We start from the raw sequence: 56591 nt of genomic DNA, 5'->3' as shown, positions 1-56591 counted from the left end.
AGACCCGCACCCACTCGGCGCCCACCGCCACCTCCACCGCGAGCATCGGCGAGAGCAGGGCCGCATGCCGCACCGCGTTGGTGACCAGTTCGGAGACGATCAGGAGCAGGCCCTGCACGAGGTCGTCCGGCGCGGGCACGCCCTGCCGGGCGAGCAGGTCGCGCACCGCATGCCGTGCCTGGGGCACCGAGGCGTCGACGGCGGCGGCGGTGAACCGCCACACGCCCTCGTACGGCACCCTTCCGGCCTCCCGAGGGAGTGGGCCGGGCCCCCTCCCATCGTCGTCCATCGTCCGGTCGCCGCCCTTGCGCTCGATTGTCACCACGCATCGAGTGTTGGGAATGCCCTGGTCCGGACCGAACGACTGACCATAAGTCAGCGACTATCGACGACATTTGACCGCTGACGCCCGTCCGCGTCAGCCGTGCGACCGGTCCTGCTCCTCTGGTTTCGCTTTCCAGCGTTCTTCGGGTTGTACGGGTTCTCCGAGCGGTTCCGAGCCCGGCTGCTCCGCGACCATGCTCACGATCCTGCGCCCGCCGAGGCCCGTGGCGAGCAGCCCCAGGCCGTCGAAGAGCAGCGCGAGCGAGAAGAAGCAGCCGATCACGTACTGGCTGCTGCTGGGCCAGTTGGCGAGCACCAGGATGCCGAGAAGCAGCCCGAAGGCACCCTGCACGAGCGTCCAGCCGAACTGCGGGCCGCGCACCACCAGGCTGCCGGCGAGGCGGAACACACCGCCGGTCAGGAAGAGCAGCGCCGCGAACATCGTCAGCGCCTCCGCCGCCACGTCCGGCCTGCGGATGATCACGACTCCGGCGGCGAGGTTCAGCGCGGCCACGACCACGCCGAGCCAGAAGAAGTTCGTGCCGCGCGCCTGCACCGCGTGCAGGAGGCCCACGCAGCCGCCGATCAAGAGCAGCCAGCCGAAGAGGAGCATGGAGGTGAGGGTGGCCAGGCCGGTGTAGACGAGGCCCACGATCCCCGCCACCGCCAGGATCGCGCCCATCAGAGCCAGCCAGCCGAGGCTGCGGTTGAGCTGCTTGGCGCCCTGGGCCTCGGGTGCGGCGACCTTGGCGCGCTTGGGTCGGGCCATCAGCGTCTCCGTCCTGCTTCCCCCGCTGCGCAGCGGGCTCAGGGCCGCCCCTTCTTGATCGTACGTTCGAGTACTGCGGATAGCATCCTGCGCATGGAGCCGCAGCTGAGGCAGGCCGTCACCGACGGCGTCGCCACCGTCGTCATCGACCATCCGGCCAAGCGCAACGCCATGACGGCGGACATGTGGCGCCAGGTGCCGCCGCTGCTCGCCGGGCTCGCCACCGATCCCGCCGTACGGGCGGTCGTACTGACCGGCGAGGGCGACACCTTCTGCGCGGGGGCCGACATCTCCTCGCTGCGCCGGTCGCCCGGCGAGGCACAGGATCTCGCGGTGCGGGCCGAGGAGGCGCTCGCGGCCTTCCCCAAGCCGACGCTCGCCGCGGTGCGCGGCTACTGCGTGGGCGGCGGCAGCCAGCTGGCTGCCGCCTGCGATCTGCGGTTCGCGGACGAGGGCGCCCTGTTCGGGATCACCCCGGCGAAGCTGGGGATCGTCTACCCGTCGTCGTCCACGCGGCGCCTGGTGTCGCTCGTGGGGCCCGCCGCCGCCAAGTACCTGCTGTTCTCGGGCGAGTTGATCGACTCGGGGCGTGCGCTGCGCACCGGCCTGGTGGACGAGGTGCTGCCCGCGGGCGAACTGGACAAGCGGGTCGCCGAGTTCACCAAGGTCCTTGCCGCGCGCTCGCAGCTGACGCAGGCGGCGGCGAAGGAGTTCGCCGCCGGGCGCACGGACCGGGACGCGTACTGGGGCGAACAGGCGCTCGGGGGCGATGACACCGCCGAAGGGATCACCGCGTTCCTGCAGCGCCGCGAGCCGCGCTTCACCTGGACGCCTGGCGAGACCGCTACTGAGTGAAACGGCTCCCCGCGCGGAACTTCTCGACGAGGTGCGCGGGGGCCTTGTGCGGGGACCCGGCGTCGTACGGCGGCTGAGGGTCGTACTCCGTCAGGAGTTGCACGGTCTGCGCCTGCTCCTCGCCCGCGATCCGGCCGATGAGGGCGAGCCCCATGTCGATGCCGGAGGAGACCCCGGCCGCCGTGACGTACTTGCCGTCGAACACCACCCGCTCCCCCGTCGGCTCGACGCCGAACCGCTCCAGCTCGGCCAGGGCCAGCCAGTGCGAGGTGGCGCGGCGGCCCTTGAGCAGCCCGGCGGCGGCGAGCAGGAGGGAGCCGGTGCACACGGACGTCGTCCAGGTGCTGGTGGCGTCGGCGGAGCGCAGCCAGGCGAGGAGCGTCTCGTTCGCCATGTTGTCGCTCTGCCCGGGGCCGCCCGGGACGACGAGGATGTCCGGGGCCGGTACGTCGGTGAAGGCGCGGTCGGCGACCAGCGCGAGGGAGCCGCTGTCGTTGCGGACGGGCCCGGGGCGCTCGGCCACGAAGACGGTCTCGGCGCCGGGCATGCGGCTGAGGGTCTCGTAGGGGCCGACGGCGTCCAGGGAGGTGAAGCGGTCGAACAGGGCGATGGCGATCTGCATGGAGTGCTGCCTATCCGTTGAGGGCGGGAGCCGACCGTGCGGCGAAGGGGGCGTGGAAGCGCCGCCGGTACTCGGCGGGCGCCGCGCCGAGGGTCTTGACGAAGGCCCGGCGCATCGCCTCCGGCGTGCCGTAGCCACAGGCGCGTGAGACCTCCTCGACCCCGGCGGATGTGTCCTCCAGGAGGCGGCGCGCGTGCTCGACGCGCACTCGCTCGACGTACTTGCCGGGCGTCATGCCGGTCTCCGTCTGGAACGCGCGGGCGAAGTGCCGGGGCGAGAGGCGGGCGCGTGCGGCGAGCGACTCGACGCAGAGGTTCTCGGCCGGGTGCTCGGTGATCCACTGCTGGACCTCGCGCAGGGGCTCACGCTGGGCGGTCTGCGCGGCGAGCTGGGCGCTGAACTGCGCCTGGTTCCCCGGGCGCCGCAGGAAGACGACGAGATAGCGCGCGACCATCAGTGCCTCGTCCCGGCCCAGGTCCTCCTCGACGAGCGCGAGGGCCAGGTCGATGCCGGCGGTCACGCCCGCCGACGTCGCGACATGGCCGTCGCGCACGAAGATCGGGTCGGGGTCGACCTCGATGGCGGGGTGGTCGCGGGCGAGCGTGGAGCAGTACGCCCAGTGGGTCGTCACCCGGCGGCCGTCCAGGAGCCCGGCCTCGGCGTACAGGATGGCGCCGGTGCAGACCGAGACCAGGCGCTGTGCGCGCGGGGCGTTCGTCCGGAGCCAGTCGATCAGACGGGGATCGGCCTCGCGGCTGCCGATGCCCCCAGGGGCGAGCAGGGTGTGCGGCACGGGGGCGTCGGCGAGGGAGGAGTCCGGCACGACGTTGAGTCCGCTGGAGGTGCGTACGGGAGCGCCGTCCAGGGACGCGGTAAGGATGCGGTAGGCAGGCACGTCGCCGCCGCGGCAGGCGGCGGCGCCCGCGAAGACCTCCACCGGCCCCGTGACGTCGAGACTCTGGACCCCGTCGAAGAGGACGACCAGGACAGTTCGCTGCTCCATGCCCTGATTCTTGGCCCCGCGCGGGATGTCCGCAATGACGAATGGCCCACTTTTCCTGCCACCGGCGGACGCGACCCAAGGGCGGACGGCCGGTGCGAGCGCCCCGGGCTTCACGTCATACCAACCAGTCGGTAACGTGCGGTCATGACTTCTCTCACGCCTCCCTCCCCGGCCGCGGCACTGCACCCGCGCGCGGGACGTCGATGTCACAACGTGCTCAATTCGCTGCACTCGACGCACTACTTCTCGCCCGACGTGGGGCGCGAGCTGGCCGAGATCGGGATCACCCACCCCAGGGCGGTCAATTTCGCCGTACGCACGGCGGCCATGGGCCCGGTCGGCGCCGGAGTGGTCACGGCGGCGTTCTACAACTACAAGCACGAAACCGTCGCCCGGCACGTCCCCGGCATCTGGGACGACGCCACCCCCGAGGACGTCCTCGCCGCACGCCTGCGGGCCGTCGACACGACCCTGCGGCGCCTCCTCGGAGAGGAGGCCATCGCCTCCCCGGAGGTGGCGGAGGCGGCCGAGCTCGCGCTGCGCGCCACCGAGGCATGCTCCCGCTCGGCCCGCCCGCTGTACGCGGCCCACGCGGACCTGCCCGTCCCCGAGCAGCCGCACCTCGCGCTCTGGCACGCCGCGACGCTGCTGCGCGAGCACCGCGGCGACGGGCACCTCACGGCCCTCCAGCACGCCGAACTCGACGGCCTGGAGGCCCTGGTGAGCCACACGGCCACCGGCAAGGGCATGACGCCGAAGTGGAACTTCACCACGCGCGGCTGGAACCAGGAGGAATGGGACGCGGCTGTGCAGCGGCTGCATGCCCGCGGGCTGCACGACGGGGTGTCCGAGTTGACGGAGGCCGGCGTCGAGCTGCGCAAGGACGTCGAGGAGGCCACGGACCGCCTCGACCGGGCGCCGTACGAGCACCTGGGCGCGGCGGGCGTCGAGCGCCTGACGGAGCTGGGCACGCTGTTCGCGGGCGCGGCACTGCAGGCGGGCGCGTTCCCGGCAGATCTGCTCGGCAAGGACTGAAGGCCTGGATGGATTAGACGGCTGCAGTCCGAGGTACCCGTGCGTCTCCGGTCCCGCGCTCTCCGTGCCGGACCGGGCGACGAAAGGGGAAATCCCGTGTTCCGAGCGATCGCAGATGTCCTGCGTCAGATCGGCGCGGCACTCGCCACCGTGGTGACGCTGCCGTTCCGCGCCGTGGCCCGGCTCCTCGGCGGTGCCTCCAGCTCCACGCGCCGGGGCGGGCGCCGGTCGGGACGCCGTCCCGGGCGGGCACGCCGGGTCTGATCCCCCCGCTGTCGGTGCCACCTGCCACAATTGCCCCGCAACCCCAGTGAGAAGGCGGGAAACGTGGCACCTCTGCAGACGTCCACTCCAGCATCGATCGAAGGCAGGATCGCCGAAGAACTCGGCGTACGGGAGCGGCAGGTGAAGGCCGCCGTCGACCTGCTCGACGGCGGCTCGACGGTGCCCTTCATCGCTCGCTACCGCAAGGAAGCGACCGAGATGCTCGACGACGCGCAGCTGCGCACGCTCGAGGAGCGGCTGCGCTATCTGCGGGAGCTCGAGGAGCGGCGTGCCGCGATCCTCGAATCGGTGCGCGAGCAGGGCAAGCTCACCGACGAGCTGGAGGCCCAGATCCGCGCCGCCGACACCAAGGCGCGGCTGGAGGACATCTACCTGCCGTTCAAGCCGAAGCGCCGCACGAAGGCGCAGATCGCGCGTGAGGCGGGCCTGGAGCCGCTGGCCGACGGCCTGCTCGGCGACCCGTCGGTGGAACCGCTCGCCGCCGCCGCGGCCTTCGTGGACGCCGACAAGGGCGTCGCCGACCCGCAGGCGGCCCTGGACGGCGCCCGCGCGATCCTCGCCGAGCGGTTCTCCGAGGACGCCGACCTCATCGGCGAGCTGCGCGAACGCATGTGGGTGCGCGGCCGCCTGGCCGCGAAGGTCCGCGACGGCAAGGAAGAGGCGGGCGCCAAGTTCGCCGACTACTTCGACTTCTCCGAGCCCTTCAAGGAGCTGCCGTCGCACCGCATTCTCGCGATGCTGCGCGGCGAGAAGGAGGACGTGCTCGACCTCGTCCTCGAACCGGAGGAGGCCACGGAGGGCCCGTCCGCATACGAGGGGATGGTCGCCCACCGCTTCGGCGTCCTCGACCGTGGCCGCCCCGGCGACAAGTGGCTGCAGGACACGGTGCGTTGGTCCTGGCGCACCCGCATCCTGGTGCACCTGGGGATCGACCTGCGCCTGCGCCTGCGCACGGCCGCCGAGGACGAGGCCGTGCGGGTCTTCGCGTCGAACCTGCGCGACCTGCTCCTCGCCGCACCGGCGGGCACGCGCGCGACGCTGGGGCTCGACCCCGGTTTCCGTACGGGCGTGAAGGTCGCCGTGGTCGACGCGACCGGCAAGGTCGTCGCGACGGACGTCATCAACCCGCACGTCCCGGCGAACAAGTGGGACCAGTCCCTGGCCACGCTCGCGAAGCTCGCCAAGGAGCACGCGGTCGACCTGATCGCGATCGGGAACGGCACGGCGTCCCGCGAGACGGACAAGCTCGCCGGTGAACTCATCGACAAGCACCCGGAGCTGAACCTCACGAAGGTGATGGTCTCCGAGGCGGGCGCGTCGGTGTACTCGGCGTCGGCCTTCGCCTCACAGGAGCTGCCCGACATGGACGTGTCGCTGCGCGGCGCCGTGTCCATCGCGCGCCGCCTGCAGGACCCGCTCGCCGAGCTGGTGAAGATCGACCCGAAGTCCATCGGCGTCGGCCAGTACCAGCACGACCTCTCCGAGGTGAAGCTGTCCCGCTCGCTCGACGCGGTCGTAGAGGACTGTGTGAACGGCGTCGGCGTGGACGTGAACACCGCGTCCGCCCCGCTCCTCTCCCGGGTCTCCGGCATCGGCGCGGGCCTCGCCGAGAACATCGTGGCGCACCGCGACACGAACGGCCCCTTCTCCTCCCGCAAGGGCCTCAAGGACGTGGCACGGCTGGGCCCCAAGGCGTACGAACAGTGCGCGGGCTTCCTGCGCATCCGTGGCGGCGACGACCCGCTGGACGCGTCCAGCGTGCACCCCGAGGCCTATCCGGTGGTGCGGAGGATGGCGAAGAAGACGGGCGGCGACGTCGCCTCGCTCGTCGGCGACACGGCGACACTGCGCTCGCTCAGGGCGGACGAGTTCGTGGACGAGTCCTTCGGTCTGCCCACGGTGACCGACATCCTGAAGGAGCTGGAGAAGCCGGGGCGTGACCCGCGTCCCGCGTTCAAGACGGCGACCTTCAAGGACGGCGTCGAGAAGATCTCCGACCTCGCGTCCGGGATGGTCCTGGAGGGTGTCGTCACGAACGTGGCGGCGTTCGGCGCCTTCGTGGACGTCGGCGTCCACCAGGACGGGCTCGTGCATGTCTCCGCGATGTCCAAGACGTTCGTCAAGGACCCGCGGGACGTGGTGAAGCCGGGCGACATCGTCAAGGTGAAGGTGATGGACGTCGACATCCCGCGCAAGCGGATCTCGCTGACGCTGCGCCTGGACGACGAGGCCGCGGCGGACACCGCCGGGGAGCGCCCGAAGCGTGGCGGGCGCCCCCCGCAGCAGCGGCAGCAGGGCGGCGGCCAGCGCCCCCAGCGGCAAGGCGGTGGCGGTGGCGGCCAGCGCAAGGAGCGGCAAGGACCGCCGCCCGCCAATGACGCGATGGCGGACGCGCTGCGCCGGGCCGGGCTCCTGGACCCCAAGAAGCGCTGATCCGAGGAGAGTCGGCGGAGGTCAGGGTGCCAGTTCGGTCACCTTGCCCTCCGTCACCTCCAGACGGCGCGTGACCCGCACCGCGTCCAGCATCCTGCGGTCGTGCGTCACCAGGAGCAGCGTGCCCTCGTACGCGTCGAGCGCCGACTCCAGCTGCTCGATCGCCGGCAGGTCGAGGTGGTTCGTCGGCTCGTCGAGGACCAGGAGGTTCACGCCCCGGCCCTGCAGCAGCGCGAGGCCCGCCCGGGTGCGCTCGCCCGGGGAGAGGGTGGCCGCTGGGCGCAGGACGTGGGCCGTCTTCAGGCCGAACTTGGCGAGCAGCGTGCGCACTTCGGCCGGTTCGGTGTCCGGCACGGCCGCGCAGAACGCGTCCAGGAGCGACTCCGGGCCGTGGAACAGGGCGCGCGCCTGGTCCACCTCGCCGACGAGCACCCCTGAGCCGAGCGCCGCGTGCCCCGCGTCGGTGGGGATGCGGGTCAGGAGGGTGCCGAGCAGGGTCGACTTGCCCGAGCCGTTCGCGCCGGTGATCGCCACCCGGTCCGCCCAGTCGATCTGCAGCGACACCGGGCCCAGCGTGAAGTGGCCGCGGTGCACCTCGGCGTCGCGCAGCGTGGCGACGACGCTGCCGGAGCGCGGCGCCGACGCGATCTCCATGTGGAGCTCCCACTCCTTGCGGGGCTCCTCGACCACGTCGAGCCGCTCGATCATGCGCTGCGTCTGGCGCGCCTTCGCGGCCTGCTTCTCGCTGGCCTCGCTGCGGAAGTTCCGGCCGATCTTGTCGTTGTCGCCCGCCTTGCGCCGGGCGTTCTTGACGCCCTTGTCCATCCAGCCCCGCTGCATCTGGGCGCGGCCCTCCAGGGCGGACTTCTTGTCGGCGTACTCGTCGAACTCGTCGCGGGCGTGGCGACGCGCGACCTCGCGCTCCTCCAGATACGCCTCGTAGCCGCCGCCGTAGAGGTTGATCTGCTGCTGTGCGAGGTCGAGTTCGAGGACCTTCGTGACGGTGCGGGTGAGGAACTCGCGGTCGTGGCTGACCACGACCGTCCCCGCGCGCAGTCCGCGTACGAAGCTCTCCAGGCGTTCGAGGCCCGCCAGGTCGAGGTCGTTGGTCGGCTCGTCCAGGAGGAACACGTCGTAGCGGGAGAGGAGCAGCGAGGCGAGGCCCGCGCGGGCGGCCTGGCCGCCGGAGAGGGAGGTCATGGGCTGGTCGAGGCTGATGTCGAGGCCCAGGGATGCGGCGACCTCCTCCGCCCGCTCGTCCAGGTCGGCGCCGCCGAGCGCCAGCCAGCGCTCCAGGCTGATCGCGTACGCGTCGTCCGCGCCCGGGGTTCCGTCGACCAGGCCCTGGGTGGCCTCGTCCATGGTCCGCTGGGCCTCGTCGACGCCGGTGCGGCGGGACAGGAAGCTGCGGATGGACTCGCCGGGGCGGCGCTCGGGCTCCTGGGGGAGGTGCCCCACGGAGGCGCCGGGCGGGGAGAGGCGGAGTTCGCCGGTCTCCGGGGTGTCCAGGCCCGCGAGGAGGCGGAGCAGGGTCGACTTGCCGGCGCCGTTGGCGCCGACCAGGCCGATGACGTCGCCGGGGGCGACGACCAGCTCCAGGCCGGAGAAGAGGGAGCGGTCGCCGTGGCCGGCGGCGAGGTTCTTGGCGACGAGGGTTGCGGTCATCAGGGGGTCGAGTTTAGGCGAGGACCCCTGGCCTGCTCGCCCGATAGTCACGAAAGGTGCAGACCGTGACGTTCTACCTCACTATCGGCGCCACCAGAACACTGTCCGTCGTCCGTGCCACCACGAACGACTCCCCCTTCGTCGCCTTCGCGTCCAGCGCGATGCGGTGCTCCCCCGGCTCAAGGACCCCGTCGAAGACCTCGTGGATCTGGGTGCGGGAGAGCCGGTCCAGGCGGTGCGCGATGAGCTGGACCCGGCAGGTCGAGGTGATCTCGACGTCCGCCGCGCCGTCCGCCGCCGCGAGCCGCGTCAGGCGGCGCCGCTCCAACGGACTGTCGTCCAGGGCATGTTCGATCTGCGCGACCAGGAGCGGGACGATCGGCGCCAGGCTGTCGACGTAAGCGACCTGGAGCCCCGCCCCCTCGAACGCGGCGCGCACCCCCTCGCGCGTCGCCGCGGGGACGGCCCGTCCGAAGGCCACCGCCCCGTACGTCCGCAGCTCGTCCGGCGGTACGCCCGCAGCGTCCGCCGCGATCTCGGCGCCGACACCGATCGTGCGCAGCGCCGCCGCGAGCTTGGCGAGGACGGCGACACGGGCGCCGATCAGGAGCACCCTGCGGCGCACCGTCGATTCGCCGCGGGCCAGCAACTGCCCCAGAGCGCCGCGGTATTCGGCGCCCTTGAAGCGGAAGGGCCCTATGCCGTGGTAGCCGTTGAGTTCCAGATCGGCCCGCTCGGCGGTCTGCCAGGCGAAGTCCCGCCATACGTAGGCGTCGGTGCCGTCCGTGGCGCGCTCGATGACCGCCGTGACCGCCCCGCACTCCAGGCCTTCGCACTCGGGACAGCCGTAGATGACGTGACGGTCGTCGAGCAGCGGCGCCTCCGTCTCCAGGAGGAGTCCGCGTACGTGGTGGGTGAAGATCGCGGGTGGTACGTCGGAGGCGAGCGGGGAGACGGCGTCGAGGTCGGAGAGCTGGAACAGCAGCGGGCGCCCGTTCACGATGAAGTCCACGAAATCGCGGTGGACTTGATAGTCACCGTTGGCGAGAACTCCACCGGCGCGCATGGCCGGTGCCAGAGCGAAGGTCGCGTACTCGGCAGACATGGTGTGAGTATCCCCACCTGGGCGGTGATGTGAGCACGGCATGACGCATTCCGCCAAGTTCCCGGGATGGACGGGACGCATGGCGGCGATGTGATCGTGGTGGGCAGCGGTGTCATCGGCCTGACGACCGCCGTGCTCCTCGCCGAGCGCGGGCGCCGGGTGCGGGTGTGGGCGCGGGAGCCCGCCGAGCGGACGACCTCGGCCGTCGCGGGTGCGCTGTGGTGGCCCTATCGCATCGAACCGGCGGCACTGGTCGGCGGCTGGTCCCTGCAATCCCTCGTCACGTACGAGGAGTTGGCGAAGCGGCCGGCACAGACCGGCGTACGCATGGTCGATGGCGTACAAGGCGAGACCCGGCTGGACGACCTGGGCTCCTGGGCCGCTCAGGTGCCGGGGCTGCGGCCCCGAGCGCCTCGCGCGGGCGGGCGGGATGGTGGAGGCGCGCCGGGTGGGGCTGCGCCCCGTCCGCCCCTCGGTGCGGATCGAGCGTGAACCGCACGCCGGGGGCAGGGTGTTGGTGCACAACTACGGCCACGGGGGTGCCGGGGTCACCGTGGCCTGGGGATGCGCGCAGGAGGCGGCGCGCCTCGCGGACGAGGCGGCCGCCTCCTGAGAGCGGAGTGGACTCAGACCTTCGTGGCTCCGGTGTCCTCCTCCTCGTCGTTGTCGCTCGGGCCGATGCGGAGCTCGAAGTCACCGTCGTACTGCTCGTGGCCCGCGATCACGGCCTTCTCGACGGCCTCCGTGCCGTGCTCGCCCCGGACGATCAGCGCGTCGTGACGCAGGTCCCGCATGAGCGCCACACACATCCCGATCATCACGAGGGTGAAGGGCGCCGCCACCAGAATCGTCAGATTCCGTAGACCGGTGAGTGCGTCGCCGGAACCGTCACCGATGAGCAGCATGATCGCGGCGACGGCTCCCGTCGTCATGCCCCAGAAGATGACGACGAGCTTGCCCGGTTCGAGCGCGCCCTTCTGCGAGAGCGTGCCCATCACGATCGACGCAGCGTCGGCACCCGACACGAAGAAGATGCCCACGAGGATCATCACGAGCAGGCTCGTGACCGTGGCGATCGGGTACTCGTGCAGGAGGCCGAACAGCTGGGCCTCGGGCGTTGTCTCGCCCTCAAGACCGCCCCGGTCCTTGACCGTCATGGCGGAGCCGCCGAAGACGGCGAACCAGATCAGGCTGACCGTGCTGGGGACCAGGATGACGCCGCCGACGAACTGACGGATCGTACGTCCCCGGCTGATCCTGGCGATGAACATGCCCACGAAGGGCGTCCACGAGATCCACCAGGCCCAGTAGAAGACGGTCCAGCCGCTGAGCCAGTCGGCGACACCCTTGCCGCTGGAGGCCTCGGTGCGGCCCATCAGCTGCGGGAGCTGGTCGAGATAGGCGCCGAGCGAGGTCGGCAGCATGTCCAGCATGATGACCGTGGGGCCCGCGATGAAGACGAACAGCACCAGGAGACCCGCGAGCACCATGTTGATGTTGGACAGCCACTGGACGCCCTTCTCCACACCGGAGACGGCGGACGCCACGAAGGCCAGGCTCAGGATGGCGATGATGGCGACGAGCAGGCCCGTGCCCGCGTCGTCCATCCAGTCGAGCACCTCGACGCCACTGCCGATCTGCAGGGCGCCGAGACCGAGGGAAGCCGCCGAACCGAAGAGCGTGGCGAAGATGGCCAGGATGTCGATGACCCGACCCCAGGCGCCGTTCGCGTGCTTCTCGCCGATGAGTGGCGTGAACACAGCACTGATCGTCTGGCGCCGGTTGCGCCGGAAGGTGCTGTACGCGATCGCCAGGCCCACCACCGCGTAGATCGCCCAGGGATGGAGCGTCCAGTGGAAGAGCGTGGTGGCCATCGCCGTTTCCATGCCCGCCGCCGCATCCGCGGGATCGGTGCCCGGCGGAGGCGTGGTGAAGTGGGAAAGCGGCTCACTCACGCCGTAGAACATCAGGCCGATGCCCATGCCGGCGCTGAACATCATCGCGACCCAGGAAACGGTGCGGAACTCCGGCTCCTCCCCCTCCTTGCCGAGGGTGATCTTCCCGTATCGGCTGATGGCCAGCCAGAGGGCGAAGACCACGAAGGCACTGGCGGTCAGCATGAAGAACCAGCCGCCGTTGTGCATCAGGCCGTCGAGCATGTCCGTGGAAACGCTCTCCAGGGAATCCGTCGACACCGCGCCCCACACCACGAAGGCCAGGGTGAGTACCGCGGTCACGCCGAACACGATGCGGTCCGTCTGGGGATGACTGCCACCGTGAGCGGCAGCCATGATGTGAGGGTCCCCTCCCCCGCCGTCCGCTTTCTGTTGGTCTTGCGTCACTGGCACACCTCTCACGGTTAAGCATTCGTACAAACTCTGTGGTCCGCTACCCAGTACCACATGTGCCGCACCTATCAACCACTCAACAGTTGGTGTCGGGCGACCCTATGACGAGGTGATAAGACGCGCGCTCGTCGAGGAGCAACGGTACGAGGGATCGAGCGGATTGCCTCATCGGTACGTAGGCGCCCTTTCCGTCCCTCTTGACCTTGACTCCATGCAGGGCGAGTTCGTCCCTTATGTCGCCGTACTGGGTGGCGTCGAGCCGGTAGCCGCAGGGCGGGTCCTGGATCACTTCGGACGGCTCGGCGGGGTCGTTGTCCGCGCCGCCTACATAGACGGGCCCGCGGTCACGGAAGCCTTCGAGGCGGGCCGCACCGGTGGCCGCCTCCAGCTGGCCGCGCCGCTCGTCAGTGTAGGTGAACAGGCCGCCCAGCGCGGAGAGTTGGGACTGCACGCGGCGCCGGTTGTTCAGCGCCTCGTCCTTCTTCTCGGCGTCGGTGAGGGGGTCGACGCGGCTCTCGATGAGCAGGCCCGCAGCGTGCTTGATGCCGGAGACGTTGCGCAGGATGCGCTCCTGGCCGTCGCCCGCCGTCTGCTTGATGGGTTCACCGGTCACGGGATCGGTCCAGATTCCGTACGTTCCCGTCGTGTATCCGGACTTGTTGGCGGCCGGCCTGACATACGCCTCGGACAGGGTCTTCGCCTCGCCGTGCACCGCCTCGTCCGTGTTGAGGTTGCGCGGCCAGAGGTCGAAGAGGTCCTTGTCGTAGTACTTCGGAGTTGCTCCGTACTCGTGCAGGTCGTAGATGGAGTCGGGCTGCCGGTCACGGATGATGGCGGCCATCGCGCGGCCCTCCGCCGTCTGCAGGGAGATGTGGTCGCGGTTGATGTCGACGCCGTCGGAGTTGCCGCGGGTGTCGGCGGCGCGGCCGTCCGGGTTGGCGGTGGGGACGACGAGGAGCGTGGTGCGGGAGAGAAACTTCCGGGTCTTCTTGTCCTTCGCGTACGCCAGGTCGCGGATCGTCGACAGACACGCCTCGCGGCCCGACGGCTCGTCGCCGTGCTGGCTGCAGATCAGCAACACCGTGTTCTTCGAGGGGCGTTCACCGATGCGGACCAGCTGGACGGGCCGGTCCTGCTTGGTGGTGCCGATGCGGGACACCGAGACCCGGTCGCTCGCCTTGTCGACGGCGGCGAGCAGCTTCTGCTCCTCGGGCTGACTGGTCCAGCGCGCGCCGTTGCTCTCCTCGAACCCGGTGCGGGGCGGGGTCGGCGTCGCCTGCGCCGGCGCGGTCAGGAGCGGTGCGGCGAGCGCGGCGGTGGCGCAGGCGAGCGCCACGGTGCGGATGCGGGGCGTGAGGCCGGTGCGGGGTCTCATGAAGTGCTGCCTCCAGGTACGGGGCGGAACGGACGCGGCGGGGCCACGCCGTCGAGACGGGACTCGCGGGGGGTGACGGTCTCGGAGGTGCGGAACGCGTCGGCGCCGCCCACCAGCGGTACCTTCGCCGACGTGCGGGACAGGTCGATGGCGAGCGTCGGGGTGTCGGCGGGAGGATCGATGAGGTCCTTGTCGGTGCCCGCGACGATCAGCGCGAGACGGTGGCCCTTCGGCACGACGTGGTCGCTCGCCGCCAGGTCGAGGGTGATGGTGTGCTTCTTGCCGGGCGTGAGGGGGCGGCCCTTGTGCTCGTCGGCCCAGTTGCCGAGGTCGGCCCAGCCGCGGCTGAAGATCGTGTAGTCGACGTCGGCGGTCTTGGCCGCGGTCTCCTTGAAGCAGGAGCTGTCGCCGCCGGTGCTCGGGCCCCAGCAGGTGCGTTCGGGGAGCGTGGTGATGCCCTCGCCCGCGCTCGCGTAGTCGCGGATGGTGTCGGGGCCGAGGTCGACGAGGACCGCGGAGAGATGGGCGGTGCGGGTCGTCGGGGTCGCGGTGACGGTCACCTCGGAGGAGCCGGACAGGCGCAGGTCGCGGCCGAGGGGCCGGCTGATGAACCCGGCCTTCGAGGGGGTCGACGTGTCGATCTGCGCGGCCCAGTCGGTCTCGCTCAGCTTCGGGTCGTCGGTGAAGGTCTCACTGCCCTTGCCGGGGCGCGTGCCGAGGGTGCCGACGCCGGGTGAAGTCCCCTTGCCGGGGCGGAGCTTCACCGTGTCCGTGGCTCGCGGGGGCCAGACGCGGTCGGTGGACCACTGGTCGGGGGCGCGCTCGATGTCGGCCATCGGCTCACGGTCGATGCCGTTGTCGTAGCCGAGGAGTTCGTGGTCGAACCAGCGGTGCAGGGTGCGCACCCACTCACCGCGGCGGAAGTCGAAGGGGTCGACGTGGCCGGTCTGGCTGAGCCACACCTTGCGGTCGACGCCCGCGTCGGCGAGGGCGTCCCACCACTGGCCGAAGTGCTTCATCCGGACGTTCAGGTCCTGCATGCCGTGTACGGCGAAGACGCTGGCCTTCACCTTGTCGGCGTCCGGGACGTGGTCGCGCTCGCTCCACAGCCGGGTCCAGTCGCCGGTGCGGGGCGCTTCGTCGATCAGCCGCTGCTGTACGGCGCCGCAGCGGGCCCGCGCCTCGGGGCTCTCCACGTAGTCCGACAGCCACTCCGGGCCGCTGTCGTAGAGCGGGGCGCCCTTGGCGAAGTAGTAGTCGTACCAGGAGGAGATCGCGCCGATCGGCACGATGGTCTTGAGACCTCGCACTCCAGTGGCGGCCACGCCCTGCGCGACGGTGCCGTCGTAGCTCTTGCCGATCATGCCGGTGGCGCCGTTCGACCAGGACGCCTTGGCGCTCTTGTCCCCGGTGCGGGTGGTGTAGCCGCGGGCCCGGCCGTTCAGCCAGTCGACGACGGCCTTGGCCGACTGGACGTCGGAGCGGCCACCGACGTCCACACAGCCGTCGGAGCGGTTGGTCCCCGCGAGGTCGACGGCGACGAAGCCATAGCCGCGGGGCACGAAGTAGTTGTCGTAATAGAGCGGGAACTGGACGGGATCGCCGTCCGCGTCGTACGTCTTCTTCTGGCTCTCGTTGCCGCGCCCGCAGCAGGAGTAGTACGGGCTGGCATCCATGATCACGGGGATCTTCCGGCCTTGTTGGGCCGGTTCGCGGGGCCGGACGATGTCGACGGCGACACGGTCGGACTTCCCGTCGTCATCCCCGTCGATCTTCGTGTCGACCCAGACGGATTCGCGGACCGCGCCCTCGTACGAGTAGACGGGCTTGCTCTCCCGCGGGGCGGGCGCCCCTTGGGCGGCGCTCGGGGCCACGAGTGTGGCGAGGAGGGCGGCGAGAGCCGCCGTCACCAGTGATCTCCGGATCAAGCGTGTGCGGCGCGCACGTATCGGCATGGCGCGGAAGGTACACCGGTCAACTCCCGCGCGACAGAGGGCGGTACGCGTCGATGACAGGCTCGTGGGGCGTTTTGGCACATGTCGGCCGAATGGCGATCGTGTGACAGCAGCGACCATGGACATGACGCGTGGCCACGGGGCTCAATAAGGTCGGACGCATCTACTGAAGTGCCCCTACGACTTGTACGACTTGGAGCTCCTGTGCACCGCAGACTCATCGCGCCGGGCGCGCTCGCGGCCTCTCTCCTGCTGGCGATCCCGGCATCGGCGGCCGACTTCACGCCCGGGGCGCCGGGTATCGGCGATCCCTATTACCCGGCGAGCGGCAACGGCGGCTACGACGTCTCGCACTACGACCTGCGGCTGAAGTACCAGCCGAAGACCGACCTGCTCGAAGGCACGGCGACCATCAACGCCACGACGACGCAGGACCTCTCCCGCTTCAACCTCGACCTCGGCCTGAGGGTCAGCGAGGTGCGCGTCAACGGCAAGAAGGCGGCGTTCAAGAAGTCCGGCGAGCAGGAGCTGGAGATCACTCCGGCGGCCGGCCTGCCCAAGGGCACGCCGATCACGGTGGTCGTCCGCTACGCGGGCAAGCCGTCCGAGGTGAAGATCAACGGCTACACGGCGTGGGCACGGACGCCCGACGGCGGAGTGGCGGCGCAGGAGCCGGAGTCGGCTGCCTGGTGGTACCCGTCCAACGACCACCCGCTCGACAAGGCGACGTACGACGTCTCGGTCTCCGTGCCGGACGGCTCGCAGGCCATCTCCAACGGCGTGCTGCAGTCGCAGAGTTCGCGGCTCGGCTGGACGCGCTTCAACTGGCGTTCCAACAAGCCGCAGGCCGGCTATCTGACGACGCTCGCCGTCGGCAAGTTCGACATCACGACGGACAAGACCGCGGACGGTCTGCCCGTCCTGAACGCCTACAGCAAGGACCTCGGCGACAACGCGGGGGCCGCGCGGGCGAGCATCGAGCGCTCCACCGAGGTCGCGGAGTGGCTGGAGGGGGTCTTCGGCAAGTACCCCTTCAACGCCCTGGGCGGGTACGTCCCGAACGTGACGAGCGGCTTCGCCCTGGAGACGCAGACGCGGCCGTTCTACAGCCCGCGGCAGTTCGCCAACGGCTCCAACGTGTCCGTCGTGGTCCATGAGCTTGCCCACCAGTGGTACGGCGACAGTGTCTCCGTCCACGGCTGGAAGGACATCTGGATCAACGAGGGCTTCGCGCGGTACAGCCAGTGGCTGTGGTCGGAGAAGGAGGGCGAGGGGACGGCACAGGAGCTTGCGGACTACGCGTACGCCCAGCACCCGGCCGACGACCCGTTCTGGAAGGTCAAGCCGGGTGACCCCGGCCCGGAGAACCAGTTCGACATCGCCGTGTACGACCGCGGGGCGCTGGCCCTGCAGGCGCTGCGGAACGAGGTCGGTGAGAGGTCCTTCTCGGCGATCTTGAAGGGGTGGCCGAAGGAGTACGCGTACGGGAACGCGAAGGTGGGTGACTTCGTGAAGTACGCGGAGAAGGTCTCCGGCAAGCCGCTGGCTTCCCTGTTCGACGCGTGGCTCTACCAGCCTTCACGGCCGGATGCTCCTGCTGCGCGGGACGCGGGGATCGCTCGGTCCTCGGCGGTCCCGGCTACGCCGAAGTCGTGGAAGTCCATTGCCGCGACGAACGGCGTGCACGACCACGGTCACTGACACGGAGCCGCCGCTACGGCGAATGTTTCCCGCCCACCCAGCCGATTTGCCCAGCGGCGAGCTGCTGTGCGAGGCGGGTGGGCAGGATCAGCCCGTCCGGCGTTTGAGGACGAGCTCGGCGGAGCCGGTGATTTTGTGGCGCGCCCGAGCCCTGCGAGCCATCGGCAGATACCGCAGGCGCTCCGGCAGGCGTGGGACAACTGTGCGCACGGCCTTGCCGAAGCGCCGCAGCCGCCGTTCCTGGATGTCCGTCCACGGCAGGCCGATGGCCGACCTCGCGTCCGGCGGCATCAGGCCGATCGTGATGAAGCGGCGGAAGCGGGCAAGCGGCGGCAGGAGCAGCGGCCACAGGGCGCGCAGCGCGATCCGCAGCGCGTAGGGCCCGCGGTCCGGTGGTGGGACGGGGCGGTCCGTGGCGACCAGGTCGCGGACCACCTCCGTCTCCTCCAGTTCGTCGGCGAGGATCTTCGCGTAGTACGGCCAGAACTCCTCGATCGTCTGCGGCATGTCCCGGTCGTGGATGCCGAGGACGCGCCCGACCTGGAGCCACTCCGCGTACAGCTGCCGCTCCTGGGACTCGGTGAAGGGGCGGCCCAGGTACTTCTGGGCGTGGTGGTAGACGGGGAAACCCGTGGCGTGCACCCACGCGTAGTAGGCGGGCGTCAGCGCGTGGTAGTCGCGGCCGTGCGCGTCCGTGCCCCGGATGTCCTTGTGCAGGGCGCGCAGCCTGCGGCCTTCGTCGGCCGCGCTCTCGCCGCCGTACACCCAGGTCTGCAGCGACCGCAGTGACCGCTCGCCGCGCCCCCACGGGTCGGTCCGGAACACGGAGTACGTGTCGACGCCCGCGCCCACGGCGGGGTGCGCGACCTGCATCGTGAGCGCGGCGGGCAGGGCGAGCAGGGCGCGGACGTCGCCCGCGATGTCCCACAGGACCCCGCCGGGCGGAGGCGGCTCGGGAGTCTGGCGGCGGCTGTGCATCACGCGGCTCCCCAGCGTCGGCGGGCCCGCCGGCCGGTGCCCGGTTTGTATGTGTTCCAGTATGCGACGGCCATGGTGAGCGCGATCCGCAGGGCGGCGGCACGAGGACCGCGATCAGGTCCTCGACCAGCGAGAACGGCGCGGTGGGGCGGGAGACCTGCCGTACCCCCGCGCGTCGTAGCGGATGACCCGGCGCCCCTCGGCCAGCCGTGGCAGGACTCCGTCCCAGACGCGGGAGTCCGCGACACCGGGGTGCAGCAGGACCAGCGGCGGCGCCTCACCCCCCGCGGCTCCCGAGCCACTCGCGCCGCCCAAGCCTCCCGCGCCGCCCAGTGCTCCCGAGTTCTCCGCCCAGGCCTCGCCGTCCTTGACCGGCACCATGAGTTCCATGGCGCGAGCCTGCCGCGACGCCACCCGGGGCGCCGGGCCCGTGGGCCGCACGGCCCACGTCGAGCCGCGAAAACGTCCCCTCAGCGGCCGGAACCCGTCGCCGCCGCGACCGGCTCGCCCACGACCCTGCTCGCCAGCGCGGATGCCAACTCCGGTACCTGGACGCGCAGTTCGGCCTCCGCCGAGCTCCGCTCGGCCTCGATCGCGGCCTTCCCGCCCGTCAGCACCTCGTCGCGCTCGCGCACACCGTCCTCACGGGCGGCGGCGATCAGGACCGCGCCTTCCTCCCGCGCCCGCTGCCGCACCTGGGCGGCCTCGCGACGAGCCTCGGCCAGCGTCGCCTCGCGCTCGGCTCGTATCCGCTCGGCTTCGCGCCGCAGTTCTGCCGCCGGTCCGCCGGTGACTCCTTCGAGGAGCGTGGCGCGCTGCTCGAGTACGCCGTTGACGCGGAGGATCATGCGCCTGACGAAGACGTAGAGGGAACCGAACAGCACGGCTCCGACGGCGAGATGCTCGACTTCCGGGTTGATCGGCCCTAGCTGCATGGGAATGAGCTGCATGCAGCCGATCTACCCGCTCATCCGTGCACAACAACGCACATCAGTACGGGAGTTGAGTGAAGCGCGTCACGCCCACCCCTCCAGGGCCGCCCGCCGACCACCGCCGGCCCCGCTCAGTCCCCGAAGTCGTACACCGTCACCGCGATCCCGCCCCAGCCCCCGAGGTCGTTGCAGACATGGGCGATCAGTTTGACGCCCTTGCCGAACGGCGCGGTGGCGTCACCTCGGACATAAGTGATCTCCGACATGACGCCACCGTAGGCGCTGCCACTGACAAGTGGCCCTTGAGCTGCCCTGAGCTGCTACTTCGTGAGGCTTGCCGCCTCGCGGTCCACCCTGCGGCGAATCCCGTACCAGCCGGCGACCAGCGCCGCCGCGATGATCGGGATGAGGTAGAGCGTCTTGCGGCCGATCTCCGGGTCCTTCCACATCAGGACGAGCACGGAGAGCAGGAAGACGATCGTGACGATCTCCGTGACCGGGCTGCCCGGGAGGCGGAAGCTGGGCCGGCTGATCAGGCCTTCCTTGGCACGCCGGACGAACGCCAGGTGACAGATCATGATGATCACCCAGGTGCTGATGATGCCGAGGGACGCCACGTTCAGGACGATCTCGAAGGCCTGGCTCGGCATGAGGAAGTTCAGGCCGACACCGAGCACACAGACCCCGGAGGTGAGCAGGATGCCGCCGTAGGGGACCTGGCTCTTGTTCATCCTCGCGGTGAACTTCGGCGCCGAACCCGCCATCGCCATCGAGCGCAGGATGCGGCCCGTGGAGTACAGGCCCGAGTTCAGCGACGACAGCGCCGCCGTGAGGACGACCAGGTTCATCACGTCACCGGCCGCGGGGACACCGATCTTGGAGAGGACCGTCACGAACGGGCTCTCGTCCGCCGAGTACACCGATCCCGGAAGCAGCAGGGCGAGCAGGATGACCGAACCGACGTAGAAGAGGCCCACGCGCCACATGATCGAGTTCACCGCGCGCGGGACGACCTTCTGCGGCTCGGCGGTCTCGCCCGCCGCGACGCCGACCAGTTCGAGCGAGGCGTACGCGAAGACGACACCCTGCATGACGATCACGACCGGCATGATGCCGTTCGGCAGGAAGCCGCCGTTGTCGGTGATCACGCTCAGACCCGGCGTCTGGCCGCCCACGTCCTGCTGGGTGACCAGCAGGAAGATGCCGATCAGCATGAAGGCGATCAGGGCCGCGACCTTGACGATCGCGAACCAGAACTCCATCTCGCCGAAGTACTTCACCGAGATCATGTTGATCACGAGGACGACGGCGAGGGCGATCAGCGCGAGCACCCACTGGGGGATGTCGGTGAAGAAGCTCCAGTAGTGCGTGTAGAGGGCGATCGCGGTGATGTCGGCGATGCCGGTGGTCGACCAGTTGACGAAGTACATCCAGCCGGCGACGTAGGCGCCCTTCTCGCCGAGGAACTCACGCGCGTACGAGACGAACGAACCCGAGGACGGCCGGTAGATGACCATCTCGCCGAGGGCGCGTACGACGAAGAAGGCGAAGATGCCGCACACGAGGTAAGCGACGGCGAGCGCGGGGCCCGCGGAGTGCAGGCGGCCGCCCGCACCGAGAAAGAGTCCAGTTCCGATCGCGCCACCGATGGCGATCATGTTGACGTGACGGGCCTTGAGGTCCTTGCTGTAACCGGCATCGCCCGCGTCCGCGGGGGCCTGGGACGCATCTGTGCGGGATGCGTCCGCAGCGGCCGTGTCTACGGCTTCCTTGCTCACGTGGGGGGTCTACTCTCTGGTGCCCGGAAAACTCCGGTGTCCGGATGTGCTCCGGTCCACGACACTCCTGACGTGTGCGTGGACCGACGCGACACCTTCCCCCAGAGATCGCCCGACATGCGGTGGCGCACGTCACATAGCGGCACTTCTCACATGGTGGGCAGGGGGTGTACACCCAATGATCATTGGGTGTACAGGTCGTTGATGGCGTCCCCGTACTTCTCCCGGATGACCCTGCGGCGCAGCTTCAGGGACGGTGTCAGCTCCCCGGTCTCGGGGCCCCACTCCTCCCCGAGGAGCCGGTAGCGCTTGATCTGCTCGGTGCGGTTGAGGCGCGCGTTGGCCGCCTCTACGGCCCGCGCGACCTCCTCGCGCACGGTCTCGCTCGCCATCAGGTCGCCGGTAATCCCCCGGGCGGCGGCCCACACGGGGGCCATCTCGGTGTCCAGGACCAGCAGGGCCACCAGGTAGGAGCGGCCGTCGCCGTGGACGAGTGCCTGCCCGATGAGGGGGTGCTCCTTGAGTGTGTTCTCGACGAGCGCGGGCGAGACGTTCTTGCCCGTCGACGTCACGATCAGTTCCTTCTTGCGGTCGGTGAGCCAGAGGAAGCCGTCCTCGTCGATCCGCCCGACGTCGCCGGTGGCGAACCAGCCGTCCTCGTCGCAGGCCGACTCGACGCCACCATCGGCCAGGAGATAGCCGTCGAAGACCGTCGCGCCGCGCACCAGGATCTCGCCGTCGGCGTCCGTGCGGACCTCCAGGCCGTCCAGGGGCTTGCCCACCGAGCCGAGCCGGAAGGCGGCCGGGGTGTTGATGGTGACGACTCCGGTCGTCTCCGTCAGACCCCACGCGTCCATGATCACGACGTCGAAGCCCGCCCAGAAGCGCACGACGTCCAGCGGCATGGACGCCGCCGCGCTCGCGGTCCACACCAGGCGGTCGAACCCGGCGAGCGAGAGCAGCGGGTCGAGGACCTTCTCCTTGGCCTCGCGGTACGCCGTCTCCACGTCGGCCGGCGGGTCCTCGCCACGCTCGACGTACGCCACACGCGCGCGTGTCGCCTCGTTCGCCGCATCGATCGCCGCACGCTTCTCCTCCGGCAGCCCGGCGAGCACGGCCTTCACGGAGGTGGCCAGCTTCTCCCACACGCGCGGGACCCCGAAGAACTGCGCGGGGCGCAGCTCGCGCGCGGTCGCGGCGACGGCGGTCGGGTCGGCGCACAGGTGGACGTGTGCGGCGCGGAACACCGGCAGGTAGATGCCCAGCATGCGCTCGGCGACGTGCGCGAACGGGAGGTAGCTGATGTGCTCGACGAAGTCGGGGAGCTCGACGACGGCGTCCAGGGCGACGGCGTTGAGGACGACGTTGCGGTGCGTGATGCGGACGCCCTTGGGGTCGCCGGTGGTGCCCGAGGTGTAGACGACGGTCAGCGGGTCCTCGGCCCGTGACTCGCGCCAGCCCTTCTCGAAGGCGTCCGGGTCGAACAGGCGGCCTCCGGTGGCGTGCAGGGAGCCGTACGTGCGATGCGGGCCCGCGTCGGCCGCCTCGACGACCACCAGGCGCTCCAGGGGCGCTGTCTCGTCGATCAGGAGCGGCTCCCAGCGGGCCAGCTCGTGGGCGCCCTCGACGATCGCGAAGCGGGCCCGGCTGTGGCGGGCGATGTGCGCGATCTGTTCGGGGGCCGACGTGCCGTACACGGTGATGGGCACCGCGCCCAGGTGCACGAGGGCGAGATCGCTCAGCCAGTGTTCGGGGCGGTTGCCCATCATCATGAGGACGTGCTCGCCGCGCCGCACGCCGAGCGCCGCGTACCCGGCGGCGAGGACCGCGACCTTGCGGCGCGCTTCGCGCCAGGTCAGTGTCGTCCACTCCCCTTCGGGGGTGGTGCGCCAGGAGAGTGCGGGGCGGTCGCCGTGGTCCTCGGTGTTGCGGAGAAGCAGGGCGGGAAGCGTGACGTCGGTGGGTTCCCCCGGGAGTCGCAGGATCGTGGTCATGACCGCCTCCTGGCGTCATCGACGAAGCAAGTGACTGGGCCGGACGCTTTCACAACAGTGGTGAGACAGCAATACTGTTGCACCTGATCGGTGCACAACACCGGTGCACGACTGGGGAGGCGAACCGCTGCCATGACGATGACGACGACGTCGGACACCGACGAGCCGACGCTCACGGTCGACGAACTGGCCGCACGCGCGGGTGTCACCGTCCGCACGATCCGCTTCTACAGCACCAAGGGCCTCCTGCCGCCACCCGTGATCGGGCCGCGCCGGGTCGGTCACTACGGCCAGGAGCATCTGTCCCGGCTCGGGCTCATCGAGGAGTTGCAGCACCAGGGCATGACACTGGCCGCGATCGAGCGGTACCTGGAACAGCTGCCACCCGATCTGAGCGCCCACGACCTCGCCATCCACCGTGCGGTGGTGGCCTCTTGGGCCCCGGACTCGGCCGAGGACACCGACCACGCGGAGCTGGAGCGCAGGGCGGGCCGGTCGCTGGCCGCCGCCGATCTGGACCGGCTCTCGGCGATGGGGGTCGTCGCTCCGGCGGGCCCTCCGGGGGCGTATCGCGTCGACCCGGGGCTGCTGCGCCTGGGTGTGGAACTGCTGGACGTACCCATAGCGCACGAGACGATCCTGGCGGCGCGCACGGTCCTGATGGAGCACACCCGCTCGGCCGCCGTCGAGCTGTCGCGGCTCTTCCGCGACGAGGTGTGGGGCCCCTACAGGGAGCGGGAGTCGGACCCGGAGCACGTGGCGGCGATGCGGTCCCTGTCGGCCCATATGCAGCCGATGGTGGTGCAGGCCCTGGTGACGGCGTTCCAGCGCTCCCTCAAGGAAGAACTGCGGGAGTGGCTCAACGACGGCTGAGCCACTCCCTGGGGCGACGGGTTCAGCTGTCGCTGAACTTCTCGCCGCTCGAAGCCTTCTCGACGAGCAGCACGGGCGGCGTGAACCGCTCTCCGTAGCGGTCGGCCAACTCACGCGCGCGTGCCACGAATCCGGGCAGGCCGCCTTCGTAGCCGTTGATGTACTGGAGCACGCCGCCGGTCCAGCCGGGGAAGCCGATGCCGAAGATGGAGCCGATGTTGGCGTCCGCGACGGACGTCAGGACGCCCTCCTCCACCAGGCGCACGGTGTCGAGCGCCTCGGAGAACAGCATGCGCTCCTGCATGTCCTCGAACGGGATCTGCGTGCCCGGCTTGGTGAAGTGCTCGCGCAGGCCCGGCCAGAGACCGGCGCGCTTGCCGTCCACGTAGTCGTAGAAGCCGGCTCCCCCGCTCCGGCCGGGGCGCTCGAACTCGTCGATCATGCGGTCGATGACGGAGTCAGACGGGTGCCCGGCCCAGGTGCCGCCGGCCTCCTCGACGGCGCGCTTCGTCTCGCCCCGGATCTTGCGCGGCAGGGTGAGGGTCAGCTCGTCCATCAGGGAGAGGACCTTCGCCGGGTAGCCCGCCTGGGCCGCGGCCTGCTCGATCGACGCGGGCTCGATGCCCTCGCCGACCATCGCGACGCCCTCGTTGATGAAGTGCCCGATCACGCGCGACGTGAAGAAGCCACGCGAGTCGTTGACGACGATCGGCGTCTTGTTGATCTGGCGTACGAGGTCGAAGGCGCGGGCGAGCGCCTCGTCCCCGGTCCGCTCGCCCTTGATGATCTCGACGAGCGGCATCTTGTCGACGGGCGAGAAGAAGTGCAGGCCGATGAAGTCGACGGGCCTCGTGACGCCCTCGGCGAGCTGGGTGATCGGCAGCGTCGAGGTGTTGGAGCAGAGCAGCGCGTCCGGCTCGATGACGTCCTGGATCTCCTGGAACACCTTGTGCTTGAGCGAGGTGTCCTCGAAGACGGCCTCGATCACGGCGTCACAGCCCGCCAGGTCCTGCGGGTCTGCGGTCGGCGTGATGAGGGCGAGCAGCGCGTCGGCCTTCTCCTGGGTCGTACGCCCCCGCTGCACCGCCTTGGCGCACAGCTTCTCCGAGTAGGCCTTGCCCTTGGCGGCGGCCTCGGCGGAGACGTCCTTCAGGACGACCTCGATGCCCGCGCGGGCGCACGAGTAGGCGATGCCCGCGCCCATCATCCCGGCACCCAGGACGGCGGCCTTGCGGACCTGGCGCGGCTCGATGCCCTTGGGCCGGTTGGCACCGGAGTTGACGGCCTGGAGGTCGAAGAAGAACGCCTGGATCATGTTCTTCGCGGTCTGGCCCGTGACCAGCTCGGTGAAGTACCGCGCCTCGATGGTCAGCGCGGTCTCGAAGTCGACCTGCGAGCCCTCCACGGCGGCGGCGAGGATGTTCCGCGGGGCCGGGTAGGGGGCGCCGTTGATCTGCTTCTTCAGGTTGGCCGGGAACGCGGGCAGGTTCGCGGCGAACTTCGGGTTGGCCGGGGTGCCGCCGGGGATGCGGTAGCCCGGCTTGTCCCAGGGCTGCGCCGACTCGGGGTTGGCGTCGATGAAGGCGCGGGCCTTCTCGATCATCTCCTCGCGGGTGGCGGCCACTTCGTGGACGAGGCCGTTCTCCAGGGCGCGCTTCGGGGAGTACTGGGTGCCCTGGAGGAGCACCTTGAGGAGCGCGTCCGCGATGCCCATGAGACGTACGGTGCGGGTCACGCCGCCGCCCGCCGGGAGCAGGCCGAGGGTGACCTCGGGCAGGCCGATCTTGGAGCCGGGCGCGTCGAGCGCGACGCGGTGGTGGCTGGCGAGGGCGATCTCGTAACCGCCGCCCAGGGCCGCGCCGTTGAGGGCGGCCACGACGGGCTTGCCCAGGGTCTCGATGCGGCGCAGGGAGCCCTTGATGGCGACGCCCGCGTCGAACGCGTCCTGCGCGTTCTCGGGCCCTGCCTGCATCATGTCCTTCAGGTCACCGCCCGCGAAGAAGGTCTTCTTGGCGGAGGTGTAGATGATGCCGCGGATGGAGTCCTTCTCGGCCTCCGCGCGGTCGGCGATGGCCGCGATGGAGTCCTTGAACGCCTGGTTCATGGTGTTCGCGGACTGGTTGGGGTCGTCGAGGACGAGGGTGAGGATGCCGGTGGCGTCCATTTCCCAGCGGATGGTGGTGCTTTCGGTCATGGTCTTGTCTCCGTGAAGTCTTGGCGGGAGCGGTGGGCGACTACGGGGGTGGGTGGTGCCGTTTCGTTGCCGACTTGCGGTCGGTGGGGGCTGGTCGCGCAGTTCCCCGCGCCCCTGGAGATGCGCACTGCGTGCGCCATCTCCAGGGCGCGCGCGTATCGGGAAGGCTGCGCGCAGCGCATGCCTTCAGGGGCGCGGGGCTGCGACATATGCGGCTCCGCCGCGTGGGCGCGAGCAACCACGGCGCACCCGCGGTCGGCGACGCTCCCCGGCCCCAGCGGCGCTACACCCGCTCCACGATCGTGGCGATACCCATTCCGCCGCCCACGCACAACGTGGCGAGCCCGTACCGCAGGTCGCGCCGTTCCAGTTCGTCCACCAGCGTGCCCAGGATCATCGCCCCGGTCGCGCCCAGCGGATGCCCCAACGCGATCGCGCCGCCGTTGACGTTGACCTTGTCCAGGGACAGGCCCATGTCCTTCACGAACCGCAGCACGACCGCCGCGAACGCTTCGTTGATCTCGACGAGGTCGATGTCGTCGATGGTCAGACCCGCCTTGGCCAGCGCCTTGCGCGCGGCCGGGGCAGGACCGGTGAGCATGATCGTCGGCTCCGAGCCGGAGACCGCCGCGGAGACGATCCGCGCGCGCGGCGCAAGACCGTACCGCTCGCCGACCTCCTTGGTGCCGATGGCCACGAGGGCGGCGCCGTCCACGATGCCGGAGGAGTTGCCCGCGTGATGGACGTGGTCGATCTTCTCGACCCAGTGGTACTTCTGCAGCGCGACCGCGTCGAAGCCACCGAGGTCGCCGATGTCCTTGAAGGACGGCTTCAGCTTGGCGAGCGAGTCCGCGGTGGTGCCCGGCCGCATGTACTCGTCGTGGTCGAGGACGACCAGACCGCTGCGGTCCTTGACCGGCACGACGGACTTCTCGAAGCGGTTGTCCTTCCACGCGGCAGCCGCGCGCTCCTGGGACAGGGCGGCGTACTCGTCCACGTCACGCCGGGAGTAGCCCTCGACGGTCGCGATGAGGTCGGCGCCGATGCCCTGCGGAACGAAGCCCGTCTCGTAGTTGGTCATCGGGTCGGCGAACCAGGCGCCGCCGTCCGAGGCCATAGGGACGCGCGACATCGACTCGACACCGCCCGCGAGGACGAGGTCCTCCCAGCCCGAACGCACCTTCATCGCGGCCATGTTGACCGCTTCGAGGCCCGAGGCGCAGAAGCGGTTCTCCTGGACGCCGGCGACGGTGTCGGGAAGACCTGCGGCGATCGCCGCGATGCGCGCGATGTCGGAGCCCTGGTCGCCGACCGGGCCCACGACACCGAGGACGATGTCGTCGACGGCCGCCGGGTCCAGGTCGGGGAACCGCGCCCGGATCTCGTGGATCAGGCCGACGACGAGGTCGATCGGCTTGGTGCCGTGCAGGGCGCCATTGGCCTTGCCGCGACCGCGCGGGGTGCGGATCGCGTCGTATACGTACGCTTCGGTGGTCAAGACAGCAGCCTTTCGCGAAGAACTGTGCAGATGAGGGGTCGGTCGGACTCAGGCGAGCAGGGAGCGGCCGATGATCTCCTTCATGATCTCGGTCGTCCCCCCGTAGATCGTCTGGATGCGGCCGTCGGTGAAGGCCTTGGCGACGCGGTACTCGGTCATGTAGCCGTATCCTCCGTGCAGTTGCAGGCAGCGGTCGGCGACGCGTTTCTGCAGCTCCGTGGCCCACCACTTGGCCATCGACGCGTGCACGGCGTCGAGTTCCCCGTTCGAGTGATCGACGATGCAGCGGTCGAGGAACGTACGGGTGACCGCGCATTCGGTGGCCATCTCGGCGATCTCGAAGCGGATGTGCTGGAGCTTGGAGAGCGGACGCCCGAAGGCCTCGCGCTCCTTGACGTACGCCGTCGTGATCTCCAGGAGGTTCTCGGCGGCGGCGATCCCGGCGACGGCGATGCCCATGCGCTCCTGCGCGAGGTTCGTCATCAGGTGGATGAAGGCGCCGTCGAGCTCGCCCAGGAGGTTCTCCTTGGGGACGCGTACGTCGTTGAAGAACAACTCGGCGGTGTCCTGGGACTTCTGGCCGATCTTGTCGAGGTTGCGGCCCCGCTCGAAGCCGTCCATGCCGCGCTCGACGACCAGGAGGGACAGGCCCTTCGCGCCGCCCTCGGCGGACGTCTTGGCGACGACGATGACGAGGTCGGCCAGGATGCCGTTCGAGATGAACGTCTTGGAGCCGTTGAGCAGCCAGTGGTCGCCCTGGTCCGTGGCGGTGGTGCGGATGCCCTGGAGGTCGGAGCCCGCGCCCGGCTCGGTCATCGCGATGGCCGTGATGATCTCGCCGGAGCAGAAGCCGGGCAGCCAGCGCCGCTTCTGGTCCTCGGTGGCCAGGGAGGTCAGGTACGGGCCGATGATGTCGTTGTGCAGGCCGAGCGCGAGCCCGGACGTGCCCGCGCGGGTGAACTCCTCGGCGAGGACGGCGCTGTAGCGGAAGTCGGCGTTCCCGCCCCCTCCGTACTCCTCCGGCACGGCGAGTCCGAGGAGCCCTTGTTTGCCCGCGGCGAGCCAGGCGTCACGGCTGACGATCCCGTCCTTCTCCCACTCCTCGTAGTGGGGCAGCACCTCCTTGGTCAGGAAGGTGCGGACGGTCTCGCGGAACGCCTCGTGCTCGGCGGTAAAGATCTGTCGCTTCACGTACGGCCTCCTGAAGCCCTAGAGCCAGCCCTTGACGGTTTCGATCGACTTGGCCGGCTCGGGGCCGACGGGAATGACGTTGAGCATGGTGACGCCCGCCTCGCGGAAGGCCTCGACGCGCTCACGGACGTAGCTCTCGGGCCCGCACAGTGTCATGAGCTCGCAGAACTCGTCCGGGACGGCGGCCTCGCCTTCCTTCTTCTTGCCCGAGAGATACAGCTCCTGGATGCGCTTGGCCTCCTTCTCGTAGCCGTACGCCACCGCGAGGTCGTTGTAGAAGTTCTTCCCCGGTGCGCCCATGCCGCCTACGTAGAGGGCAATTTGCGGTCGGGCCAGATCCCGTGCGGCCGCCGCGTCGTCACCGATGGCGAGCAGTCCGCCCGCGACCGTCTGCAAGGGGCCGAGCGCCGGATCGCGCTTCTCCTTGCCTTCGGCGAGCGGAGCGCCCCACACCTGGTGGGCCTTCTCCGGGATGAACAGGGTGGGCAGCCAGCCGTCGGCGATCTCGGCGGTCATGCGGACGTTGGCGGGGCCAAGGGAAGCGACGTACAGCGGCACTTCCGAACGCACCGGCTTGGTGAGGATCTTGAGCGGCTTGCCCAGCTTGCCGCCCTTCTCCTCGGGCAGCGGCATGTCCGTGATGCCGTGGTGGTCGATGACCTCGCGGCGCAGGATGCGGCGGGTCAGCTCGATGGCTTCGCGGGTGCGGGCCAGGGGCTTGTCGTACGGCTTGCCGTGCCAGCCCTCGACGACCTGCGGGCCCGACGCGCCGAGCCCGATGATGGCGCGCCCGCCGGAGATGGCGTCGAGTCCGGCGGCCGTCTGGGCGATGAGGGCGGGGGTGCGCGAGTAGACGTTGAGGATCGCGGCGCCGATCTTCATACGCTCGGTGCGTGCGGCCAGGTAGCCCATGATCGTGGGCGAGTCGAAGCCGTACGCCTCCGCCACCCAGACGGCGTCCAGGCCTGCGGACTCCAGGGCCGCCACATCGTCGGCTGCCTGGCGCGGGTCGCCCGCGTAGGCGAGAGGTGCGGAGAGTTGCATCAGTCGTCTTCCTTCGTGGGGGTGCCTGTCAGGAGGGCCGGTACGTCCCAGTCGCGGGCCACGTCCTCGGTGTGCGCGCCCGGTTGGGCGGGCCCGCCGCGGACGTCCGTCGGGGTCGCGGAGAAGCGGGGCGCGGGGGCGGGCTGGGTGATGCCGCCGTGGTCGACGAAGGTGCCGCGGGCGGCGAGATGGGGGTGGCCGGGGGCTTCGCGCAGCGAGAGCACGGGTGCGACGCAGGCGTCGGAGCCTTCGAAGACGGCCGTCCACTCCTCGCGCGTCCGCGTCTTGAAGCGGGCGGCGACGGCCTCGCGCAGCTCGCCCCAGCGGGACAGGTCCTTGCGCGGAGGCGCCTCGTCCGCCAGGCCGATGAGCGCGATGAACTCGTCGTAGAACTGCTGTTCCAGAGCCCCGACGGCCATGTATCCGCCGTCGGCGGTCTCGTAGTTGCCGTAGAACGGGCAGCCGCCGTCCAGGAGGTTGGCGCCGCGCCTGTCCTGCCAGCCGCCGGCCGCGAGCATGCCGTGGATCATCGACGTGAGGTGCGCGGTGCCGTCGACGATCGCGGCGTCCACGACCTGTCCCGTGCCGTGGTCGCGCGCGTGGTGCAGGGCCGCGAGGATGCCGACGACGAGGTAGAGGGAGCCGCCCGCGAAGTCCCCGACGAGGTTCGCGGGGACGGTGGGGGGCTCTCCTGGGTTGCCGATCATGCCGAGGGTGCCGGTGATCGCGATGTACGCGATGTCGTGCCCGGCACGCTGGGCCAGCGGGCCCTCCTGCCCCCAGCCGGTCATTCGTCCGTAGACGAGCCTGGAGTTGCGGGCGTGGCAGGGGGCGGGCCCGACGCCGAGGCGCTCGGCGACGCCGGGGCGGTAGCCCTCGATGAGGACATCAGCGCGGTCGACCAGGTCGAGGACGCGGGCCGCGCCGTCCGCCGCCTTGAGGTCGACGATCACGGAGCGTTTGTTGCGGTTGGTGACGTCGTACTCGGGATTGATCGCGAGACCGCCGCCGCCTGGTCGGTCGACGCGTACGACGTCGGCGCCGAGGTCGGCGAGGAGCATGGCCGCGAACGGGCCGGGCCCGATGCCCGCCAGCTCGACCACGCGCACCCCGGCGAGCGGCCCGTGAACGCCCTTGTCCGGCACTGCCATTGAGCCCCCAGCGCTATGACACAACTGATGTAACACCAGTGATGCTAAGAACGTGTTCCACTCCGCACAAGACCCTAGCAAGCAAGCGCTTAGACAAATTGCGGCCCAGGTCGCGCGCCGGTGCGGGTCCGGTCCGCCTGTGGCGGGGCCAGGGGGGCCGGTGGGAGAGCCGCACTACGCACGCTAGCCTCGGCCACCGACATCGGCGCGGGGTGCACGGCAGAGAGGTGCCATGACCAGTCAGAGCGACAACGGCAAGGAGCGTGCGGACCGTCGCACGTACGACATCGTGCTCTTCGGGGCGACCGGATTCGTCGGTGTGCTCACCGCGGAGTACCTCGCCGCGCACGCCCCCGCAGGGTTGCGCTGGGCGATCGCCGGTCGCGACACCGGGAAGCTGGAGCGGCTGCGGGAGAAGCTCGCCGAGACCCATCCGGCCTGTGCGGAGCTCCCCCTCGTCCGCGCGGACGTGGCGGACCCGGCGTCCCTGCGGGAGATGGCAGGGCACGCGCGCGTGGTGGCCACCACCGTGGGGCCCTACATCGCGTACGGCCAGGAACTCGTCGCCGCGTGCGCCGATGCGGGCACTGACTACGTGGACCTCACCGGTGAGCCGGAGTTCGTCGACCTGATGTACGTGCGGCACGACGCCCGCGCACGCGAGACGGGCGCACGCCTCGTGCACTCCTGCGGCTTCGACTCGGTCCCGCACGACCTGGGCGCGTACTTCACGGTGCGGCAGCTCCCGGAGGGCGTGCCGCTGCGCGTCGACGGGTTCGTCCGGAGCAACGCGACGTTCTCCGGCGGTACGTTCGCCTCCGCGCTCGCCCAGATGGGACGCGGGCCGCAGATGCTGGCCGCCGCGCGGGACCGGCGACGGCACGAGCCGCGCCTGGTGGACCGCAAGGCGTACGCGCCGCCGAGCGTGCCCCGGTACGCGGGCGAGGTCGGCGCCTGGGCCCTTCCCCTGCCGACGATCGACCCGCAGGTGGTGCAGCGCTCGGCGCGGGCCCTGGAGCGCTACGGGCCCGACTTCCGCTACCGGCACTACGCGGCCGTGAAGACCCTGCCGTTCGCGGTGGGTGGCGCGGCGGCCGTCAGCGGTCTGGTGGCGGCGGCCCAAGTGCCGCCCGCGCGGCGGTGGTTGTCCTCGCGGCTCAAGCCGGGCGACGGGCCGAGCGAGCAGCGGCGCGCGGAGAGCTGGTTCTCCGTGCGGTTCGTCGGCGAGGGCGGCGGCCGGCGGGTGTTCACCGAGGTCTCGGGCGGCGATCCGGGCTACGACGAGACGGCGAAGATGCTCGGCGAGGCGGCCCTGTGCCTGGCCCTCGACGACGATCTGCCGGACGTGGCCGGGCAGTTGACCACGGCCGTGGCGATGGGCGACGCGCTCACCGCGCGGCTGACGGCGGCCGGGCTCAGGTTCCGGGTGGCGGCGACGCGCTAGCGGTCGCCTCGCGCAGGGCCGCACGGCACAGGGCGTCCGCGCGCCGCGTCGACTCCGGAAGGCGGTAGCGCGGCGTCAGGCCGAGCGTTTGGGCGCAGGCGTTGTCCAGGCCCACACGGTGGCCCACGGAGACGAAGACCGGCTTGACGTCCTCGCGGGTGCGCAGGGCGCGGCCGATCTCCTCCGCTCCGTCGAGGAGAGGGGCCGCGCTTCCCCGCGGCGCGCCCGGAGCCTCGTACGTGAAGGTGAAGGGGTTCTTGGCCACGCCGATCGTGGGCAGACCGGTGAGGACGCCGAGGTGGCTCGCGAGGCCGAACCTGCGGGGATGCGCGATGCCGTAGCCGTCGCAGACGACGAGGCCCGGGGCGGCTTCGAGCTTCCCCAGGGCGGCGAGGACGGTCGGGATCTCGCGGAAGGCGAGCAGGCCAGGGACGTACGGGAAGGCCACGCGGCCCACCGCGGTCGCCTCCTCGACGACATCGAGCGTCGCGGCATCCAGGACCACGACCGCGGCGGCGACGATGTCGCGCTCGTCGTCGTAGGCGACGTCGACGCCCGTCACGTGGCCCGTGCCCGGCTCGGGGCCCGCCTCGTCGAGCACGACCCGGGCGCGGAGAGCGTCCTGGACCGCGCGTGCGGTCGGCTCGTCGGTGGGCCAGTCGGCGGGGATGCGCGCGAGGGCGGCGGCGTGGGTCGTCATGGTGCGGTCAAGACTAGGCCTTCGGCCTTACCCCACCCCGCCCGCCCGGCGGCTTGCTACTTGGCGGCGAACTTCCAGGTGAACGGCTCGCCGTCCTCCTCCGACCAGTGGATCTCCAGGTCCTTCGCGTCCTTGGGCACCAGGTAGGTGTCGCACAGGACGTGGGTCTGACCCTTCTTCCAGCCCTCGATGGACGAGGGGTCCTCGCAGCCCGGCGCGTCGTCGGCGGCACCGATGACCAGGGTGCCGCGTCGGCCGTCCGCCCAGACGGTGGTGGAGTCGTTCGCGTCCGGGGTCTCGGTGAGGGCGGCGCCGGACTTGTGCGTGTACTTCACGTAGGCGATGGCCGGGACCAGGCCCTTGGCCTCCTTGGGGTCCTGCACCATCTTCTTGGTGTCGGCCTCCGTGCCCAGGTCGACCTTCTGCGCGGTGATCTCGTAGGTGACGGGGACGTCACCCTCCTTGACCTTGCCGGTGGCGCTCTCGCCGGCGCCCATCTCGCCCCCGGACTCGGGCGACGGCTTGGCCTTGGGCTCGTTGGCCCCGGCCTTCGGCTTGTCCGCGGAGTCCTTCTTGTCGCCACCGCCGCAGGCGGTCAGCGCGAGGGCGAGCACGGCCACGGGTGCGGCAACGCGCAAAGCGGTCTTCCTGTACAGCAAAGTGAACTCCCGGCAGAAATGGGCCAGCCACGCACCACGAAGTCAGCTCGCGGAGTGGCCGGTTGAGCGGTCAGCATACGAGTCGACTACGGGATGAGGCGAGGCGGTTCCGCACCGTGCGCATAAGGCGCGTTAACACTTGCTACGGATACGGGATAAAGCGAACGCACCGGGCCGGGGCGGCCCGTGGCGACGAGCGGCGGTAGCCTCGCGATCATGTTCGTTCTCGAGTTGACCTACACCGCGCCCGTGTCCGCCGTCGACAAGGAGCTGGAGGCCCACGTGGCGTGGCTAGACCAGCTGTACGCACAGGGCGTCTTCATCGCCTCCGGTCGCAAGAATCCGCGCGACGGCGGCGTGATCCTCGCCGTGGCCGACGACCGTGCGGCGATCGAGGAGATCGCGGCGAGCGACCCCTTCGTACTCGCGGAGGTCTGCGAGTACCGCATCACCGAGTTCATCGCCACGAAGACCGCCCCCGAACTCGCCCCTTACCGGCAGGTACTGCCCTAGTCCCGCGGGGCGGAGCCGCTCCGGTCCCGCTCCCAGCGCGCGATCCGGCCCTTCTCGCCGGAGGCCCAACAGACGCGGTCCCGCGTGCAGTCCACGGTGTCGTACGACCCCGCGTCGACCGTCCGCCAGCTGCGCCCGCCGTCCGACGTGACGTCCGTGCCGGTCGGCCCGACCGCGAGCGCGCCGCGGCGGCTCCCGGGCAGCCAGGCCACCCCGGAGCGGTAGGCGGGCGGCGGCCGGGTGGCCGTGGTCCAGGTGCGGCCGGCGTCGCCGGTGGTGGCCGCGGCCTTCGGCGATGGCTGGTCGGCGCGGTAGTCGCCGCCGACCGCGATGCCGTGCGTACGGTCGCGGAAGGCGAGGCCGAAGACGCCGCGTGCCGGGTCGCCCGCCGGGATCGGCGCGTCGGTGGCCGTCCAGGTCCGGCCGCGGTCGGCCGAGTGCAGGACACGCGCGCGTGCCGCGCCGCCGGTGGCCAGCCACACGTCGCGGGGGCCGGAGCTCACCAGGCACTGGCCGCCGGCCGCGAAGCCCGCCTCGCCCTCCTGGGCGGCGGGCATGCCGTCGTCGGGCAGGACCTTCCAGGACCGGCCGCCGTCGGCGGTGGACAGGATGCGGAACGTGCCGTCCACCGGGTCGCTCATCGCCAGGCCGTGGCGCCGGTCGAAGAACGTCATGCAGTCGTAGAAGGCCTTGGGGTCGGTGTTGCGGAAGGACTCCGTCCAGGTCGCTCCGCCGTCCGACGTCCGGAAGACCCGCGACGCCTCGCCCTCGCCGATGGCGAGGACCACCGCGCGGCGGCCGTCGAAGGCCTCGATGTCCCGGAACTCCAGTTCCCCGGCCCCGGGCGGGGAGACGTCGCGCCAGCTGTCGCCGCCGTCCGACGTGCGCAGCACGGTGCCCTTCGCACCGGCCACCCACGCGGCGTTCCGGCTGACGGCGGCGAGACCGCGGAAGCGCGCGTCGCTGCCGCTGTCCTTGAGATCCCAGCCGCCGCCCCGCTGCGACTGGCCCGCGGGCGCCGCCTGGGCGAACCCCGGCGCGGCAGGCGCCGTCGCGGCGAGAGCCGCCCCGCACAGCCCCACCGTCACCGCACGACCCACGGACCGCGACCATCTCGTCTTCCCCAAGGACCTCATGGCGGGGGAAGTTACCACCGGAACACAGGATTCCTTCCGGTAATTACGTGAAGACGGTGAAGAGCGCGCGGTGACCGAGGTCACTCGGTGTTCGCGTGCACGGATTCCGTCATTCCGACGTCTATCAGAGTGCCGACCCGAGTCGTCCAGCTGTAGTTGAGGGAGCAGGCGTTGTCCAACAGCATCGAACAAGCCGTAGAGGCCCGCCTCGTCGCCGCCGCGCCGCGGATGTCGACCATTCCCGCGACGCTCCACTACGACCAGGGCGATCCGTTCGCCGTCCGGATGAGTTTTCCCGCCCCCGCGACCCTGGAGGGCGTCGAGGTCTACTGGACCTTCGCCCGAGAGCTGCTCGCCCAGGGCATGGAGCAGGCGGTGGGCGACGGAGACGTCCGCGTGCGTCCGTACGGCTTCGACCGCACGGTCGTGGAGTTCCACGCCCCCGAGGGCACGGCGATCGTCCACATCCGCAGCGGCGAGCTCCGCCGCTTCCTGCACCGCTCCCTGACCCTGGTGCCCACCGGCGACGAGCATCTGCACGTCGACCTGGACCAGGACCTCGCCGATCTGATGCGGGACGCCTGCTGAGCCGCCGCCCCCGGCGTCACCGGGCGCCGAGCAGCGAATTCAGCTCCCCGTAGTCGAGCCCACCCGCCAGCGAGGTGTACGTCCCCTCGGCGAGCAGCTCACGCGCGGCCCGGCGCACGACGGCGTGCACGGCCTGTGCGATGCCCGCGCCCACACTGATCCGCGCGACGCCGAGACCGGCGAACTCCGCGACCGACGGCGCTCCGTGCCCTGCCATCACGTTGAGCGGCCCGTCGACACCCGCGACGAGTGCCTTCACCGTCCCCGGGTCCACGGCCCCCGGCACGAAGATCCCGTCGGCTCCGGCCGCGAGGTATGCGGCAGCCCGCTCCAGGGTCGGGCCGACGCGGTCCGCCGGCTCCCCCGCTCCCCGCAGATACGTGTCGATGCGCGCGTTGACGAACAGCGGCACACCCGCGGCGTCGGCAGCCGCACGGGCCGCCGCGATGCGCTCCACCTGCCCGGCGACCGTCCGCAGCGGCGCCTCTCCCTCGTACAGCGCGTCCTCGATGTTCACGCCGACGGCGCCGGCGGCGAGCACATCCCGCACCGTGTCGGCGACTCCCGCCGGGTCCGCCGCGTAGCCGCTCTCGATGTCGGCGCTCACCGGCACCCCGACCGCGGCGGCGATCCCGGCGAGCGCGCCGAGGGCGCGATCCCTGCCGAGCCGGTCGCCGTCCGCGGCGCCGAGGTCCCACGCGACACCGGCGCTCGTGGTGGCGACGGCCGCGGCTCCGGCCGACTCGACGACGCGGGCACTGGCCACGTCCCAAGCGTTCGGCAGCACCAGCGGCCGTCCCGGGACGTGCAGGGCGCGGAACTTCAGGGCGTCGTCGCGACGGTTCGTCTCTGTCATGCGGCCACTCAACCAGCGCCGCGCGACCCGCAGCTGGCGAGAATCCGACCTGTACGTCCCGGCCGCGGGCCCTCAGCCGCCGCCCCCGCCGCCTCCCCTGGCCGCCTCCGCGTACGTCACCGCGGACGCCAGGGCCTTGCGCAGCGCCCGCATCAGCTCGGGGAGTTCCGGGGCAGGGGCTCCGCAGCGGTCGGTGAGGGCGTCGAGCCGTTCCTTGTACCGCCTGCGCTCCTTGCCGGGGAAGATGCCGCGCAGCTTGCCCGTCGCCGCGCACACCACCAGGGCCGCGTCGATCGGGGGGACCTCGGACACGGGTACCGGGCCGCGCAGGACCGCGAGCGCCTCGGTGTGCAGGACCTCGACGTATCCGGTGCGCTCCAGCTCGTACCGGCGGGAGGGGAAGATCCCGAAGACCCGGATGCGTTCCGTCCGCAGATAGCCCTCGGACGCCAGCTGGTCGCGCGCCCCGTTCAGGGTGTCGCGGGACTTGTGGGTGATCCAGCCGCTCCATTTGCGGGGCCGGGACTCCTCGATCAGTTCGAGGACACCATCGAGCGCCGGGTCGCCGGTGCGTGCGCCGAAGACCGGCGTGACGATGCCCTCCACGTCCGAGACGAGTCCGCGCTGGGCCAGCTCCGCGAGCGCGCCGGCCCGCACCGCGTAGGGCAGTTCGGGGGCGCCGGCGATCCTGTTCCGACCGGTGTCCCAGGCCAGCAGGAAGATCCGGGTCGGAAGTGAGAGCGAGCCATAGGGCATGGGGCCTCCTTGTTCGCGGTCACGATAAGTCGTTGACAGCGCTCAGATCGCACCGTACGGTGTATAGCGGTTCTGTTGTCGCCGATAGGAGTAGGACGTTGCTCGTCTGAGGTCTGGAGTCACCGCGTCACACGGCTCGACTGTGTGCGTAGCGTGCGACCTCGGCGTTCGAGCCGTCCCCGGGCACAGGGCCCATTTTTCTGCCCTCATCCCCTGACGACGCTGCTCCCAGTCCAAGCTGTCGCACCTCGCGGTGTCCCGAAACGCGTTGCCCCTGACCGCGCTTCATCTCACGCAACCGCGAGGACCACATGTCTACTTCCCCCACCTCCATCACCTGCACGTCGCTCGACTTCACCTGGCCGGACGGCACCGGTGTCTTCGACGGGCTCCAGGCGGCCTTCGGTCCGGGCAGGACCGGACTCATCGGCGTCAACGGATCGGGAAAATCAACCCTGTTGAAGCTCGTCGCCGGTGAACTCGCGCCGAGCGACGGCGCCGTCCGCGTCGCGGGCGACATCGGGTACCTGCCGCAGAACGTCACGCTCGACACCGGCCTGCGCGTCGACGAGGTGCTCGGCATCGCGGCAACTCGCGCCGCCCTGCACGCCATTGAGACGGGCGACGTGAGCGAGGAGCACTTCACGGCGGTCGGCGACGACTGGGACGTCGAGGAGCGCGCCGTCGCGACCCTCGATCAGCTCGGCCTGGGCCACATCGGCCTCGACCGCACCACCGGGGAGGTGTCGGGCGGCGAGTCCGTGCTGCTGCGCCTGGCCGCGCTGCTGCTGCACCGGCCCGACGTGCTCCTGCTCGACGAACCCACCAACAACCTGGATCTGTACGCCCGTCGACGCCTGTACGCGGCCGTCGACGCCTGGTCCGGAGTCCTGGTCGTGGTCAGCCATGACCGCGAACTCCTCGAACTGGTCGACCAGATCGCCGATCTGCGGGACGGAGAGGTCAAGTGGTACGGAGGCAACTTCGCCGCGTACGAGGAGGCGCTGGCCACCGAGCAGGAGGCCGCGGAGCGCATGGTGCGCGTCGCCGAGTCCGATCTGAAGAAGCAGAAGCGTGAACTGGCAGATGCCCAGGTCAAGTTGGCACGGCGCAAGCGGTACGGCCAGAAGATGTGGGACACCAAGCGCGAGCCGAAGGTCGTCATGGGCGAGCGCAAGCGCCAGGCCCAGGTGTCCGCCGGCAAGCACCGCATCATGCACGAGGAGAAACTCAGCGAGGCGAAGGAACGCCTGGACGACGCCGTCGATGCGGTGCGGGACGACGACGAGATCCGCGTCGACCTGCCGTACACCGCGGTCCCACCGGGCCGCACCGTGCTCAGCCTGCGGGAGTTGACCCTGCGTTACGGGGCGCGCGTGCAGGGGGAGTTCGAGCTGCGCGGTCCCGAGCGGATCGCGCTGGTCGGACGCAACGGCGCGGGCAAGACCACGCTCCTGCGGACGATCGCCGGAGAGCTGGAAGCCGTGGAGGGAGAGGCGCTGGCACACGTCCCGCTGCGTTTCCTGCCGCAGCGGCTCGACGTGCTCGACGAAGAGCTCACCGTCGCCGAGAACGTGGCGCGCTTCGCGCCCGACGCCACCAACAACAGGATCCGGGCCCGCCTGGCCCGCTTCCTGTTCAAGGGGGCACGGGCCGATCAACGGGCGGCGACCCTGTCGGGCGGCGAACGGTTCCGGGCGGCCCTGGCCGCGCTGCTGCTCGCGGAGCCCGCGCCGCAACTCCTGATGCTCGACGAGCCCACGAACAACCTCGACATGGCGAGCGTGAAACAGCTGGCCACGGCCCTGGAGTCGTACGAGGGAGCGCTGATCGTGGCCAGTCACGACGTGCCGTTCCTGGAGTCGATCGGCATCACGCGCTGGCTGCTCCTCGACGGCGAGATGAAGGAAATCACGACAGAAGGTGTCGGGTATTCCGGCTAGCTTCGCGTGTATGCACCACTACATCACCATCACCGGAGCCCGTGAGAACAACCTCAAGGAGGTGAGCCTGCGCATTCCCAAGGACCGGCTCACGGTCTTCACCGGCGTATCGGGGTCGGGGAAGTCGTCGGTCGTCTTCGACACGATCGCGGTCGAGTCGCAGCGCCAGCTGAACGAGACCTTCACGTGGTTCGTCCGCAACCGGCTGCCGAAGTACGAGCGGCCGCACGCGGACACCATCGAGGACCTCTCGCCCGCGATCGTCGTCGACCAGCGGCCCATCGGCGGCCACTCCCGGTCCACGGTGGGCACGATGACGGACACCTACTCGGTGATGCGCGTGCTGTTCTCGCGGCACGGCACACCGAGTGCCGGTCCTGCGACCGCGTACTCGTTCAACGACCCCTCGGGCATGTGCCCCCGGTGCCACGGCCTGGGCAAGACCGTACGGCCCGACTACGACCGCATCCTGGACCCGGCCAAGTCCCTGGCGGACGGCGCGATCCTCTTCCCGCCGTTCGCCGTGGGGACCTGGCAGGGCCAGACGTACACCAACACCCCCGACCTGGACCCGCACAAGCCGGTGGGCCGATTCAGCGCGCCGGAGCGGGAGTTCCTCATGCGCGGCGGGAAGGGCGGCGGCAAGGTCAACGTCGACAACACGGGCGGCGCGCGGGACATCGACTACGAAGGACTCGCCGACCGCTTCGAGCGCCTCTACCTCAACCGCGATCTGTCGGCGCTCTCCCAGAAGACCCGCGACCTCGTGCAGCGCTTCCTCGTCGAGGGAGAGTGCGACGCCTGCGACGGGGCGCGGCTCAACGCGGCGGCACTGGCCACCCGTATCGACGGAATGAACATCGCCGACTGCTCGCGCATGGAGGTCACCGACCTCATCGCGGCCCTCCGGCGGATCAACGACCCGGTGGCTGGCCCGATCGCCGGAGCCGCCGTGGCCGCGCTGAGCCGGATCGAGTCGATCGGCCTCGGCTATCTCAGCCTCGGCCGCGAGACGTCCACGCTGTCCGGCGGCGAGGGGCAGCGCCTGAAGACGGTGCGGCACCTCGGCTCCAGCCTGACCGGCATGACGTACATCTTCGACGAGCCCAGCATCGGCCTGCACCCGCGCGACGTGGGGCGGCTGGGCGACCTGCTGCTGCGCCTGCGCGACAAGGGGAACACCGTCCTGGTCGTGGAGCACGACCAGGACGTGATCGCCGTCGCCGACCACGTCGTCGACATGGGCCCGACCGCGGGCACGGGCGGCGGCCTGGTCGTCTTCGAGGGCACACCGGACGAGCTGCGCCGCGCGGACACGCTCACGGGCCGGCACCTGCGGCGCTCCACGGGCGTCAAGGAGAACCCGCGCGAGGCCATCGGCGGCCGGTGGGTCAAGGGCGCCGATCTGCACAACCTCAAGGACGTCAGCGTGCGCGTGCCGACCGGGGTGCTCACCGCGGTCACCGGCGTCGCGGGCTCCGGCAAGAGCACGCTGGTGTCGGGGGCGTTCGTCGCCGAACATCCGGACGCGGTGGTCGTGGACCAGTCGGGCATCGGCATCTCGGGCCGCTCGACCCCGGCGACGTACCTCGGGATCATGGACTCGCTGCGCAAGCTCTTCGCGCGGGAGACCGGCCAGGAGGCAGGGCTGTTCAGCTTCAACTCCCGTGGCGCGTGCGAGAGCTGCCAGGGGCGCGGGATCATCTACAGCGACCTGGCGTTCATGGATCCGGTGACGACGACCTGCGAGGCGTGCGAGGGTCGCCGCTTCAAGGAAGAGGTGCTCCGGCTGACCATCGGCGGCAGCTCCATCGCTGATGTGCTCGACATGACGGCCGAGCGCGCCCTGGACTTCCTCGCCTCCGTCGACGACACGGCAGTGCGCCGCCGGCTGCGGGCGCTGCACGAGGTGGGGCTCACCTACCTGACGCTCGGGCAGCCGCTGAGCACCCTGTCCGGCGGCGAGCGCCAGCGCATCAAGCTCGCCACGCAGCTGCACCGCACCGGCACGACGTACGTCCTCGACGAGCCGACGACCGGCCTGCACATGGCGGACGTGGACGGGCTGCTCGCTCTCCTGGACCGGCTCGTCGACGCGGGGAACACCGTGATCGTCGTCGAGCACAACCTGGAGGTCGTCAAGCACGCGGACTGGGTGATCGACCTCGGACCCGACGGCGGCAAGCACGGCGGCCGCGTCGTCTTCGAGGGCACACCGGGGCAGCTGGTCGACGCGCACGGCTCGTTCACCGCCGATCATCTGCGCCGAGCCCTGGGCCTGGACCCCTCACACGCTGCATGATGTGCGGCAGCGCCCTGATCCGGTCCCCGCCGGACCCGGCGCGCCCACCGCTCCCGCACCTACGGAGACCCCGCCGTGCCCAGCAGGAAAGCGCTGATCCGCCGCCCCGGCCCTCGCATCGCCGAAGGCCTGGTCACCCATGTCGAGCGGACCCCGGTCGACGCGGGGCTCGCTCTCGAGCAGTGGGAGACGTACGCCGAGGCGCTGCGGGGGCACGGCTGGGAGACGGTCGAGGTGGAGCCCGCCGACGACTGCCCGGACGCGGTCTTCGTCGAGGACACGGTCGTCGTCTTCCGCAACGTGGCGCTGATCGCCCGCCCCGGCGCCGAGTCCCGGCGCGCGGAGACGGCCGGCGTGGAGGAGGCGGTGGCCCGGCTCGGAGCCTCCGTGAACTGGGTCTGGGAGCCGGGCACGCTGGACGGCGGCGACATCCTCAAGATCGACGACACGATCTACGTGGGCCGCGGCGGGCGCACGAACGCGGCCGGCGTCCGGCAGCTGCGGGCCACCTTCGAGCCGCTGGGGGCGCGAGTAGTGGCCGTCCCCGTGTCCAAGGTCCTGCACCTGAAGTCGGCGGTGACGGCGCTGCCGGACGGCACGGTGATCGGCCACCCGCCGCTCGTGGACATTCCCTCGCTCTTCCCGCGCTTCCTGCCCGTGCCCGAGGAGTCGGGGGCGCACGTGGTGCTGCTCGGTGGCGCCAAGCTGCTCCTGGCATCGAGCGCGCCCAAGAGCGCGGAGCTGCTCGCGGACCTCGGTTTCGATCCGGTGGTGGTGGACATCAGCGAATTCGAGAAGCTCGAGGGCTGTGTGACATGCCTCTCAGTACGCCTGCGGGAGCTGTACGCCTGACCAGTCCTGGGGCGGGTGGAGCGGCAGGTGCACATGAGCCCCGCCGCCGCAAGCACTTTACGGAGGGCTTAACCTACGGCAACGTAACCTACGAGACCGTAGGTAGATAGCACCCGCTCGTGCTACCGCGTAACCCCTACGCACGTATCCGTAAGAAAAAACTCCCGTCCCCCTGGAGCCCCCGTGACGATCACCTCTCCTCATCTCGGCAGCACGGACGACTGGACCGATGCCCGGTTGCTGTTCGCCCTGGAAGAAGTGGTCGAGAAGGAGCTCAACCGCCACCTGAAGGTGGCCAAGGACTGGATGCCCCACGAGTACGTCCCGTTCTCGGACGCCCGGAACTTCCCCGGCTACTTCGAGGACGGCGAGGCCTGGGAGCCCGAGCAGTCCAAGGTCACGGACATCGGCAAGGTCGCCCTGGTCGTCAACCTCCTGACCGAGGACAACCTCCCCAGCTACCACCACGAGATCGCATCGCTCTTCGGCCGCGACGGCGCCTGGGGCACCTGGGTGCACCGCTGGACCGCCGAGGAGGGCCGTCACGGCATCGTGATGCGCGACTACCTCCTGGCCTCGCGCGCCGTGGACCCGGACAAGCTCGAGCAGTTCCGCATGGCGCACATGGCCGAGGGCTTCGAGTCCGACAACCGGCACTCGATGCTGCACTCCGTCGCGTACGTGGCCTTCCAGGAGCTCGCGACCCGCGTCTCGCACCGCAACACGGGCCACCAGTCGGGCGACCCGGTCTGCGACCGCATGCTGGCGCGCATCGCGACCGACGAGAACCTGCACATGGTCTTCTACCGCAACCTCCTGGGCGCCGCCTTCGAGCTCGCCCCCGACCTCACCATGCAGTCCGTGCGTGACGTCGTCGTCAACTTCCGGATGCCCGGACACGGCATGCCCGGCTTCGAGCGGGCCGCCGCGCAGATGGCGATCGGCGAGATCTACAACATGCGGATCCACCACGACGACGTGATCCAGCCGGTCCTTCGCTATCTCAAGGTCATGGACATCGACGGGCTCGGCCCCGAGGGTCTCAAGGCGCAGGAGGAGCTCGGCCTGTACATGAACGGGCTCGACACGGAGGCCAGCAAGTTCGACGAGAAGCTGGCTGCCCGCAGGGCGCGGATGGCGGCTCGGGGCAAGTAGTCCCGCTCCGGGGCGCTCGGGTGGGTGGATCCCAGGGGCCACCCACCTAAGCCGTGGCCACAGCCAGCGCCGCGTCCCGTACGTCCAGGACGCCGTGGGCCCGCAAAGACGTCAGCAGGTCCCGACACGGGCCCGCCCAGTCCGTCCGCTCCCCGAGGGATTCCACCGCCGCCACGGCGAAGAGCCCCGACGCGTGGCTGCCCTCCTCGGCGAGGCGGCGCGCCACGGGGAGCAGCAGGGCCGCTTCCCCTTCCGCGTCGGCGAGGCGCTCCCCCAGCGTCGCCGCCGTCCGCACCGCCAGCGCGGGCCGCCCCTCGTGCAGCCGGGCGAGCCGCGAGAGAGCCTCCGCCGCATCGGCGGGCGCCGCGTCAAGAGCGACCGCGCCGGCAAGCACCTCAGCGGCCTGCGGCACGAAATCCCCGTACCCGGCGAGCAACTCGCCCGCCCGGATGGACGCTGCCCGGTACACCTCGCCCGCACGGGCCAGCTCCCCGGCCAGATACTCGATCCGCCGCCGCGCAGGCAGATCCCGGTCTGGCGACGGCACCACCTCGGAGCCCGCCAGCGCCGCGAGCGCCCCGCACAACGCCTCGTCCCCACGGGGCGCGGTCGCCGCCGCCGTCACGAGTCCGCGTGCGGCCACCTGCCAGGTGGCCCGCCGGGCAAGATCCGCCGTCGCCCCCGCGAGCACCGAAGCCGCGTCCGGCGACCACGGGGCCCACCGCGCAAGGGCGGCGAGCGCGAGACCCGCCGCCTCGTCGTCGTCCGTACCCACCACCTCGCGCACGAGACGCGCGTACCGCTCCCGATGCCCCTGCGCCAGATCCAGTGGCCGCACCCGCAGCACAGCCGTGCGCAGCACCGCCTCGCCTCCTGCCGCATCCCGCAGGAGCCCCCACACCCGCTCCTCGCCGAGCAGCCCGCCCGCGAAGGCGACACACGCCGCCCGTACGTCGCGGTGAGCGTCCGGAGCCTCGTACGCGTCGCCGAGCAGCGCCGCCGCCTCGGGCGCGGGCAGCCGCACTGCCGCGAGGCGCGCGGCCTCCTTGCGGCTGGTCACCTTCTTGCCGGGCCCGCACAGGACCTCGCGCAGGAGCACCGCGAGCCGGGAGGGAGCGACATGACGTGACGCCTGCGTCGCCGCGTACACCGCGATCCGTGCCCGCTCGCCTCCCGCGTGCGCGAGCAGCTCAGGCAGCGCGTCCCCCGGCCGTGCGATGTGGGCGAGCGCGCCGAGTGCCGCCTCGGCGAGCACCGTGTCGGGTGAACCCGCCCAGCGGCGGACCAGTTCCTCCCCCGCTCCGGGAACGTGCGCGCTGCGTGCGATCGCAAGGGCACGGACCCGCTGCGGGAGCCCCGCGTCACCCGCGGTGCGGCCCAACTGCCGTGCGAATGACGCCTGTTGACGTGGCAGCCAGCGGTGGATCTGGTGCGGGCCGGCCGACAGAGTCCAGGACGCGCCCTTGGTCAGGAACCGGCCGTACGGCGGTGTACCGGTCAGGAGTTGGTCGAGCAGGTCCGTGCGGCGCCCGCACAGCACCGAGTGGACCGGGGCGAGCACGCCCGTCGACGGCTCCTGGGCCAGGACGCGGGCGACGCGTTCGTCGCGGGTCGCGGGCGGATCCAGCCACAGGTCGATCGCGCGCGAGACGGTCGCGTTGCTCCCGAACCGGATGGCCTGCCACAGGAGTTCCTGCAGTTCTGCCATCCCGGCGGCCCGTCGGCCGACGGCGCGGGCCAGCGCGAAGGCGAGGCTGTAGTCGGCCTTCTCCGCGCCCGCCTCGATCCAGGGCCGCAGCGCCTCGAACACGTCGTGCTCCTGGCCGCGGCGCAGGGTGCGGTCGAGGCGCCCGAGGTCGGCGCCGCCGGTGCTGCCCGAGATCCGGACGAGGGTGCGCAGCGCCCAGTTGACCAACTCCCGCTGCCCGCCCGCCGCGTGCTCGCGCAGCACGGCGACGGCCAGGCGGCTGAGGCTGCCGCGGGTTCGGTACGAGGAGTCGCGGGCCGCGACGGCGTCCGCGGAGATCCGGTCGAGGAACGGTTCCGCGTCGACCCCGAAGAGGGCGGGCCGGGTCTCGGCGAGCGCGGACAGGGCGGCGGCCCGCACCGGGTCCTGCTCGTTCACGAGCCGCGTCATCTCTTCGAGGACGGCCGTCACTTGGGCCGGTTCGCCGGAGCGTGCGGCATTGCGGACGAGCAGCGGCCACGCCTCGGCGCGGTCGTCTGCGGCAGGCCGCCGGGTCGCCGCCACGAGCCGCTCGCGCACCTCGTCGCAGGGCAGGAAGGACGCGGCGAGCAGTACGGAACTCCAGTGCCCGCCCTGCTCATCGGCCCGTTCGGCCATCCGTCGCGCCGCGTCGGCCACGGCGCTGCGGGGCAGTGCGCCGAGAATGACCCCGTCGACGGTGACGAATCCGGGACCACGCCCTTCGACGGCCCGCGCATAGACGGAAGCACGCTCGGCGGGGGCGTGCGCGAGCATCAACCGGGCGAGATCGGCGGAGTCTTCGGCGGTGGCGCGCGCGTACGTGAGGAGTTCGGGCGCTCCCGAGCGGGCGAGCTTGCGCAGCACGGACATCGTGAGCGCCCCGCTGCGCCGCGGCGGCCATCCCCAGGTTCCGGAGAGGATCGCCAGGACGCGCCCCGGCGCCGCGTCGGCGAACACACCAAGATGTGAACGGAGTTGATGAGGAAAGACGCTGGGGGCGAACCGGTCGAGGAGGTCGAGCACCCGCTCCGGCTCCGCCTTCGTGGCCGCCGCGACCCCCTCCGCGTACCGCTGCCACCACCCGTCCCGCAGCGCCTCGGGCAACGCGCCGAGCTCGCGCTCGGCCACGTCGAGCAGCACACCCGCATACCGCCGCGCCAACGGCCGCCACCCCCGCACGGCGTGGAAGAGCCCCGGAAGGAGCCGCTCCACCACAGGGTCCGAGCAGCCGGGCAGCAGCCTCGCCGCCTCCACGTCGCCCCACTCGCTCCGCAACGGGCCGACGACGCGATCGGCGAGCGCGCTGCGGCGCCCGGCGACGATCGCGCGCAGCAACTGCCGCCGCACCGCCTCGGGAGCATCGTGCAGCGCGGCCTCGAACGCGGCGTCCGGCACCCCGTGACTCTCCGCGACCCGCAGCGCGTGTCCCCGCACGAAGGGGTCGGGGTCGGCGAGCCGCGCCCCGGTCCACTCGGCGTCCCCACCGGCACACGCCAGCACGATCGCGACCCCGCGCTCGTACGGGCCGCCGCCCTCCAGTTCCTCCAGGACGGACCGCAGCGCGCCGCGCCGCGCGAAGTCCCGGGCGCTCTCGGCGATCTCCCGCATCCGGCGCGGATACGGCAGGGGGTCGAGGTCGGCGAGCAGATAGCGGGCGGCGGTGTTCTCGGGCGGAGCCATGCGCGGATTCTGCCTGGCCGGACCGGCCGAGGGACAGCGGATTTGCCCATGTGCGGCGGATTGTCGAGGGGCGGGGCGGCTGGAGTCGAACCAGCGTGTTCCGGTTTTGGAGACCGACGCGACTGCCTCTGCGCTACGCCCCGCCTTGGGCGGATCGTACCTTCCGGTGGAGCCCCGACAGGGGCGCGGGGCCGAGACATCTGCGGCTCCACCACGGCATCTGCGGCTCCGCCGCGTAGGCGTGCCCAGCCTTCAGCGATGCACACTCCGCACGGCAGCAACGTCCGCCGGAACGACCGGCACAGCCACACCCGCGGCGAAGGCCGCCAAGCGACGCTTCACGCTGGCCGCAACCCCCTGCCCCAGCACGAAGCGCGTAGGCGAGAGCGCGCGTCCGGCGGTGTCGAGCAGCCGGTGGGCCTCGCGGCTGCGCAGGCCGGTGTGGCTGAGCACCAGATGTGCCAGGCGGTGTTCGCCCTCGGCGAGACTTGCCGCGATGGCCGTGGCCGCCGCGTCGTCGACGTGGTTGTCCGCAGCGCCGAGTGTCCCCGCGGCGCGTACCCGGCCGAGGTCGAGCAGTTCCACCCCGGCGGAGACGGCCGCCGCGACCAGCGGGGCCGCGGCCCGCGGCCCGATGCCGTTGCTGGCGACGGAGAGGCGTTCGAGCTCGCCCCGCGGCGCACGCTCCAGCGCCTCCGCGATCAGCAGCGCTCCCCCGTCGCCCAACCGCGCCGCCGATACGTACAGTTCGCGCACCCCGCCCCGGGCGATCAGCTCGGCGAGCGGGACCGCACCCGCCGGTCCGAGCGGGTTGCCGCTCAGGAAGACCCGTTCCACACGCCGCCCCGCGTCGGCCGCCGCGAGCAGCGCGTCGACGAGAAGCGCGGCCCCGGCGGCGTCGAGCCCGGTCTGGACGAGGTCGAGCGTGCGCAACCTGCTTACGGAGTCGATGAGTTCGGTGGCGGCGGCGCCTCCCTTCGGCCCCAGCGGATTGCGTTTGAGCCAGACGCCGGTCACGACCTGCGGCGAGGCCCGCAGCTGGTCGGCGATGCGGCAGGCGCCGCCTGCGGTGATGCCGTTGCAGCCCAGGTAGAGCGTCTCGATACCGGTGGGCCCCGCCTCACCGGTCGCTGCCGCCGCCGCGACGGCCGCCCCCTCGTCCCCCAGGCCGTCCGTGCCGAGCAGCAAGTGGCGTACGGGATGAGGACGTTCGCCCCCTTCTCCCCGCAGTGCTTCGGCGACCAGCGCGGCGCCCTCCGCTCCGAGTGACTGCTTGCACAGGTCGAGCCGCCCGTCCGGAAGCACCGTCCCTGCCGCGAAGTCGAGGCGCTCCCCGGCAGGGCGTCCGCCACGCAACCAGTCGAGCAGCGGGGTCAGTTCAGCTACAGGCCGCGGCACGACCGAAGGCACGCCCGCGAACTGGCCGGTGATCGCGGGGTCGTTCACCACTCGGCCTCCTCGTAGTCCTTGAGGAAGACCCCCGATACCGGATCGCCCGCCTCGCCCCGCACGATCGGGTCGTAGATCCGGGCCGCGCCGTCCACGACGTCGAGGGGCGTACGGAAGCCGGCGTCGGCGATGCGGTCCTTCTTGGGGGCGGGGTTCTCGTCGGTGATCCATCCGGTGTCCACGGCGCACATGTGCACGCCGCGCTCGGCGAGTTCGGCCGCGCTCGTCCGCGTGAGCATGTTCAGGGCGGCCTTGGCCATGTTCGTGTGCGGGTGCCCGGCCATCTTGTTGCGCACGGCGAAGCGGCCCTCGACCGCCGTGACATTGACGATGTACGTGCGGGGGCGGGGCGAGGAGAGCAGCAACGGCAGCAACCGGTCGCAGAGCAGCGCCGGGGCCAGCGCGTTGACCAGCTGGGTCTCCAGGACCTCGGCGGGGTCGAGGTCACCGAGCCGGGCGGACCAGGAGTTCTCCGGAGAGGGATCGCGCAGCAGCCCCGCGGCGTCGGCCTCGCGCAGAAGACCGGCCCCGTGCACCACACCGGCCTCGCGCAGAAGACCAACCCCGTGCACCACACCGGCCTCGCGCAGGACCAGGGCGAGCGCACCCCGCGTCGCGTCGGAGCCCTCCAGCGTCCGCATCGGCCGGAACCCGGGTGCGCCGCGCGCCCCTGCGGGCAGTTCCGCCGGCTCCCCGCCCGCGAGCGCCGCGTACGACTCTGGTGGCCGCCTGACCGTCTGCGCCGCGTTGTTGACCAGGATGTCCAGCGGCTCACCCTCCTGCCGCAACTCCTCGCACAGGCCGAGGACTTGGCGCGGGTCACGCAGGTCCACTGCGAGCACCGTGAGCCGGTCGAGCCACTTCTCGCTGCCCGGCACCGCGCGGAAGCGCCGCTCCGTGTCGTGCGGGAAGCGGCTGGTGACCAGGAGTTCCGCGCCGTCGCGCAGCATCATCAGGGCCAGCTGGAAGCCGATCTTCACTCGGCCCCCGGTCAGCAGCGCGCGGCGTCCGCTCAGATCCGTGCTGAGCACGCGGCGGGCGCGGTTGTCGGCGGCGCAGCCGGGACAGAGCCGGTGATAGAAGGAGTCGACCTGTCGATACGACGCCTTGCAGACATAGCAGGGCCGTGGCCGCCGGAAGACTCCGACGGCGCCTTCGGTGCCCTGCGGCGGGACCAGCGGCGCGTCCTCACGGCGGTCGTCGGCCCCGGTCGCGGTGGCCGCCATCACGGCCGCGTCGGCGGCGGAGAGTTCGGCCCCGCGCGCCTTGCGCCTGCGCAGCCGTCCGTCACGGGCGAAGGACGCGGCGACCTGCTCGGCGCGCAGCCGCACCGGGTCGTCGACCGGCAGCTCGCGGAGCCTGCCGACCACGTCGTGGAAGACCGCGAGGTCCGCCTCGCTGATCCCACCGCTCTCGCTCATCCGTCCCGCCCCGCCCGTGCCGTCCGCTCGTGGTCCCGGCCGGATTCGAACCGGCGTATCCGCCATGCCGTGGCGGCGAGTCTGCCTCTGCTCTACAGGACCCCACCCCCGCCCGGACCAGGAGTCTTCGGTCCGCGCGCGTTTCCGGATCGTAGCCGCGGAAGGACCGCCGTGCCGAACGGATTTACGACCGCCCGTCCCGGTGCAACGGTGGGCAGCGGGGGTGGAACCCATGGCACAGACCCATGAGTGGATGTTCTACGAGGTCATGTGGCGCGGCTGGGCGGGACGGACGCAGGTGCCCTATCCCGTTCCGTGGTGGGCCCAGTCGGCCTTCCGGCGCTGGAGCGACGACTTCGACTCGGGAACGTACGAATCCAAGGAGGCCGCCTTCGCCTCCAACGCTCTGTACCGGTACTGGCACATGGTGGGCGTCAAGGATCACCGCCAGGAGTCCCTGATCGGGCAGGCGGGCGAGATCGAGCCGGTCTACGACAAGTACTGCCTGTCCTTCTTCCTGTACTCACCGTCGACGGGCGTCGTGTCCCTGCCGCAGCTGGCGGATGCCGGGGCCGTCGCCCAGCGCATGGAGGCGCCCCATCTGCCGGTGGTCCTGACGACGTTCCGTACCGAGGACGGCACCGAATTCGTGCAGCGGACCTTCGGGACGGTGATCGGGCCCCGGCAGCGGGACCTCGTCGTGACCCGCCTGACCGTGGGCAGCGCGACCGGGCAGCCGCGCGACGGCTGGCTGTGCGCGGCCGTCATGCCCGCGGGCCCGAGCGGTTTCCAGCGGCACGACCGCAATGGCCGCCAGATCACGGACCGGCGCCTGACGTACCTGCGCCATCTGCCGGACGAGGGCCGGGTGGAGACCAACAGCGGGTGGGGGCCGGTGTTCGACACGCACCCCGAGCAGTACGGCGTGTACGGCAACCCGGATTCCACGTACGACCCTGGTTCCTATCTGACCCGCAACCCGTTCCACGACCTGGTCGTGGGCGGCAAGTTGAACGGCGCCCTGCAGGCGCAGGACCAGATCGCGGGGCTGTGCAGCGCGGCGTTCGCCTGGCCCTACCGGATCGCGGACGACGAACTGTTCGAGCTCGACGTACGCCTACCGGTCGACGTCTACAGCGGCGCCGCCGACCTGGCGGAGATCAGGGCCACTCCTGCCGCCACCCTGGAGGAGGCCAACCGCGCGTTCTGGACGGGCAAGCTGGTCGCTCAGGGTGTGCAGCCCCAACTGCCGGAGCCAGTCGCGCACTTGGCGGACCACTTCCGGCAGTGCCGCTCGCAGCTCCTGATCCTCTCCGATCACGGCGAGATCCATCCGGGCCCGACGGTGTACGACTCCTTCTGGATCCGTGACTCGTCCGTCGAGGCCACTGCGTGCTCGCTGGTCGGTGACGCGGCCCTGGCCGAGCGCCAGTTGGGCACGCACTATCCGCTCAAGTTCAACCGCGGCTCGGGCCGGATCGGGCCGTGCGCCGAGTACGGATTCTACGGCGGACCGCACGAGAGGGACGACCGCGAGTGGGACAGCAACGGCCAGGCACTGTGGGCGATCGGCCGCTTCGACCGGACGCACGGCCGGTCCACGGCGTTCGGCGCGAAGCTCTACACGCCGTACGTGATCGACGGCGCCCGGTGGCTGCGCGACAACCGCGACCAGTACGGCCTGCTGCACAGCGGCTGGAGCGCCGAGCACCTGGGCGAGCGCGACAAACCACACTACTGGGACGACCTGTGGGGCATCGCTGGTCTCTATGAAGCCGCGCGGCTCGCGGAGCGGATCGGGGCACCTGATGTACCCGAACTCTGGGGCGCTTTCGATGACTTGAAGCGGGCCACAGCGGCGTCCGTGCGCTGGGTCCTGGCGGAGCAACGCAGGCGCGGCGAGTGGGAGACGTATATCCCGACCGGGCCCGGTGACGTCGGCCGGCTGGACTCGACGATGATCGGCGCGGCGGCGTTCTTCCACCCGCTGCGGCTGCACATGGGCAGCAAGCTGGGCGAGGACATCGACCGGGCGGCCCGCTGGACGCTCGACACGATGTACGCGCACTTCGTGACCGGCGGCTACCGGCACGAGGCGGCCTGGAACACCTACGGCCCTTATCTGACCACCCAGCTGGCGCACGCCTACCTGCTGTCCGGCGACGTCGAGCGGATGGACGCGCTGCTCGGCTGGATCGTGGGTGCCTCGCTGCCGCGGACCGAGGAGCGGGCGGTGGCGCTCGGCGCCTGGAACGAGCAGCACGCCTTCCCCGTCGCGTCCGACTTCCGCGAAGTCCCCTCCCGCCACTGGTACATGGGGGACATCCCGCACGGCTGGGCTGCGGCCGAGTATCTGCTCCTGATCCGCGACATCCTCTTCTTCGAGGCCGACGAGGACAGGGACCCGCATCTCTACATCGCGCCGGGCGTACGTCCGCACTGGGTGCCGGACGGCGCGTCGGTGGCCGTCGAAGACGCGCCGAACCTTTTCGGCGCGCCCTTCGGCTACCGGCTCACCCATGACGCGGGCGGGCGGGAAGTCACCGTGGACATCACGCGGGCGCCCGAGCGCGTGCGCTACGTCTATCCGTGCCGGTTCGGCCCGGTGCGCGCGGTCACGGCGGACGGCCGCGATCTGGCGGTGACGGGGGACGACGTGCACATTCCGGCGGGGACCAGGAGGTTCACGGTCATGTACGCGTGAGGTTCACGGTCACGTACGTCTGAGATTCACGGTCACGTACGTCTGAGGCCGAGCCGTTCCTTCTCGGAGAGCCCGCCCCAGACGCCGAACCGCTCGTCATGGGCCAGGGCGTACTCGAGGCATGCCGGGCGCATCTCGCAGAGCTGGCAGATGTATTTGGCTTCGCGCACCGAGCTGCCCGGTTCGGGGAAGAAGAACTCGGACCCCGTCTGGGCACAGAGGGCCTGCTCCTGCCAGGCGAGTTCCGGCTCGGCTGTCATGTGGATCTGCATGCCATCGATGCTGGCAGGGCGCGCGAAACAGGAGATCAACGAACGATCAACGCCGTGACATGCGGCGTTTCAGGCTCCTTCTGCTTGCCCGCGGGGAGCGCGGTCAAACGCTCGTGGTGGGTTCAGATACTGGACGCGATGTCTCGTCCGGCATCGTCCGGCGTGGCCGGGCGATGCCGGATCCTCGACCGTGTTCCGTGTTCCGTGTTCCGTGTTCCGTCTGCCATGTCCGTCTGCCGTCGGCTCTCGACCTCAGCCCGCGGTCGGCGCCTCCGGCTGCATCAGGGCGAACCGCGCCCCGGCCGGGTCGGCGAGCTTGGCGAAGCTGCCGATGCCCGCGAGGTCCATCCGCGGCACCCGCACCGTGCCCCCGGACGGCTCGACCTTGGCGAGCACCGCGTCCATGTCGGCCACCTGGAAGTACGGAGTCCAGTACGGCCCGCCCTCGGCTTCCTCCGGGGCTTCGGACAACGGCCACAGGCCGCCGAACATGTCGTCCGCCGTACCGCCGGCGGGGTGCACCATCGTGTACGAACCGCCGTCGAACGCCTGGGTTGTGGTGCCCCAGCCGAACACGGAGCCGTAGAACTCCTGGGCCGCCTTGGTGTCCGGGGTGTAGAGCTCCGTCCAGCACATGCTGTTCGGGGCGTCCACCAGGTCGAGGCCCTTGTTCGTGCCCGGCTGCCACACGGCGAAGCCGACACCCTGGGGGTCGGTGAAGACCGCCATGCGGCCGAGGTCGCCGACATCCATGACGTCGTAGACCGTGCTGCCGCCGGCCTGCTCGATCGCCTTGGCCGTCGCGTCCGCGTCCGGCGTCTTGAAGTAGAGCGTCCAGCCCGGAGGGGACTGCTCGGTGGGGACGCTCATGGCGCCCGCCACGGTCTTGCCGTCCGCCTGATACATGCCGTATCCACCGAATTCCTCGCCGCCCGACTGGAACCGCCACCCGAAGAGCGCGCGGTAGAAGGCGTGGGCGCTTTCCAGATCCGGGGTTCCTAGGTCCACCCAGGTCGGGGCACCCGAGGCATAACCGGTATTGAGCATGATCGACTCCTTTGTCGCATCTCTCTTCCGTCCTTCTGAGTCTGACACCAGGCACTGACAGTGCGCGCGTGCTGCCACCTTGTGAAAGAACCAAGATTCTGAGAGCGCTCTCAGCCATAAGTCTTGACGCTGGAATTCGTCGCCGCGACAGTGGTCGCACCACACGGCCGACCACCCCCCGCAGCACCCCCACAGCACAGCACCCCCACAGCGACCCGGCCGTACGTACGCACGACATCCCCCACAACCCCATCCCGGGAGACCTTCCGTGATATCGCGTCGAGTGTTCCTGTCCACAGCAGCCGGTGCCGCCGGAGCCCTCACCTACCCCGTCTGGGGAAGCGCCCTCAGCCCCGGCGCCAAGGCGGCCCCCGCGACCTGCGAACTCGCCCTCCAGAACAAGTCGTTGCCCGGCAAGGTGCACGCCTACGTCACCGGCCACGAGCAGGGCACCGACCGCTGGGTCCTGCTGAAGCCGGACGGCGGCGTCTACCGCCCCGACTCGCCGTCGGCGCCGGAGACGCCCCTCCCCGTCGACTGCGCGATTCCGCTCGGCGCGGCGGGCTCGGAGCCGAAGATCCTGACGCTGCCTCAAATGTTCGGGGCCCGCGTCTACTTCGTGCGCGACGACAAGCTGGACTTCTTCCTCAACCCGGGTCCTTCGCTCGTCGAGCCCGCCTTCGCGACCAAGGAGGACCCCAACTACGGGCGCACCTGGTCGTTCTGCGAATTCACCTTCAACAGCACGCAGTTGTACGCCAACATCAGCTACGTGGACCTCGTCACGGCCCTCCCCATCGGCCTGACCCTGGAGGGGGACGCCAAGCACACGGTGGCCCCGCTGCCGGACGGCGCCGTCGACAAGATCGCCTCCGACCTCGCGGCCCAGGGCGAGAAGGACGGACAGCCCTGGGGCGATCTGGTGATCCGCGGCGACGGCGGCGACGTGCTCCGGGTCATCTCGCCGCAGAACCTCATGGCCCCGTACTTCGACCGCCCCAATGAGATGCCGTTCCGGGACGTGTGGAACAGCTACATCGACGAGGCGTGGGAGAAGTACCGGAGCACCGACCTGAAGATCGACCTTCAGGGTGGCCGTGGCGTGTTCACCGGCCGGGTGAGTGGCGACACGCTGACGTTCAACGGCGGGCACACGTTCTCGAAGCCGACGTCGAAGGACATCTTCACCTGCAACCACGGGCCCTTCACGAACAACCCCGGGGACTCCGACGACAAGAAGGGCCTGCTCGCGCGGCTCGCGGCCGGGTTCAACCGGAGCATCATGCTGACGCACGCGGAGCAGCCGAACGGGGCCGGCGCCGGGGACTACTACAAGGGTGACGTGACCAACCACTGGGCCCGCGTGGTGCACGCGAACTCGCCCATCGGCTACGCGTTCCCGTACGACGACGTCCGGCCGGACGGGGAGCCGGATGTGTCCGGGGCGGCGCACGACGGGAACCCGAAGCGGTTCACGGTGAGCGTAGGGGCGTAGGGGCGTAGCCAAGCCTCTCCGCACGTCCGCCGGTCGGCACGTCCGCACGCACGTCAGCACGCACGCCGCCCCGTCGCGATCAGCTCGCGACGGGGCGGCGTGGTGTCGTCCGGGACCTACTTGCAGTTGTTGCCGGCGGCCGGGTTGAGGAGGCCGATGACGTTCAGGGAGTTGCCGCACGCGTTGACCGGCACGTCGACGGGGACCTGCAGGAGGTTGCCGCTGAGGACGCCGGGCGAGTTCTGAGCCGTGCCCTCGGCGTAGGCGCCGGGGCCGGGGTCGGCGACGGCGGTGCCGGCCCCGCCGATGACGGTGACCGCGGCGAAGGCCGCTGCTGCCAGGATCGCGCACTTGCGCATGGTGTTACCTCCGGATGAGGGAAAGTACTGAACCGAGCCTCACCCGACCACCGCCGAGCGAAAACGCAGGTGGACCGTGCGGGGTAACGGGGGCACTCGTTCGTATGACTGCAGCGGGGTCGCCTGCGGCGGGCAGCTGGGGAGGCGGGCCCGGCGGCAAGCGCCCTCGCCGACTCAGGGCGGGGGCCTCAGCCCTTCCCGGATGACCACAGGGGACAGGCCGGGCCGCCATCCGGGCGGGGGCGGGCGCCATTCCCGAGACGGCAGAAGATCACTGCCCCCGGGGCCGCCCCGGCAGGGGCGGTGCCTCGCACAAGGCCCACCCTGCCGGCGGCAAAGCCCAAGGCCCCCAAGCCCGCGAGCACCCCCCCCTACGCCGACCCCCTCCGCACCAGCTCCGTCGGCAGGACCACGCTCTCCGTCGGCAGCTCGCCCCGGGCCAGC

General features: G+C 70.9%; 46 protein-coding genes, 2 tRNA genes and 2 pseudogenes (2 of these 50 only partly in view). 16 read left to right on the top strand and 34 right to left on the bottom strand.

The genetic code is table 11. The features are described from left to right. Positions 1-289, bottom strand: the 5' portion of a protein-coding gene (locus AC5P1C_RS23135) for an ATP-binding protein (RefSeq protein ID WP_493867835.1). Its footprint begins 191 nt before the window's first position; 289 of the gene's 480 nt are visible here — the first part of the coding sequence; its start codon is at positions 287-289; the stop codon falls past the left edge of the window. A 129-nt stretch (positions 290-418) separates the two neighbouring features. Continuing rightward, entirely contained in the window at positions 419-1093 is a 675-nt protein-coding gene (locus AC5P1C_RS23130; RefSeq protein WP_493867806.1) for an HdeD family acid-resistance protein, read from the bottom strand. Between the two features lie 93 nt (positions 1094-1186). Here AC5P1C_RS23130 and AC5P1C_RS23125 point away from each other — a divergent pair, with 93 nt between their 5' ends. Continuing rightward, positions 1187-1948 carry an enoyl-CoA hydratase/isomerase family protein gene (locus AC5P1C_RS23125; RefSeq protein ID WP_493867805.1) on the top strand — a complete coding sequence of 254 codons (762 nt, stop codon included), beginning with the start codon at positions 1187-1189 and terminating at the stop codon, positions 1946-1948. Here the strand turns inward: AC5P1C_RS23125 and AC5P1C_RS23120 are convergent. Next, positions 1938-2570: a DJ-1/PfpI family protein gene (locus AC5P1C_RS23120; protein ID WP_493867804.1), complete on the bottom strand. Its 633-nt coding sequence runs from the start codon at positions 2568-2570 to the stop codon at positions 1938-1940. The genes AC5P1C_RS23125 and AC5P1C_RS23120 overlap by 11 nt on opposite strands. Positions 2571-2580: 10 nt before the next feature. Further along, a complete protein-coding gene (locus AC5P1C_RS23115; RefSeq protein WP_493867803.1) occupies positions 2581-3573 on the bottom strand; it encodes a GlxA family transcriptional regulator in 993 nt (330 codons plus the stop codon). A 144-nt stretch (positions 3574-3717) separates the two neighbouring features. Here AC5P1C_RS23115 and AC5P1C_RS23110 point away from each other — a divergent pair, with 144 nt between their 5' ends. From AC5P1C_RS23110 to AC5P1C_RS23100, 3 genes are all read left to right on the top strand, one after another. Continuing rightward, positions 3718-4608, top strand: coding sequence for an SCO6745 family protein (locus AC5P1C_RS23110; protein ID WP_493867802.1), 891 nt, complete (start codon positions 3718-3720; stop codon positions 4606-4608). Positions 4609-4704: 96 nt separating this feature from the next. Beyond that, complete coding sequence (locus AC5P1C_RS23105) at positions 4705-4872, top strand: LPFR motif small protein (protein ID WP_493867801.1); 168 nt, start codon at positions 4705-4707, stop codon at positions 4870-4872. Between the two features lie 63 nt (positions 4873-4935). Beyond that, complete coding sequence (locus tag AC5P1C_RS23100) at positions 4936-7326, top strand: Tex family protein (protein ID WP_493867800.1); 2391 nt, start codon at positions 4936-4938, stop codon at positions 7324-7326. A gap of 21 nt (positions 7327-7347) precedes the next feature. On the opposite strand, the gene AC5P1C_RS23095 is transcribed toward AC5P1C_RS23100, so the two are convergent. Both AC5P1C_RS23095 and AC5P1C_RS23090 read right to left on the bottom strand, forming a co-directional pair. After that, on the bottom strand, positions 7348-8991 hold the full coding sequence (locus AC5P1C_RS23095; RefSeq protein WP_493867799.1) for an ABC-F family ATP-binding cassette domain-containing protein: 1644 nt from the start codon (positions 8989-8991) through the stop codon (positions 7348-7350). A 73-nt stretch (positions 8992-9064) separates the two neighbouring features. Continuing rightward, complete coding sequence (locus tag AC5P1C_RS23090; RefSeq protein ID WP_493867798.1) at positions 9065-10096, bottom strand: oxidoreductase; 1032 nt, start codon at positions 10094-10096, stop codon at positions 9065-9067. 66 nt (positions 10097-10162) lie between these two features. Between AC5P1C_RS23090 and AC5P1C_RS23085 the strand changes: the two are divergent. Beyond that, positions 10163-10709, top strand: a pseudogene (locus tag AC5P1C_RS23085) (FAD-dependent oxidoreductase). A gap of 13 nt (positions 10710-10722) precedes the next feature. Here the strand turns inward: AC5P1C_RS23085 and AC5P1C_RS23080 are convergent. From AC5P1C_RS23080 to AC5P1C_RS23070, 3 genes are all read right to left on the bottom strand, one after another. After that, a complete protein-coding gene (locus tag AC5P1C_RS23080; RefSeq protein WP_493867797.1) occupies positions 10723-12387 on the bottom strand; it encodes a BCCT family transporter in 1665 nt (554 codons plus the stop codon). Between the two features lie 133 nt (positions 12388-12520). Further along, positions 12521-13819, bottom strand: coding sequence for a M14 family metallopeptidase (locus AC5P1C_RS23075; protein ID WP_493867796.1), 1299 nt, complete (start codon positions 13817-13819; stop codon positions 12521-12523). Further along, the gene (locus AC5P1C_RS23070) at positions 13816-15774 is read right to left on the bottom strand and encodes a Xaa-Pro dipeptidyl-peptidase (protein ID WP_493867795.1); all 1959 of its coding nucleotides are present in this window, start codon (positions 15772-15774) and stop codon (positions 13816-13818) included. Before AC5P1C_RS23070 ends, AC5P1C_RS23075 begins: the two co-directional genes overlap by 4 nt. 204 nt (positions 15775-15978) lie before the next feature. On the opposite strand from AC5P1C_RS23070, the gene AC5P1C_RS23065 reads away from it, so the two are divergent. After that, positions 15979-17475 (top strand): M1 family metallopeptidase, encoded by a 1497-nt coding sequence (locus AC5P1C_RS23065; RefSeq protein ID WP_493867794.1) that lies wholly within the window; start codon positions 15979-15981, stop codon positions 17473-17475. An 87-nt stretch (positions 17476-17562) separates the two neighbouring features. On the opposite strand, the gene AC5P1C_RS23060 is transcribed toward AC5P1C_RS23065, so the two are convergent. The 6 genes and pseudogenes from AC5P1C_RS23060 to AC5P1C_RS23035 all read right to left on the bottom strand — a co-directional run bounded on the left by AC5P1C_RS23060 (position 17563) and on the right by AC5P1C_RS23035 (position 23157). Beyond that, a complete protein-coding gene (locus AC5P1C_RS23060; RefSeq protein WP_493867793.1) occupies positions 17563-18453 on the bottom strand; it encodes an oxygenase MpaB family protein in 891 nt (296 codons plus the stop codon). 114 nt (positions 18454-18567) lie between these two features. Further along, positions 18568-18843 (bottom strand): alpha/beta fold hydrolase, encoded by a 276-nt coding sequence (locus tag AC5P1C_RS23055; RefSeq protein ID WP_493867792.1) that lies wholly within the window; start codon positions 18841-18843, stop codon positions 18568-18570. Positions 18844-18923: 80 nt separating this feature from the next. Beyond that, the gene (locus AC5P1C_RS23050) at positions 18924-19403 is read right to left on the bottom strand and encodes a F0F1 ATP synthase subunit B family protein (protein WP_493867791.1); all 480 of its coding nucleotides are present in this window, start codon (positions 19401-19403) and stop codon (positions 18924-18926) included. A 149-nt stretch (positions 19404-19552) separates the two neighbouring features. Beyond that, positions 19553-19651: pseudogene (locus tag AC5P1C_RS23045) on the bottom strand (Appr-1-p processing protein); the annotation flags it as partial. A gap of 54 nt (positions 19652-19705) precedes the next feature. Then, complete coding sequence (locus AC5P1C_RS23040) at positions 19706-21163, bottom strand: amino acid permease (protein WP_493867790.1); 1458 nt, start codon at positions 21161-21163, stop codon at positions 19706-19708. A 182-nt stretch (positions 21164-21345) separates the two neighbouring features. Beyond that, complete coding sequence (locus AC5P1C_RS23035; RefSeq protein ID WP_493867789.1) at positions 21346-23157, bottom strand: AMP-dependent synthetase/ligase; 1812 nt, start codon at positions 23155-23157, stop codon at positions 21346-21348. Positions 23158-23295: 138 nt separating this feature from the next. On the opposite strand from AC5P1C_RS23035, the gene AC5P1C_RS23030 reads away from it, so the two are divergent. Continuing rightward, a complete protein-coding gene (locus AC5P1C_RS23030; RefSeq protein WP_493867834.1) occupies positions 23296-24030 on the top strand; it encodes a MerR family transcriptional regulator in 735 nt (244 codons plus the stop codon). Positions 24031-24052: 22 nt separating this feature from the next. On the opposite strand, the gene AC5P1C_RS23025 is transcribed toward AC5P1C_RS23030, so the two are convergent. The 5 genes from AC5P1C_RS23025 to AC5P1C_RS23005 all read right to left on the bottom strand — a co-directional run bounded on the left by AC5P1C_RS23025 (position 24053) and on the right by AC5P1C_RS23005 (position 31108). Next, positions 24053-26224, bottom strand: a complete 2172-nt coding sequence (locus tag AC5P1C_RS23025) for a 3-hydroxyacyl-CoA dehydrogenase NAD-binding domain-containing protein (RefSeq protein ID WP_493867788.1) — start codon at positions 26222-26224, stop codon at positions 24053-24055. A 283-nt stretch (positions 26225-26507) separates the two neighbouring features. After that, complete coding sequence (locus tag AC5P1C_RS23020) at positions 26508-27722, bottom strand: acetyl-CoA C-acetyltransferase (RefSeq protein ID WP_344520522.1); 1215 nt, start codon at positions 27720-27722, stop codon at positions 26508-26510. Between the two features lie 48 nt (positions 27723-27770). Beyond that, a complete protein-coding gene (locus AC5P1C_RS23015) occupies positions 27771-28913 on the bottom strand; it encodes an acyl-CoA dehydrogenase family protein (protein ID WP_493867787.1) in 1143 nt (380 codons plus the stop codon). An 18-nt stretch (positions 28914-28931) separates the two neighbouring features. After that, positions 28932-29957, bottom strand: coding sequence for an LLM class F420-dependent oxidoreductase (locus AC5P1C_RS23010; RefSeq protein ID WP_493867786.1), 1026 nt, complete (start codon positions 29955-29957; stop codon positions 28932-28934). Then, entirely contained in the window at positions 29957-31108 is a 1152-nt protein-coding gene (locus AC5P1C_RS23005) for a CaiB/BaiF CoA transferase family protein (protein WP_493867785.1), read from the bottom strand. The genes AC5P1C_RS23010 and AC5P1C_RS23005 overlap by 1 nt, the downstream gene beginning before the upstream one ends. A gap of 232 nt (positions 31109-31340) precedes the next feature. Between AC5P1C_RS23005 and AC5P1C_RS23000 the strand changes: the two genes are divergently transcribed. After that, complete coding sequence (locus AC5P1C_RS23000) at positions 31341-32552, top strand: saccharopine dehydrogenase family protein (protein WP_493867784.1); 1212 nt, start codon at positions 31341-31343, stop codon at positions 32550-32552. Here the strand turns inward: AC5P1C_RS23000 and AC5P1C_RS22995 are convergent. Both AC5P1C_RS22995 and AC5P1C_RS22990 read right to left on the bottom strand, forming a co-directional pair. Continuing rightward, positions 32524-33252 (bottom strand): endonuclease V, encoded by a 729-nt coding sequence (locus tag AC5P1C_RS22995; protein ID WP_493867783.1) that lies wholly within the window; start codon positions 33250-33252, stop codon positions 32524-32526. The genes AC5P1C_RS23000 and AC5P1C_RS22995 overlap by 29 nt on opposite strands. Before the next feature lie 56 nt (positions 33253-33308). After that, complete coding sequence (locus tag AC5P1C_RS22990) at positions 33309-33911, bottom strand: hypothetical protein (protein ID WP_493867782.1); 603 nt, start codon at positions 33909-33911, stop codon at positions 33309-33311. 216 nt (positions 33912-34127) lie between these two features. Between AC5P1C_RS22990 and AC5P1C_RS22985 the strand changes: the two genes are divergently transcribed. After that, entirely contained in the window at positions 34128-34424 is a 297-nt protein-coding gene (locus tag AC5P1C_RS22985) for a YciI family protein (protein ID WP_493867781.1), read from the top strand. On the opposite strand, the gene AC5P1C_RS22980 is transcribed toward AC5P1C_RS22985, so the two are convergent. Then, the gene (locus tag AC5P1C_RS22980) at positions 34421-35560 is read right to left on the bottom strand and encodes a WD40/YVTN/BNR-like repeat-containing protein (RefSeq protein ID WP_493867780.1); all 1140 of its coding nucleotides are present in this window, start codon (positions 35558-35560) and stop codon (positions 34421-34423) included. The genes AC5P1C_RS22985 and AC5P1C_RS22980 overlap by 4 nt on opposite strands. Before the next feature lie 171 nt (positions 35561-35731). Between AC5P1C_RS22980 and ssgD the strand changes: the two genes are divergently transcribed. Then, positions 35732-36148: a spore wall synthesis regulator SsgD gene (gene ssgD / locus AC5P1C_RS22975; protein WP_493867779.1), complete on the top strand. Its 417-nt coding sequence runs from the start codon at positions 35732-35734 to the stop codon at positions 36146-36148. A gap of 16 nt (positions 36149-36164) precedes the next feature. On the opposite strand, the gene AC5P1C_RS22970 is transcribed toward ssgD, so the two are convergent. Both AC5P1C_RS22970 and AC5P1C_RS22965 read right to left on the bottom strand, forming a co-directional pair. Then, positions 36165-37004, bottom strand: coding sequence for an isocitrate lyase/PEP mutase family protein (locus tag AC5P1C_RS22970; protein WP_493867778.1), 840 nt, complete (start codon positions 37002-37004; stop codon positions 36165-36167). 72 nt (positions 37005-37076) lie between these two features. After that, positions 37077-37760, bottom strand: a complete 684-nt coding sequence (locus AC5P1C_RS22965; protein WP_493867777.1) for a GOLPH3/VPS74 family protein — start codon at positions 37758-37760, stop codon at positions 37077-37079. A gap of 311 nt (positions 37761-38071) precedes the next feature. Between AC5P1C_RS22965 and AC5P1C_RS22960 the strand changes: the two genes are divergently transcribed. From AC5P1C_RS22960 to AC5P1C_RS22945, 4 genes are all read left to right on the top strand, one after another. Beyond that, the gene (locus AC5P1C_RS22960) at positions 38072-39703 is read left to right on the top strand and encodes an ABC-F family ATP-binding cassette domain-containing protein (protein ID WP_493867776.1); all 1632 of its coding nucleotides are present in this window, start codon (positions 38072-38074) and stop codon (positions 39701-39703) included. A 10-nt stretch (positions 39704-39713) separates the two neighbouring features. Further along, positions 39714-42005 (top strand): ATP-binding cassette domain-containing protein, encoded by a 2292-nt coding sequence (locus AC5P1C_RS22955; protein ID WP_493867775.1) that lies wholly within the window; start codon positions 39714-39716, stop codon positions 42003-42005. A 75-nt stretch (positions 42006-42080) separates the two neighbouring features. Continuing rightward, positions 42081-42857: a dimethylargininase gene (ddaH, locus tag AC5P1C_RS22950; RefSeq protein WP_493867774.1), complete on the top strand. Its 777-nt coding sequence runs from the start codon at positions 42081-42083 to the stop codon at positions 42855-42857. Positions 42858-43040: 183 nt separating this feature from the next. Next, positions 43041-44012: an acyl-ACP desaturase gene (locus AC5P1C_RS22945; protein ID WP_493867773.1), complete on the top strand. Its 972-nt coding sequence runs from the start codon at positions 43041-43043 to the stop codon at positions 44010-44012. A 46-nt stretch (positions 44013-44058) separates the two neighbouring features. On the opposite strand, the gene AC5P1C_RS22940 is transcribed toward AC5P1C_RS22945, so the two are convergent. From AC5P1C_RS22940 to AC5P1C_RS22920, 5 genes are all read right to left on the bottom strand, one after another. Next, the gene (locus tag AC5P1C_RS22940; protein ID WP_493867772.1) at positions 44059-47400 is read right to left on the bottom strand and encodes a hypothetical protein; all 3342 of its coding nucleotides are present in this window, start codon (positions 47398-47400) and stop codon (positions 44059-44061) included. A 70-nt stretch (positions 47401-47470) separates the two neighbouring features. Continuing rightward, positions 47471-47543 (bottom strand) — tRNA-Trp (locus AC5P1C_RS22935). 109 nt (positions 47544-47652) lie between these two features. Then, entirely contained in the window at positions 47653-48846 is a 1194-nt protein-coding gene (locus AC5P1C_RS22930; RefSeq protein ID WP_493867771.1) for a leucine-rich repeat domain-containing protein, read from the bottom strand. Further along, positions 48843-50270: an SDR family NAD(P)-dependent oxidoreductase gene (locus AC5P1C_RS22925; protein WP_493867770.1), complete on the bottom strand. Its 1428-nt coding sequence runs from the start codon at positions 50268-50270 to the stop codon at positions 48843-48845. The genes AC5P1C_RS22930 and AC5P1C_RS22925 overlap by 4 nt, the downstream gene beginning before the upstream one ends. Positions 50271-50300: 30 nt before the next feature. Beyond that, a tRNA-Ala gene (locus tag AC5P1C_RS22920) sits at positions 50301-50372 on the bottom strand. Positions 50373-50502: 130 nt separating this feature from the next. Here AC5P1C_RS22920 and AC5P1C_RS22915 point away from each other — a divergent pair. Then, complete coding sequence (locus tag AC5P1C_RS22915) at positions 50503-52974, top strand: hypothetical protein (RefSeq protein WP_493867769.1); 2472 nt, start codon at positions 50503-50505, stop codon at positions 52972-52974. A 32-nt stretch (positions 52975-53006) separates the two neighbouring features. Here the strand turns inward: AC5P1C_RS22915 and AC5P1C_RS22910 are convergent, their stop codons facing one another. Then, positions 53007-53246: a WhiB family transcriptional regulator gene (locus AC5P1C_RS22910; RefSeq protein ID WP_493867768.1), complete on the bottom strand. Its 240-nt coding sequence runs from the start codon at positions 53244-53246 to the stop codon at positions 53007-53009. A 252-nt stretch (positions 53247-53498) separates the two neighbouring features. Beyond that, complete coding sequence (locus tag AC5P1C_RS22905) at positions 53499-54293, bottom strand: VOC family protein (RefSeq protein WP_493867767.1); 795 nt, start codon at positions 54291-54293, stop codon at positions 53499-53501. A 268-nt stretch (positions 54294-54561) separates the two neighbouring features. Here AC5P1C_RS22905 and AC5P1C_RS22900 point away from each other — a divergent pair, with 268 nt between their 5' ends. After that, complete coding sequence (locus tag AC5P1C_RS22900; RefSeq protein ID WP_493867766.1) at positions 54562-55788, top strand: glycoside hydrolase family 64 protein; 1227 nt, start codon at positions 54562-54564, stop codon at positions 55786-55788. Positions 55789-55904: 116 nt separating this feature from the next. Here the strand turns inward: AC5P1C_RS22900 and AC5P1C_RS22895 are convergent, their stop codons facing one another. Both AC5P1C_RS22895 and AC5P1C_RS22890 read right to left on the bottom strand, forming a co-directional pair. After that, positions 55905-56147 (bottom strand): chaplin, encoded by a 243-nt coding sequence (locus tag AC5P1C_RS22895; protein ID WP_493867765.1) that lies wholly within the window; start codon positions 56145-56147, stop codon positions 55905-55907. A 371-nt stretch (positions 56148-56518) separates the two neighbouring features. Continuing rightward, positions 56519-56591, bottom strand: partial view of a LacI family DNA-binding transcriptional regulator gene (locus AC5P1C_RS22890; RefSeq protein ID WP_493867764.1) — the final stretch only. Its footprint extends 947 nt past the window's final position; only the last 73 of its 1020 coding nucleotides appear in the window; the start codon falls outside the window, past its right edge; its stop codon occupies positions 56519-56521.

It is taken from the genome of Streptomyces sp. A18, from assembly GCF_059026065.1.
Note: the sequence above shows the minus strand (reverse complement) of the source record. Positions and strands in the feature narration are given on the sequence as shown.

Excerpts from the sequence above, each read along its gene's own strand:
- AC5P1C_RS23130 (WP_493867806.1), bottom strand. The coding sequence starts at position 1,093 with ATGGCCCGACCCAAGCGCGCCAAGGTCGCCGCACCCGAGGCCCAGGGC.
- AC5P1C_RS23125 (WP_493867805.1), top strand. The coding sequence starts at position 1,187 with ATGGAGCCGCAGCTGAGGCAGGCCGTCACCGACGGCGTCGCCACCGTC.
- AC5P1C_RS23120 (WP_493867804.1), bottom strand. The coding sequence starts at position 2,570 with ATGCAGATCGCCATCGCCCTGTTCGACCGCTTCACCTCCCTGGACGCC.
- AC5P1C_RS23115 (WP_493867803.1), bottom strand. The coding sequence starts at position 3,573 with ATGGAGCAGCGAACTGTCCTGGTCGTCCTCTTCGACGGGGTCCAGAGT.
- AC5P1C_RS23110 (WP_493867802.1), top strand. The coding sequence starts at position 3,718 with ATGACTTCTCTCACGCCTCCCTCCCCGGCCGCGGCACTGCACCCGCGC.
- AC5P1C_RS23095 (WP_493867799.1), bottom strand. The coding sequence starts at position 8,991 with ATGACCGCAACCCTCGTCGCCAAGAACCTCGCCGCCGGCCACGGCGAC.
- AC5P1C_RS23090 (WP_493867798.1), bottom strand. The coding sequence starts at position 10,096 with ATGTCTGCCGAGTACGCGACCTTCGCTCTGGCACCGGCCATGCGCGCC.
- AC5P1C_RS23080 (WP_493867797.1), bottom strand. The coding sequence starts at position 12,387 with ATGGCTGCCGCTCACGGTGGCAGTCATCCCCAGACGGACCGCATCGTG.
- AC5P1C_RS23075 (WP_493867796.1), bottom strand. The coding sequence starts at position 13,819 with ATGAGACCCCGCACCGGCCTCACGCCCCGCATCCGCACCGTGGCGCTC.
- AC5P1C_RS23070 (WP_493867795.1), bottom strand. The coding sequence starts at position 15,774 with ATGCCGATACGTGCGCGCCGCACACGCTTGATCCGGAGATCACTGGTG.
- AC5P1C_RS23060 (WP_493867793.1), bottom strand. The coding sequence starts at position 18,453 with ATGCACAGCCGCCGCCAGACTCCCGAGCCGCCTCCGCCCGGCGGGGTC.
- AC5P1C_RS23055 (WP_493867792.1), bottom strand. The coding sequence starts at position 18,843 with ATGGAACTCATGGTGCCGGTCAAGGACGGCGAGGCCTGGGCGGAGAAC.
- AC5P1C_RS23050 (WP_493867791.1), bottom strand. The coding sequence starts at position 19,403 with ATGCAGCTCATTCCCATGCAGCTAGGGCCGATCAACCCGGAAGTCGAG.
- AC5P1C_RS23035 (WP_493867789.1), bottom strand. The coding sequence starts at position 23,157 with ATGACCACGATCCTGCGACTCCCGGGGGAACCCACCGACGTCACGCTT.
- AC5P1C_RS23030 (WP_493867834.1), top strand. The coding sequence starts at position 23,296 with ATGACGACGACGTCGGACACCGACGAGCCGACGCTCACGGTCGACGAA.
- AC5P1C_RS23025 (WP_493867788.1), bottom strand. The coding sequence starts at position 26,224 with ATGACCGAAAGCACCACCATCCGCTGGGAAATGGACGCCACCGGCATC.
- AC5P1C_RS23010 (WP_493867786.1), bottom strand. The coding sequence starts at position 29,957 with ATGCAACTCTCCGCACCTCTCGCCTACGCGGGCGACCCGCGCCAGGCA.
- AC5P1C_RS23005 (WP_493867785.1), bottom strand. The coding sequence starts at position 31,108 with ATGGCAGTGCCGGACAAGGGCGTTCACGGGCCGCTCGCCGGGGTGCGC.
- AC5P1C_RS23000 (WP_493867784.1), top strand. The coding sequence starts at position 31,341 with ATGACCAGTCAGAGCGACAACGGCAAGGAGCGTGCGGACCGTCGCACG.
- AC5P1C_RS22995 (WP_493867783.1), bottom strand. The coding sequence starts at position 33,252 with ATGACGACCCACGCCGCCGCCCTCGCGCGCATCCCCGCCGACTGGCCC.
- AC5P1C_RS22985 (WP_493867781.1), top strand. The coding sequence starts at position 34,128 with ATGTTCGTTCTCGAGTTGACCTACACCGCGCCCGTGTCCGCCGTCGAC.
- AC5P1C_RS22980 (WP_493867780.1), bottom strand. The coding sequence starts at position 35,560 with ATGAGGTCCTTGGGGAAGACGAGATGGTCGCGGTCCGTGGGTCGTGCG.
- AC5P1C_RS22970 (WP_493867778.1), bottom strand. The coding sequence starts at position 37,004 with ATGACAGAGACGAACCGTCGCGACGACGCCCTGAAGTTCCGCGCCCTG.
- AC5P1C_RS22965 (WP_493867777.1), bottom strand. The coding sequence starts at position 37,760 with ATGCCCTATGGCTCGCTCTCACTTCCGACCCGGATCTTCCTGCTGGCC.
- AC5P1C_RS22960 (WP_493867776.1), top strand. The coding sequence starts at position 38,072 with ATGTCTACTTCCCCCACCTCCATCACCTGCACGTCGCTCGACTTCACC.
- AC5P1C_RS22955 (WP_493867775.1), top strand. The coding sequence starts at position 39,714 with ATGCACCACTACATCACCATCACCGGAGCCCGTGAGAACAACCTCAAG.
- AC5P1C_RS22940 (WP_493867772.1), bottom strand. The coding sequence starts at position 47,400 with ATGGCTCCGCCCGAGAACACCGCCGCCCGCTATCTGCTCGCCGACCTC.
- AC5P1C_RS22925 (WP_493867770.1), bottom strand. The coding sequence starts at position 50,270 with ATGAGCGAGAGCGGTGGGATCAGCGAGGCGGACCTCGCGGTCTTCCAC.
- AC5P1C_RS22915 (WP_493867769.1), top strand. The coding sequence starts at position 50,503 with ATGGCACAGACCCATGAGTGGATGTTCTACGAGGTCATGTGGCGCGGC.
- AC5P1C_RS22910 (WP_493867768.1), bottom strand. The coding sequence starts at position 53,246 with ATGCAGATCCACATGACAGCCGAGCCGGAACTCGCCTGGCAGGAGCAG.
- AC5P1C_RS22905 (WP_493867767.1), bottom strand. The coding sequence starts at position 54,293 with ATGCTCAATACCGGTTATGCCTCGGGTGCCCCGACCTGGGTGGACCTA.
- AC5P1C_RS22895 (WP_493867765.1), bottom strand. The coding sequence starts at position 56,147 with ATGCGCAAGTGCGCGATCCTGGCAGCAGCGGCCTTCGCCGCGGTCACC.